This window comes from Burkholderia sp. Ax-1719, assembly GCF_011753055.1.
Classification (GTDB): Bacteria; Pseudomonadota; Gammaproteobacteria; order Burkholderiales; family Burkholderiaceae; genus Paraburkholderia.
The window spans coordinates 1,149,421-1,191,389 of record NZ_VWWJ01000001.1 but is presented as its reverse complement, the minus strand read 5'-3'; the positions used below and the strand labels follow the sequence as shown (position 1 = coordinate 1,191,389).

The window sequence follows — 41,969 nt, the reverse complement described above, 5'->3', positions numbered from 1 at the left end:
GCCCGCGCTGGCGTCGGTGAGTAACCCCGCGCCGCCGGGCTCGCCGCTCGCGGGACCGGGCGGAACGGGCACCGGCGTGCCGGGCTTGACGCTGCCGCAAGGTCGCGTGCCGGGCGCCAACCTGCTGCCGGGTGCGCCCACGCATGTGCTTTCGCTCGGCAACCGCGCACCGGCGCTCGCACCACATGCAGCCGCGCAGAATGGCCTGCCCGATCAGGCCGTATCGGTGTTGCCCGCGCTCGAACCGCGTGCGGGCGGCGCCGCGCTCGGCGTGTCGCAGCAGAGCGAGGCGACGGCCTCGCCGTTCTATTTCCTCGACGACGCGTTGCGCGCGGGTTCGCCCGCCACCGCACATGCGGGCACGCAGTACGATGCGCCGGCGCTGCACGCCGACCCGCGCGCTTTTGGCCTGCCCACGCAAGACGATCTGCGCGATCTGCTGCCATTGCATCGCGAAGGGCTGCAGGCCAACAACCCACGCGATGTGCGCTCGACGCAAGGTTCGCACTATGTGCTGGTCGAGGCGCGTGCTGCGGCGCATCCGCGCGACCAGGCGCGAGATCAGGCCCACGCCGCGCCCTTTGCCGCCGTGCGCGCGCCCTTTGACGTGGAAGCAGTGCGACGCGATTTCCCGATCCTCGCCGAGCGTGTGAATGGCCGCCCGCTGGTCTGGCTCGACAATGCGGCGACCACGCACAAGCCGCGCGCCGTGATCGAGCGCCTGGCGTACTTCTACGAGCACGAGAACTCCAACATCCATCGCGCTGCGCATACGCTCGCGGGCCGCGCGACCGACGCCTATGAGCATGCGCGCGAGACGGTGCAGCGCTTTATCGGCGCGGCCTCGCCCGATGAAATCGTGTTCGTGCGCGGTACGACCGAGGCGATCAATCTGATCGCGAAGTCCTGGGGCGAGGAGAACGTGGGGCCGGGCGACGAGATCGTCGTTTCGCACCTCGAACATCACGCCAATATCGTGCCGTGGCAGCAGCTTGCCGCGCGCAAGGGCGCGACGCTGCGCGTGATTCCCGTCGATGAATCGGGCCAGGTGCAACTCGACGAATGCCGCAAGCTTTTCAACGCGCGCACGAAGATTGCGGCCGTCACCCAGGTGTCGAACGCGCTGGGCACGGTTGTTCCGGTCGCGCAGATCGTGCAGATGGCTCACGCCGTCGGCGCGAAGGCGCTGGTGGACGGCGCGCAGTCGATCTCGCATCTGCGCGTGGATGTGCGTGCGCTGGACGCGGACTTCTTCGTGTTCTCGGGCCACAAGATCTATGGGCCGACCGGCATCGGCGTGGTCTACGGCAAGCGCGAAGTGCTTGAGGCGATGCCGCCGTGGCAGGGCGGCGGCAACATGATCGCCGACGTCACCTTCGAGCGTACGGTGTTCCAGCCGCCGCCCGCGCGCTTCGAAGCGGGCACCGGCAATATCGCCGATGCCGTGGGTCTGGGCGCGGCGCTCGACTACGTCACGCGCATCGGCATCGAAAACATCGCGCGCTACGAGCACGATCTGCTGGCCTATGCGACCAGTGTGCTCGCGTCCGTAACCGGCGTGCGACTGGTGGGCACGGCCCGCGACAAGGCGAGCGTGCTGTCGTTCGTGCTGCGCGGCTATCAGACCGAGGAAGTGGGCCGCGCACTCAGCGAAGAGGGCATCGCCGTGCGTTCCGGCCATCATTGTGCGCAACCGATCCTGCGGCGCTTCGGTCTGGAGGCGACGGTGCGACCATCGCTGGCGTTTTACAACACCTGCGATGAAGTCGATGCGCTGGTATCGGTAGTGCGACGACTGGCGGCGCGGCGGGGCTGAATCAGGTAGCCCGGCCAGGCTCGACTCAACAGGCGCAGCGGGAAACCGCTGCGCCTGTTTCTTTTGGCGGCTCGATTCGCGGGCTCGCTTACCCCCTTATAAACCCTGGTCAGCGTGCGCTTTTTGATCGATTGACATATGACGTCTCACCTAATACTTTGATGACCAGGCCGACTCGTTCGTGTCGTCAATTCCTCTGGCAAATGCGGTTCGACTGATTTTTTTCACTGACAAAAACTTTGAGGTTTCCCATGAAAGTTCAGTTTGCGTACACACGCGTCGCGCTTGCGGCATCTCTGGCGGCTGGCGCCGCACCTTTCAGCGCGTTCGCTTATGCGGGCGACGTGACGATAGGCTTTGCCGCGCCGCTCACCGGCGGGTCGGCGCACTACGGCATCGATCTGAAGCGTGGAGCGGAACTGGCGCTCGACGACGCCAATGCGCAGAAGCTCGTCATCGGCGGTCAGCCCGTGCATTTCGTGCTGGATGCGGAAGACGACCAGGCCGACCCGCGCGTGGGCTCGCAGGTCGCCCAGAAGATGGTGGATGCGAAGGTAGCGGGCGTGGTCGGCCATTTCAATTCGGGCACGACGATTCCGGCTTCGCGCATCTACAACACGGCGGGCATTCCCATGGTTTCGCCCACGGCGACCAATCCCACCCTGACTTCGCAAGGCTATGCGAATGTCTTTCGCGTCGTGAATTCGGACGCGCAGATGGGTCAACTGGCAGGGCACTCGGCCGTCAACGCGCTCAAGGGCAAGAGCATTGCCGTGATCGACGATCGCACCGCGTTCGGCCAGGGCATGTCCGACGAATTCGTCAAAGGGGTGACGGAGGCAGGCGGCAAGATCGTCGATCGGGAATTCACCAGCGACAAGGCCGTCGATTTCAAGGCCCAGCTGACCCATATGAAGTCGTTCAATCCGGACGTGGTGTTCTGGGGCGGTCTCGACCAGCAGGCAGGCATGCTCGTCAAACAGATGCGCCAGCTGGGCATGCGCGCCATTCTGCTCGGCGGCGGTAGCTTCGAGAACGACACCTTCCTGAAAGTCGCTGGCGATAGCGCCAACGGATCGGCTTCGTGGGACTACGGCGTGCCGCTGTCGAAAATGAAGCAGGGCAAGGAGTTCGACAACAAGATGAAGGCGAAATACAGCGAAGGTGTGGTGGCCTATGCGCCTGCGGCGTATGACGCGACGTGGGTGCTGATCAACGCGATGAAGAAGGCCAATTCGACCGACCCGAAGGTGTACGGTCCGTTTATCAAATCGGTGTCGTTTGCGGGCATTTCAGGGGATATCGCGTTCATGCCGAACGGCGATATGAAAGATCCGGCCGCGACCTTCTACAAGGTGATCGGCGGGAAGTGGGTGCCCCAGGCCGTCGCTTACGGCGACAAGGTTACCGCGCTGCAGAACTGAGCGAACGCGAAGTGCAGGGTGCCGGCATCGGATAATTAATCAGGAATGCAAACAAAAGCCGATGCTGGTTTCGCTGGACGATGCCCGTTCAGGCGCGTGCATGAAGCGTTGCATGCGTGCTTGAACGGGCAGATTGCATCAGAATGTGCCTGAGCAAACGCGCTTATTCCGCGCGCGTGCTCGACAGATTGTGATATCGCTCCAGGCTTTCGTTGAGATGCTTGCGCATGGCGCGGCGCGCGGCCGTCACGTCCTGCTTTTCGATGGCGTCAAGAATATCCGCGTGCTCACGCTGGATACGGCGGATATAGGTCTTGCGTTCTTTCGCATTGGCCTTTGCATGCTTGAGGCGAAGATCGATAGTGATCTCCTGACCAAGCGTGCGCAGGATGGACGCGAAATGCGGGTTCTCAGAACACGTCGCCACCGCGAGGTGAAATTCGAAATCCGCCCGCGCACATTCGGCTTCGTCTTCTACTGCGACGATTTCCATGCGCGCGTAGACTTCTTTCAACGCGCGTAAATGCGTTTCAGAGCGGCGCTGGGCCGCGTAGGCCGCGCATTCCGTTTCCACGCCAATCCGCAATTCGAGCACGTGCATCGAATTGTTGAGCGTATTGCCGTCGATGAAATCCGGGCTGGTGGTCTGATTCACCGTCTCGGCCACGAACACGCCCACGCCATGACGCGCAATGAGCCGTCGCCCGAGTTTGAGCGACGCCACCGCTTCGCGCACAACCGTGCGGCTTACGCCGAATTCTTCACACAATTCGGGTTCGGTGGGTAGTTTGCCGCCAGGCGGATATTCGCCGCGATCGATTTTGTCGTTCAATGCCTGAATGACGAGTTCGGTCAGGCTGCGCCGTTTTCCGGAGCTCGCGGCATTTTTGAGTAGGGTTTCAGCGTCCAGAGTCATTCCGAGTGTCCACACCGGATCAGGAAAGCGCTGCAATTCACGGATGCAGACGGACCGCGTGGCGCGGCAGCTGCGCGTGGCGTCCGAAGTGCCGGAAGTCGCGTCTGACCTGCGCCGTATGACATATTATGACTTTAACACAGTCCGGCGCGGGTCATTCCCGCCCCACCGTCGAGGCGGGGCAGGCGATGATGTAGATCAAGCGTAGATATAGCCGCCGCTAACGATAACGTTCTCGCCAGTCGCGTAGGTGTTGCGTTCGCTGGCCATCATGAGCACCCACTGCGCGATCTCTTCCGGCTCAGCGGCACGGCCAAGCGGATTGGCGCTCGCGAGTTCGCCGAGGAAACCCAGCTTCTTCGCGCGCTCGGTAGCGAACCCTGCGGGCGCAACCGAATTCACGAGGATGCCGTCCTTCGCCACTTCGTGCGCGAACGATTTCGTCAGGCTCACGACTGCCGCCTTGGTGGCCGCATAGTGCGCGTTTTGCGGATGTGCCTTGAACGCATCGACCGACGTGATATTGACGATACGCCCAGCCACATGCGTCTCTACCTTCGGGCGGCTGCGCATATGTTCAATGGCGGCGACCATCATGTGATAGGTGCCCTTGATATTGACAGCGTTTTCCAGATCCCATTCGTCGTCGGAAATTTCGAGGATCGGGCGACGCGGATAAATCGCTGCGCTATTGACGAGGCAATCGACGCGTCCGAGTTGCGCCAGCGCCTGCGCGAACACCGCATGTGCGGAATCCTTGCGCGTGATATCGCCTTCGGCGCCAAAGACCGTATGACCTTCGGCCTTCAGGTTGCCCACCGTTTCTTCTAGCAAGGGGCCGTTCTTGTCGATCAGCGCGATGCTGTGTGCGCCATCGGCCAGCATGAGTTTGGCCACAGAGAGGCCAAGACCCGAAGCGCCGCCGACGATCACCACTCGTTGATTTTTCATGATGCGTAGGTGTCCAAATATATATACGGTTCTGAACGGTAGATTCAATCGACCGTGACGATTTGCGAGCCGCCCGCAGCCTGATCGGTGGGGAAAACTTCCATACGCGAAACGTCGACCGCTTCCGGCAGCGCGAGCGCTGTGGCGATGAGTTCCGCGATGTTTTCCGGCTGGATCGAGCGATACACGTCATAGAGCTTTTCGTTCGCGCCTTGCTCGCCCAGCGCCGTGCGATACAGATTGGTTTGCACGCGGCCCGGCGCGATTTCCGTCACACGCACCTTTGTGCCAAGCAGATCGCAACGCAGCGAATCGCAGAACATACTGATGGCGGCTTTCGTCGCGCCATAAACCGCAGTGTTCGGATGCGGGAAACGTCCCGCACTCGAACCGACGAAAAACAGATGCCCGCGCTTGCGCTGCACCATGCCTTCAAGCGCGAGTTGCGCAATATGCAGCGGTGCGCGCAGATTAATATCGATCATATCGTCAATATGATTCGACGCCGTGTCGCCGAACTTCGCGATGGCCGGCAGCAGACCCGCGTTGTTCACGACCACATCGATTGCGTCGCTGGCGAACAGCTCGCGCAGCGGCGCAACATCGTGCAGGTCGATGGCCACTGGCGTCGCGCCCGTCGCGCTTGCCAGCGCATCGAGCGCCTTGGCGTCGCGGCCCAGCGCGTAGACTTTCAGGCCGTCCTTGACGAGCCGCTCTGCAATCGCGCGGCCGATGCCGCTCGATGCGCCGGTAATCAAGGCGGTCCGGTACGATTGGGAACTCATGTCAAAAGCCTTCATGAAAGAGGGGGACGCCATCAGATCACGCCTTCTTCGAGGAACGGTTTGTTTTCGACTACGCGCGCATAGCCGAGCGGCGCGAGATCGAGCGAGCGATAAGCGCCATAAACGATCAATTCGCTCAAACCCCGGCCGATAGCGGGCGACTGTTGCAGGCCGTGGCCGCTAAAACCATTCGCGAACAGGAAGTTCGACACCTCGGCATGTGGCCCGACAATGGCGTTGTGATCGAGCATGCAGAAGTCGTAATGACCGGCCCACGAATTCACCACCTTGATGGCTTCGAAAGCGGGAATACGTTCGGCCAGCGCCGGCCAGATCACGTCTTCGAATTCCTGATGCACGACATCGAAGTCGTTGACGTCCGCGAGCGGGTCCGGCTCTGGATAGCAGCCCGTGAGGTAATACTTGCCTTCGGGGCGAAAGAAGATCCCGGTCGTGTCGATCGTGAGCGGCACGATGCCTTCAAGCGGCGTGCGGCAATCGAACACAAACAGGCAGCGCTTGCGCGGCTCAACCGGAATCTCCAGACCCGCGAGACGCGCCATGGCCGGGCCGCGCGTGCCGGCCGCATTGACCATCACGCCGCAACCGATGGTTTCGCCACTGGCAAGCACCACGCCGGTGATACGCGCGCCTTCGCGCACGACCTCGACCACTTCGTTTTCGATGTATTCGATGCCAAGCGAGCGCGCCTTCTTGCGCATGCCTTGCAGCAGGCCATAACTATCGAACCAGCCTTCGCCCGACTGACCGTAGACGCCGTTGACGAGGCCTTCGGTGTTGAGCCACGGAAAGCGGCTTTTCAACTGATCGGGATCGAGCAGCACGACATCTGCACCGCACGATTGCTGCGTGGCGCAATTACGCTCGAACATCGGCGCGCCTTGCGCATCGCCCAGATACAGATAGCCGTTTTCCTTGAAGCCGAGTTCGGGCGCGTCGCCATTCACGGCCACGCGCGCGTGAAAGTCGCGGATGAATTCCGTGCCGAACTGCGAAATCTGGATATTCAGCGGATTCGAAAACTGATGCCGGATCGATGCGCTCGACAAAGCCGTTGCCGACTTCGCATATGACCAGTCGCGTTCGATCACGAGAACCGAGCCGTTGAAGTCGGGATTTTCCGCCAGAAAATACGCGGTCGCGCTTCCAACGACCGCGCCGCCCACGATCACCACGTCGTAATGAGGCTTGAGTGCGTGCTGTGCCATCTCAGTGTGTTCCAGATAAATCAGTGGGGAAGCGGTATTCAGTTCTTTTTCGGATCTTCGAAGTGGCCATCCGCGGCGAACTGGCCACCCTGGAAGCGCACGGCCGGATTGCGCGGGTCGCCCACTTCGGTATTCGCATAGACTTCGGCGCGGTACGCATCGGCGGAATCCTTCGGACGATAGCCCAGGTAGGCCACCTGAGTGTTGTCCCAGAAGTTCGCGCTGTTATTCGAATTGCCATACACGATCATATGGCCGACGCTCGGCGTCATGATCGATTGCACGCACAGATGCGAAAAGTCCTCATACGACAGCCACGTCGCCAGCATGCGGCGGTCGACCGGCTTCGGGAAACACGAGCCAATGCGCAGACACACCGACTCGATACCGAATTTGTCGAAGTAATAGCGCGAGAGATTTTCGACGAAGGTTTTGCTCACGCCGTACAGACTATCGGGGCGCTGCGGCACGTTCGAATCGATCGTCTGCGTGCATTCGTAAAAGCCGATGGCGTGCACGGAACTCGCGTAGATCACGCGCTTGACACCGGCCTGGCGCGCGCCTTCATAAATGTTATAGCTGCCGACGATATTCGAATCGAGAATCACCTGGAAGGTGTTTTCACGCGGCGCGCCGCCCATATGAATAACCATGTCGACACCCTTGAGCATCTCGAACACGGCGTCGCGATCGGCCAGATCGCAGATAAAGTGCTTTTCGCCTTCGCGCACTTCGCCCAGCGATTGACGTGCGTTGAGGCTGAGCGTTTCCGCGTAGGGACGCAGGCTGTCGCGCAGCACGGAGCCCAGTGCGCCGCCGGCGCCCGTAATCAGGATGTTCTTGAACGGCGGCTTGGTGATGTCGGTCATTACGTGGCTCCTTACTGTTGATTCGATGCCGTGAGTGCGTCGAGCGTGAGACCGTAGTCGTCGCGCAGTTGCGCCTCGGAAATATATTCGTTGCGGATGTCGCGCAGCAGCGCTTCGCGATCGCGTTGTGCGGGCGTGCCCACACCGCCGCCGCCCGGCAGCGAAAGCGTGACGCGTTCATGCTCGCCCACGGATTGCGTGCCCTTGCCCTTCATGCGCGTGCCGTCGGAGAGCGTGACCTGGCCGGGCGCGCCTTCCTTGCCGCCCGACTGGCCGCGCGCCGGATGGTCGATACGATCGAACATGGCGTTGAAGCGGAACTGATAGCCTTCGCGCGGACCGATCTCGACGATCTGGCCAAGGCCGCCGCGATACTGTCCCGCGCCGCCCGAACCCGAGCGCATTTCCTTGCGCCACACCACGATCGGCCCAACCTGCTCAGTCGCTTCTACCGACATCGCGTGCACGCCACTCGGGAAAGCCGTGGCCGAAAGACCGTCGAGTTCCGCCCGTGCGCCGGTGCCGCCGCTGTTGAACATCAGGATTTCGCTGCCCTTGAGTCCCGATCCTTCCTGGGCGGCGCGCGCGCTCACATGCAGATTCCAGAGCGCGCCGGCGCCTTCAGCGGGCACGCGGTTCGGCAGGATCTTGTTCAGCGCGCCCAGCACCAGGTCCGGGACGAAGTGGCCCAGCACGTGACGCACGGCAACCGGGCTCGGGCGCTGCGCATTGAGAATGCAGCCCGCGGGCGCCTGCACGCGGAACGGTTCGAGCGAAGCGGCATTGTTCGGCACTTCCGGCGCGATGATGCACTTGAGGCCATAGCAGGCATACGCCTTCGCATAGAGCAACGGCACGTTAATGCCGAAGGGGCTCGAAGGCGACGTGCCGTCGAAATCGGCGAGGAGGTGGTCGTCGGCGATCGTGAGCGTGACGTTGAGCTTGACCGGCGTGTCGTAACCGTCGAGCGTCATAGCGTTGGTCTGCGTCTGCTTCGGCAGGGCGGCAATGCGTTCGAGCGTGGCCTCACGGCTGCGCGCCAGAATGAATTCGCCGATGCCTTCCACGTCCTTGAGATCGAACTCCTTGAGCATTTCGATCAGGCGCTTGTGGCCGGTTTCGTTACACGAGGCGAGGGCGTAGAGATCGCCCACGACCTTGTCGGCTTCGCGCACGTTATTGCGCAGGATATTCACGAGATCGCGATTCACTTCGCCGCGCTCGATCAGCTTCATGATCGGCACGAACAGGCCTTCTTCGTAGATCTCCCGCGAATCCGGGCCAAAGCCGCGTCCGCCGATATCCACCACGTGCGCCGTGCTGGCGAAATAGCCAATCAGTTCGCCGTTATGGAAAGACGGCGACACGACGGTGAAATCGTGCAGGTGGCCGGTGCCTTTCCACGGATCGTTCGTGAGGTACACGTCGCCTTCGTACATGCGCTCGACGCCGATGTCGTTCATGAAGTGCTCGACGGCTTCAGCCATCGTATTCACGTGACCCGGCGTGCCCGTGACGGCCTGCGCCAGCATGCGGCCCTGCTTGTCGAAAATCCCCGCGGAAAGATCGCCCGCTTCGCGCACGCTGGTGCTAAATGCGGTGCGGATCAGCGCCATGGCCTGTTCTTCCACCACGGAAATCAGGCGGTTCCACATGACCTGCATGTGGATGGTATCGAGATTGCTGAGCGACATGCTTTACTCCTGATTGGCCTTGGCGGCATTCAATTCTTTGGCAACGACGAGCAGGCAGCCATCGGGCTGAACCATCGCGTCGAAGGAGGAGGTGACGAGCGTAGACGTCTCCGGCTCGACGATGATCGCGGGGCCCGTGACGCTTTCACCAACCTTGAGCGAGGCGCGCTCGACGATGGCGGCTTCGACGAAACGATGCAGCGCGGCGTCGAAAATCTTGCGCGTTTTCGGCGCGGTCACGGTATCGCGCGACGTGAGCAGTTTCAGGCGCTCCACAGGCGGCAGCGGCGAACTCGCCTTCACCGACCAGCTGACGATCTCAATATCGAGCCCATCGATCGGGCGGCCGAAATACTGCGTGTAAGCACGCGTAAACGCCTGCGAGAAGGCTTCACGATCTTCGGCGCCAAAGCGACGATACGGGAAGGCAACGGGAATTTCCCAGCCCTGGCCTACGTAGCGCATGAAGGCTTTGACTTCGACTTCAGGTTCGGCATCGCCGGAACCCTGGCGCGCGAAACGCAGCGCTTCCTCGCTCAGATCGCCGACGATCTCATTGAGCGCATCGGCGTCGAAATCGTTGAAACGCATGGTCGCGCTGCGCACGCTTTCATAACCGAAGGGCGCACGCAGAAAGCCAATCGCCGAACCCACGCCCGCACCAGGTGGCACGATGAACTTCTTGATGCCGCTCTTTTCGCACAGACGCGCGGCGTGCAGCGGGCCCGCGCCGCCGAAGGTGATCATCGTGTAGTCGCCGATGTCCTTGCCGCTTTCCACCGCGTGAACACGCGCCGCGTTGCTCATGTTTTCGTCGACGACTTCGGCCACGCCATAGGCGGTTTCATCGGCGCTCAGGTTGATTGCGCCGCCCACTTTGGCGACCATCGCGCTTGCCGCGTTATCGAGCGAAAGGGGAATGCTGCCGCCCGCGAAATTCGCCGGGTCAAGACGGCCGAGCAGCAGATCGGCATCCGTAACGGTTGGCTCGACGCCGCCGCGTTGATAGCACGCGGGACCGGGCTCCGAAGCCGCGCTATGCGGACCGACGCGAATCTGGCGCATTACATCGAGCGAAGCGATCGAGCCGCCGCCCGCACCGATTTCGACCATTTCCACCACGGGAATCGAAATCGGCATGCCGCTGCCTTTCTTGAAGCGATAGGTGCGCGCGACTTCGAAGGTATTGGCGGTCTTCGGCGTGAGGTCGTCGATCAGACAGATCTTGGCCGTGGTGCCACCCATATCGAAAGACAGCACAGTATTCAGGTCGTAGCGCGCTGCGATATGCGCTGCGAAAATTGCGCCGCCGGCCGGCCCGGATTCGACCAGACGCACCGGGAATTCCGAAGCGCTCTTGACCGAAACGATTCCGCCGCCCGAGTGGATGATAAAAATAGGGCAGGTGGCGCCCGCTTCGCGCACTTCGCCGAGCAGCCGGTCGAGATACGACTTCATGATGGGGCGCACGTAGGCATTCGCGCACACCGTATTGAAGCGCTCGAACTCGCGGATCTGCGGCGATACTTCGCTGGAGATCGACACGGACACTTGCGGCAGGCGCTTTTCCAGCGCGTCGCGCATCATGCGCTCATGCACGCCATTCACATAGGAATGGATAAAGCCCACCGCCACACTTTCATAACCGCCTTGCTCGATCCGGCTGACGATGGCGTCGATCTGCGCTTCAGTGGGCGCGAGCAGCACGCCGCCCTGCGCGTCGATGCGTTCGGCCAGCGTGAAGCGGTCGCAGCGCTCGATCAGCGGCGGCGGCAGCTTGATGTTCAGATCATATTGTTCGAAGCGGTTTTCCGTGCGCATCTCGATGGTGTCGCGGAAACCCTCCGTGGTGATGAAGGCCGTCTTTGCGCCGCGGCGCTCGATCAGCGCGTTCGTCGCCAGCGTGGTGCCGTGGATGATGACGCCAATGTCCTTCAGGCCGATGCCAGCCTTCGCCGCAACGATGCTCACGCCCTTGATGATTGCGCGCTCGGGCGCCGTGTAATCCGTGAGGACCTTGGTGGAAAAGAGTTCTCCACCGAGCTCCAGCGCGACATCGGTGAACGTTCCGCCGATGTCTACACCAACCCGTGCCTTGTCGTGACTGGCCACCATGACTCTCCTGTTCGAAATCCAGACGTGTACGGAACCGGGGTTCCGCGTACTGCAGTTGACGATTTTTTGCGGGGCGCGAGCGCGTCTGCCGCGCCATGTTTTCAAGTGTTCGCTAAAGCGTAGCCGTTGTCTCCATCCGGTATTTTTGCGTCGTTGACATATGATGAGTGACGTCTTACAGTGCTGTCAACACGAACAAAATAATTTTCACTTTTCGCGTTGCGAGCCATCTTGCATCGATCTTTTAAGTCATTGTTTTTGATCGATAAAATCACAATCACCAGATGGGATCAGTCAAGGTGAAGGCGTGCTCTCAGTGTAAATACTGATAGGTAGAAGTCCGATAAAAAATTAAGTTTTCGTGGAATTTTGAAGCGCAGTGTTCGAGCGTTATAGTGCGAACCCATGACGCGGATCGCGCACCGACACCCACGGTGCCGCGACGGCAGGCGAAGAGTCAGTGGTCGTCACGCGTCGCCACGATTGTGACTCGATTAGGACTGCGAGATATTCAAGAGCGGGTAGGACGAAAGGAATTTTTGATGAAAGTTCTGGTAGCGGTGAAGCGGGTCGTTGATTACAACGTGAAGGTCCGCGTGAAATCGGACGGCACGGGCGTCGATGTGGCCAACGTGAAGTTCTCGATGAATCCGTTCGACGAGATCGCGGTTGAAGAAGCCGTGCGTTTGAAGGAGGCGGGCGTGGCGACTGAAGTCATCGCGGTGTCGTGCGGCGTGATACAGGCGCAGGAAACGCTGCGCACAGCGCTGGCGATCGGCGCGGACCGCGCGATTCTGATCGAATCGGATCAGGAGCTGCAGCCGCTCGCGGTTGCGAAACTGCTGAAAGCGCTGGTGGACAAGGAACAGCCGTCGCTGGTCATCCTCGGCAAGCAGGCTATCGACGACGACTCCAATCAGACAGGCCAGATGCTCGCCGCGCTGGCAGACCTGCCGCAAGCGACGTTCGCCTCGAAGATCACGGTGACGGATGGCAAGGCGACGGTTGCCCGCGAAGTGGATGGCGGCGCGCAAACGCTGGCTTTGACGTTGCCCGCCGTAGTGACTACCGATCTTCGTTTGAACGAGCCGCGTTACGTCACGCTGCCGAACATCATGAAGGCAAAGAAAAAGCCGCTGGAGACGATCCAGCCCGCTGAATTGGGCGTCGATGTTGCGCCGCGTCTGAAGACCCTCAAGGTTGCCGAGCCGCCAAAGCGTTCAGCAGGCGTGAAAGTCGCGGACGTGAAGACGTTGGTCGAGAAGCTGAAGACCGAAGCCAAAGTGCTGTGAGAGGAGGCGAAAAATGACAAATCTGGTGAATCTGGTCATAGCGGAACACGATAACGCTTCCATCAAGGCGGCAACGCTGAATGCCGTAGCCGCGGCGCAGAAAATTGGCGGCGAGGTACATGTGCTGGTCGCGGGCCACAACGCGCAGGCTGCTGCTGACGCAGCGGCGAAGATTGCCGGCGTTTCGAAGGTCTTGCTGGCCGACGCGCCGCAACTCTCGGAAGGTCTCGCGGAAAACGTCGAAGCTACGGTTCTCGCGCTGGTTCGTGATGCGGCGCGGAACTACACGCACATCCTCGCTCCCGCGACGGCAGCGGGCAAGAATGTCGCGCCGCGTATTGCCGCGAAGCTCGACGTCGCGCAGATCAGCGACATCACTGCGGTGAACAGCGCCGATATATTCGAGCGCCCGATCTACGCTGGCAATGCAATTGCAACCGTGCAATCGCTTGATCCGATCAAGGTCATCACCGTTCGTACTACGGCATTCGACCCGGTTGCAGGCGAGGGCGGCGGCGGGGAAATAGAGGCGCTCGACGCCGCCGCAGACAACGGCACATCACAATTCATCAGCCGCGAAGTCACGAAGCTGGATCGTCCGGAACTCACCACCGCGAAGATCATCGTCTCGGGTGGCCGCGGGCTGGGCAGCGGTGAGAGCTATACGCAAGTGCTCGAACCGCTCGCCGACAAACTCAACGCAGCGCTGGGCGCATCGCGCGCCGCCGTGGACGCGGGCTATGTGCCTAACGATTATCAGGTCGGCCAGACCGGCAAGATCGTCGCGCCACAGTTGTATATCGCGGTAGGCATCTCGGGCGCGATCCAGCATCTCGCTGGCATGAAGGACTCGAAAGTCATCGTCGCCATCAACAAGGACGAGGAAGCGCCGATCTTCGGCGTGGCCGATTACGGCCTGGTCGACGACCTCTTCGGCGCAGTCCCTGCGCTGACCGCGACGCTCTGAAAACGAAATACCGAACCGGTACAAACCGACATTAAACCCGTTGTCACTTTTATAAACGGAGCCAATTCAGCATGATTTCGACGACCGATCCCCACGTCAACCGGAAGCCCAGAAATATTTCGCAGGCCGAATGGGATGCTCGCGTGCAAGTCGCCGCAGCGTATCGCCTGGCCGCAAAATTCGGCCTCACCGATCTGATCTATACGCATATCTCGGCGCGCGTGCCGGGCTCGCACGACCAGTTCCTGATCAACCCGCATGGCTGGTTCTTCGACGAGATCACCGCATCGTCGCTCGTCAAGATCGACGTCAATGGCAATCCCATCGACGACGATCGCTTCGAAGTCAATGCAGCGGGCTTCACCATTCACAGCGCGCTTCACCAGGCGCGTCACGACGTGGAGTGTGTGGTTCACTTGCACACGACGCACGGCATGGCCGTCGCCGCGATGGAGTGCGGGCTGCTGCCGTTGAACCAGATCAGCATGCAGTTCTACAACCGCGTGGCGTACCACGAATATGAAGGCATTTCGCTGGAACTCGACGAGCGCGAGCGCATCGTCAAGTCGATCGGCAAGCGCGATTATCTCATCCTGCGCAATCACGGCCTGCTGACGACGGGGCGATCGGTCGCCGAAGCCTTTACGCGCATGTTCTATCTGAACCGCGCCTGCGAGATTCAGGTGGCCACGCTCTCTGCGGGGCAGAAGGTGGTGATTCCTTCGCCTGAAGTCTGCGAGCACGCGGCGAAACAGCACGACGACTATGCCTACCTTGACACGGTTCACCTGGACCGCGAGTGGACGGCGCTGCTCCGTCTGCTGGACCGCGACGGCGCCAATTACCGCAGCTGATCCAGCGTCTGCCGAACCGGCTGCGCGATGAAACGCACTTACATGCTTGCTCATCGCGCAGTCTCAAGACAGCCCGGCCTGGAAACAGGCTCGCGCACTCCACTCAATGAAAGTCGCAGGTCCGCAGTGCATGTCTATCGTTTCGATACAACGCGCAAGATGGAATGGAAGGGCTTGCGATTTCCGTTTGCGTCGACATGGCGGGCCGAAAGAGGGCACCACGTACTCACGCGGCGACTCGGAGAAAAGCCGCTACGACCGGATATCCCGACGCGCATCTGGCCGGAGGAGTTGATCGACGTCTGCGCCATACCGGACCAGACCGGCGCGGCAACGGGCTGGCTCGAACTGGATATCGACGCCTCTGTGACAGCAACCGAACCGGACTGGAATGCATTGAGACAGGCATTCAAGGCGAGCGGCGGATTCGGACTCGCGCTGGCGCAAGCGATGTTCAGACTTCCCCAATACACGTGGCGAATCGAAGAAGTCGCGCACGAACTGGGGGTGACGCGGCGCTCGCTTCAAATGACGCTCTTTCGGGAATCGTACAGCTTCGACGCCGCGTTGCGACGTTGCCGTCGACTCCATGAATGGCTGAGCTTCGGCGATCCACGCTGTCGTTTCGCCGGATTTCCCAGCAGCGCGGCGTTCGCGCCGCCCACCCTGCAAGACGCCTGCGGGCAAGGATGACAGGAAGAGAAATGCACGATACCCCACAAGGCATAAATAGAGGTGACACGGCCATCGCTCTTGGAGAGATGGATCTGGCTTCTCAACTGGAACCCCACACGAGGCGCGACGAAGCGCGCACAACACGCGTTGCGCCGGGCTCGCTCGGCACGACGCTGAAACAACGGCACGTGGTCATGCTTTCGATTGGCGGGAGCATCGGGGCGGGGCTCTTTGTCGGCTCCGGCCACGCCATCGCCGAGGCGGGCCCGGGCGCCATCATCGCCTATGTGCTGGCGAGCCTGCTCGTCGTTCTGGTGATGCGCATGCTGGGCGAAATGGCCTGCGCGATGCCTGATTCAGGATCGTTTTCGACTTATGCCGGACGTGCGATCGGCCCGTGGGCCGGCTTTATGATCGGCTGGATGTACTGGTGGTACTGGGTGCTCGTGCTGCCGCTCGAAGCCACCGCCGCCGCGAATATTCTCAATAGCTGGTTCCCACAGATCGAGGTGTGGAAGTTCTGCGTCGCCGTGACGCTCGTGCTGACGCTGACCAATCTCGCCAGCGTTAAAAATTACGGCGAACTGGAATTCTGGTTTTCGGTGGTAAAGGTCTCCGCCATTATTCTGTTCATCATTGGTGGCGTGGCGGCAATTACCGGCTTTATTCCGGGCGTTCATGTGAACGTAAGCGGCAATGTATTTGGGCAGGGCGGTTTTCTGCCGCGCGGATATGCGCCCATTGCAGGCGCCATGCTCACTACGATGTTCACCTTTCTGGGCACCGAGGTCGTGACGATCGCAGCGGCCGAATCGGCGAACCCGGAAAAAGAAATCTCGCGGGCGATCAACTCGGTGGTCTGGCGTATTTCGCTGTTTTATATCGGCTCGATTTTCGTCATCATTTCGATCCTGCCGTGGAATGCACCCGAGCTGACGAAAATCGGCTCTTATCAGGCTGTGCTGCAGGCGATCCATGTGCCGTACGCCAAGCCCATGATCGATCTGCTGATTCTGGTGGCGGTCTGTAGCTGCCTGAATTCCGGACTCTACACGGCATCGCGCATGATCTATTCGCTTGGCGAGAAAAAGCAGGCGCCGGCTATCGTCAAGTACACGACGCGCAGCGGCGTGCCGGTGGTCGCGGTGCTGGCTTCGACATCGGCGGCTTTTGCCGGCTGCGCGGCCAATTACCTTGCGCCGAAGTACGTGTTCGAAACCTTGCTCTCGACCACGGGCACGATGGCCTTGCTGGTTTATCTGGTGATTGCCGTGAGCCAGTTGCGGCTGCGCCGCACGCTGGTTGCATCGAAGGCGCTGAAGGTTCGCATGTGGATGCATCCGTTTCTTGGGCTCTTCGTTGTGGTGCTGATCGTTGCCGCGTTCGTGGTCATGGTGTGCGGCCAGGATCATCGCGAGGAAGTGGTCTCGACGCTGGGGATGAGTTCGTTGCTGGCGCTGACGGGTATGGTTGTGGAATGGCGTCGGAGGCAGCGGAACGGTTGAGTCGCGTTCGAGTGAGTGCGAGGGCCGATCTGATGATCGGCCTTTGTTTTATTTTCTTTATTTTACATAATAACAATTATCGAAGTTTTAATAGGGTTGAATGATATAATTTGCGAGTTCACGTAGCTGGCACTGCTATTTGGATTCTGTAAAAGTACATACGGTAGTTCTGAAAAAGTACATACTCACCCCGGAGAAGGGCTGCTGGGGCCCAAGTCTGTACTTTTACAGAACTAAATTGATGCTTTTTTGTGCAAAAACCTGCTGCTGGTAAAAACTACAACGCTTTTTGGACCTGAGTCTGTACTTTCTCAGAAATAAAGTCATGCGCTCTTATGCAAAAGACGCAGAGATCCGGCGTCAGGCAACGACGGCGGCAGGGGATGCAGCATACTGATCGACCCAAATCAGGTGGTAATGGCGATTGGGTCAAAAGTCGCTCAACGTATGAAATAGGCCAAAGGACCACTGCATAAGGGTTTGCCAGCTCACATCCTGACCAGTATGAGTAGGGGTAGGAGATTTACAGTCACATCGCCGGCGTTCGATAGGTAGCGCTCAGGCAGCGTGCGACGATGGTCTTCTGAAGAATCGCTGGGGAAATCTCAAAAATTTAACATAATATTTTTGACGGTATGACCCTAATGATTCAGATAGATCTCGTAGGCTGGAAAGCCGTGGGTGAGTGGCGTTGCAACTGCTCCCTCGGAAAATGCGAGATGCTTCGCTGGTCCGCCAATTTCTGGAAGCAGCGCAAGCGGAACTCCACGGCCAGCCCGCAACCATTCCAGCCTGGAACGTTGCACGCCGCCGCCGCGACGCGTCTCAATCGCACTGAGGGCGACTGCAAACGTGCCCATCATGAGCGCTTTTGCAGGCAGCCGATGCTTGAGGGTTGTCGGCTGGGCAGTCAAGGTAGCTTGGCACTTAGCCGTACTGGGCCGGCTTAATGTCCAGTCTGCCAGGTTGCCGGGACCGTCTTCGAAGCAATTTCGAAAATAGGCAATCGCCAAGTCTCGTGCTGCGACTTCGTCCGGGCTAACCACCGAGTTGGCCGCAAGGTCTGCGAAAGTGCGTGTATTGAATGGCGCGGATGTACGACTGCGTCGCCACGCTTCGATCGCGCGTAGGGTGAGCGCGTAGACAGAAGTCACATCGAAGTTTTGCGCCTGTCCGATGCCTTCACGTTTAGGGGCCGCCCGGAGCCGGTTTGACCACCGAAGGAGCTCGACGTCCGGCACATTTTCAATCGTGGAATCTGCGGGAAATGGGTGAAGGCGGCCGGCCAGCTTCAATAGCGATGTGGCGGAGCAGCCCCATTCTGTCCAGTTCCCAACCGCACTGGCGTTTTGTACGAGGAGTTGCTCAAGCGGCCAAAGGCGCTGTTGAGCTTGCTCCAGCCATCGAATGAACGGGTGCAGCTTCGACTGCGCGTCTGCGAGTGTTTCGCGAAAGCGACGCCGGGAAGAGGCGTCAAGCGCAGATCCACAAAGGGGTTTATCGCAACCCTTGCACTTGGATGCTTCCCAGCCGCGTTTCAGGATAGTTTCAACGGTGCCAGTAGCCGCATCGCAGTGAACACATGCTTGACGAAGCGGCAAGCCGTGAATGGCGCATTCATGGGTAAAAGCCATCTGATGCGCGACACTGTGAAAGCCGCCAGCAAGACATTCGGGGCAAAAGGTGAAGTTATGGCGTAGCAGAACTCCGGCCGTGTGCGGCAGCGCGGCGACGAGCTGCTGATCGAGGGTCTCTGCCCATTCAAACGGCTCAAAGCTGGCGTCGAACGCGACGGATATCTTCGCGCCAAACTGACCAGGCGTTTGCGGAAGAGCTACTTTCAATGGGTTTCGCGCTGCGTTCCATCGAAGCGCATTGCGCTCCATAAGTCGGAACGCAAGGGAGATTGACGACTCCGACGTAAGCGGCCGGTCTCGTGCGCCAAGTATGTCGGTTCGGGAAGCTGTTACGAGAGTGGGTTGCGCTGAGACACGTCTTGTCAACTCATCAAGGCTGACACTGATGGGCATGCCGCGCTGGGCCACCGGCAAGCGCAAACGGTTTCCGGTCCACAATTCGCTTGCAGCGCGTACCAGCGCCAATTTTTCAAGCGATATCGAGGACGCGGCTTCACGCGCGAGGGCCTCCACTTCCGCTCGAGTAGCCGATGAAGCGATTGCGGTGAGCGGGATGAGTTCGTCCTGGAGGTTGTGCGGAACTCCGGTGCATTGCTCAATTGCGATAGCTGAAAGGCCTTGATGCCGCAGCCTCAGGGCTCGGACGCAGTATTCAAAAGTCGGATAGAGAGAGGCATGCATGGCGAAGTGATACGACGGCTCAAGCCTTCGTTGGGGACAGAATCGATTGTTAAAAAAACGCGTAATTATTATGTATTGACAGGGCGATTTTTCGAAGTAGTGACGATCAGTAGAATTTCTTCCACGGTACTTATGAACATAAGCGCCATCCGGTAGGTTGTTCTACGAATTTTTATGCAACGGAATCTCGTCATGCAAGATAATCGCGTCTGCCAAATTTTGGGCATCGAAAAACCTGTCATCCAAGCTCCGCTCTCGTGGCTGACCGATGCAAAGCTGGTTGCAGCTGTGGGTAACGCCGGTGGATTGGGCGTGTTGGGGCCAAACGCGGGTCTGACTGCTGAAACGGCAGTCTCCACGCCCGAGGAAACCGCCGAGAAAATGCGTGAAGAGATCCGCAAAACGAAAGCGCTCACCGATAAGCCTTTTGGTGTCAACCTGATTCCGACGCCTGTAAATGACATTTGGACGCCGCCAATCCTAAAGGTGATTAAGGAGGAGGGCGTCAAGGCTGTGCTGTACACCGGTTATGGTGAAGGTGCTGTAATTCCCGCCCTGTTTGACGAATTGAAAGAAGCGGGAATCAAAATCATCTATCGGGACCTGAACCCCACGCCGGAGAACACGCGCGCTGCAGAAGAAGCTGGTGCAGATATCATCGTCGCAACTGGTTTTGACGAAGGCGGCACGTTGCCTGGTACGGCGTTGGGGACTTTCTCGATTGTCCCGCTGATTGTGGACTCGGTGAAGAACGTGCCTGTTCTGGCTGCTGGCGGCATTACCGATGAGCGCACCGCTCGAGCAGCGCGTGCACTTGGAGCGAGTGGAGTTTCTGTCGGCTCTGCATTCATCAGCACGGTTGAAAGCCGCGTGCCCCAATGCGTGAAGGAAAAGATTGTCGCCGCCAACGGGCTAGATCTGCTTCTTTTCCGAACGATGCCTGATTACTACCGGTCGCTGCCGGGCAAGCTTGCACATAAGTTGGTGGACATGGACAAAGCTGGCGCAAGTAACGAAGATCTGGGTAAGACCATGGGTGGTCTACGTGGCCTTCGAATCGGCATGCTGGAAGGCAATACCGATGAAGGCTACATCTCGCTCGGTACGGGTATCGGTAGCATTCGTCGTGTGAAGACGGTCGCGGAAGTAGTCGATGAGCTGACGGTCTAAGGGTATCCCGCCTCATGAGGCGGGATATTTTGCCTTGCATTTCTGCTGAGCGGTAGCCTTGGACGCAAGGGTTGTTTGAGCGGTCAATTTGGACACTAAAAAAGGTTAATGCGCATCGTTGGGCCGATCATTGCTTGCTTCTGATCGGAGTGATAGCGCCAAATGAGTTGAGCCAAGCCACATTGTTCATTGGGCAGAAGAGGAACCCATCAACGCGATCTGACGTGACTTGTTGCCCCTGATTTTCAGCATGAGGGCGCAAAGGAAGATGCGTTATATAGAAGACAACCCCTTGGTCCGTGATGCGCGAGATTGACAGGACTTCACCAATCTGCGCCATATACGAGAGCAAAGGCGGAGTGTCACGGAGCTGAAGCTCAAAATCACCGAGAGCCAGAAATTCTTCGCTAGTCTCAATTTTTTCGAACCCTGATGCATTCAACCATGCGATGGTGGGTTCGATATCCTCATCGGAACAAGGAAGAAAATTAACTTTCAATGGCATGTATTCTCTGGCCGAGTGGAGTGGCATCAACGAAAAAGCGGAGGGCTCACCCCTCCGCTAAGAAGTTTTAATCTACAATGATTTTCCCCGGCTATGACAGCACGATGCCATCGAGAAGAAAGCCTGTGTGCAACTCGATTGGAGTTCGCATGCTTGTGTGTTCGTACGGGTCGTGTTCGTGCCAATGTGACGCAGCGACTGAGGCTACGATACAGAAATACTCCTCCATGTCCTGCGTGTAGGGATGGCTGTCTAGCTCAACTTCATCCTTGAAGATCCAGACAACGTTCAGTCGACCAAAAAGCAGCGGGCGGGCGTAAGTGATTGTCAGCAGGTCCACCTCAATTTGTTTGTTCGCAAACATGACGCAAGCGATTGGATAGCCATCTGCTTTCCTTCTAACCTCTGCATCGATGGCCTCAGCGCGATTTGGCACCTGCTCGGAATCAGTCTCGGGTAAAACAATCACAAGGTAACTCTCCTCGTGTTCTACTTCGTGTCCGAGAAGATGCGAAGCGTTTGCGATAAGAGCGACGTCGCTGCCAAAATCGATTGCGTTTTGACGAATTTCGTCAATGAAAACACCGCTGATATCAGATTTACCCAGTTTGAGTGGTTGGCCGGCTTCATCTGTTGAATGAAACGGAGTTCCTTGCATTTGTAGTTCCTGAATTAGCGATAGCGATAGGTCGCGGCATCCGCGACGATACGTATAGCAACCGAGCGAGCACGGTCAGCGTCGCGAGGCTTTCACACCTCGCGCACGTAGAGTCAGGCCGTGTAGTTATGGAAAGAGCAACTCGCTGTCGCGCTCTTTGGTAAAGAGGGCTAGTGGGAGGAGGGCGAATCGAACCTCAGATATTCGCCGCGCTGCAACTCCACCATTCTCAAGCGCACGTGCGGGATTGCCTTTGCGCCATCAAGTTCAAGATATCGGAGGTGAGTGTCTAAATTGCTCTTGCTGAGATGGCTGAGGAGCATCTCGTACACGAAGTGATCGTCTTCAGACCGTGCGGCTTGAGGTGTCGTCATCAACCATTCAGCGCTGAATTCGTCGAACTGTTCCGTTCTGAAGTAATGAATCAGATCCTCGCGAAAGTCCGCGCCATCCGCGCGTGTAGACGCGATAACGGCCTTCATATACTCGGGATCACAGCGTTCGAGTTCATCGGCGAGTCGCTCGAGGTCAAAGCTGCGCCAAAAGCCGCGAACGGGCGGGTACGCGTCTTTGATGGCGTTGATGAACGCTCGCGGGGTAGCCGATTCCGGGCGCACTCTCAGCGGGAACACTTTGCGCGCGAGTTCTGCCTCAAGGGTTTCTCCTGTAGGAGCGCGCGATTCCACGGATACAATCGCTTGTGGAGCGAGTTGTTGTACTGGCTCGCCTCCAGCAAGCTTTGCAAGCATCACGATTCGTGCTACTGCCTCTTCCTTACACGCAAGCGCGATTGCTGACCAGTCACCCAAGAGGTTCTTGAAAATAGCCATATATGCTTGCATCGCCTCATGTTTCCTGCCAGCGATCTCAAGGCAGTATGCGTAATTCAGAGGGGCAACAACGTCGCTGTTCCCGAGCACTTCATGCATTGAGTCGGGGTAGCGTTCGACGCTCTCAAGAATCTTGCTCACCGAATTGAATCCATCGAGCGTTTGCACGTCGTTCCGAAGAACTGCTTCGAATTGCGCGATAACCTTTCCCTCAGATAGCGCGCCAAATCGTTGAATAAGTGGCGTGGTCGCGCTGCTGAGCGACTGGCCATACTGGCCGCGCGGCTCGTTTGGCATGGCATCATCAAGTTCGTGCGTAAACGTCCAGAACGCGTGACAACCAAATGATTGAAGACTGCGGTCCGAGTCATTGAACACCCACCGAATGCCTTGACGCAGCCCCGGAAAACAGCGCTCCGCAAGCGATGGCGTACGAAGAACAAATCCGAGTGGCGCCAGATGTGAGTTGAAAAAATCTTGGAAGACGTGGGTGATGGTTTCGTGATTCATTGTTACTGTTCGGTTGCTCTGTGATGCGATTTAATGAGAATGTAATTCTTTAAAATCGTCGTGTCGATTGGTTCAATTGGTGGAATCTATTGCATTGACTGTTTATCGTCAACGTATAAATATGGTGTTCAATCGTGAATTGAAAATTCGCAATTTGCATGTTTATGATTTGGTTGATGTTTTCAATTGATAACATGGAAATTATATTTTTATAAATTATTTAAATGTTGATGCGTATTTGGAAAATTCCGGCAAAGAGGGCGTTTCCGTGCTACCTTGTCTGCAAGGCGAGAGACCATCGTTCGTCGCTCGTTGGGGCCGGTGATAGAAAGTTTCGGCGCCGAAACTTACCTCGCGAGTTGTGTCGTCAACGCATCCTGTACGATACGTTGCGCGCAAAACGTAGACTGACCAATCAAGATGACTAGGCAGGTAGGCGTGTCTTCAGCTTGTGTAAGTGCACCACGAAGTGGATTAAGCCACTGGGAGATTGGAATGAGTGAGTTCAAACCGGACGAGCGCCAGCAGCGCCTGATTGAACAAGCCTTGCGGAGCCATCGCGAGGCGCAGGCTCATGGCTCATATGCGCCAGAGTGGCTCGTTGAGAAGTGGAGCAATGAAGTGGGAGTCGACACCCCGAAAAAGAACCTGAAGACTGACGCCGAAGTGAATCCGAAGAACAACGGCGATGCCCAAGACTCCGGGAGAAAATAGCAGATTGTCGCTCTTCAGCAGAGCGGTGCCCTGGTTGTTGCGGTTGGCGCTTCGCCAACGACGTAGGACTGCTCGATTCTTCCATCGTGGCTGTCGTCTGGAATAGGAGCATCGTGATTCGGATGTGTAGCAGCGGAGACTGGAACGTTTGGGCGCGATCCTAGCCATTTCCCAGTGAAAATTTTGCGATACTGAAGCTTCTACTGACCGGACGAAAGTTTCGGCGCTGAAACTTCCCTCAAGTCTTGGTTAATGTGTCGTATGAGACACAGTATCGAACGAAGTGCGCTTAATGTATCCCATGCGACACACGGACAAGTGACCAATGAGCCTCTTTGAACTCGGTGAAGCGTTTCGTCACGCGCGGATTGCCGCAAACCGAACGCAGCAGGAGATTGAAGCATTGAGCGGGGTCTCCCCGTGAAATCCGCGTTTCTACGGGAGAGTTGGAGCCCATTCATCCGGGGCTCCAGCGTCCTTCGTATTCAAAAGGCGGTTTTGATTACGACTCGTCTTCAATGCCGAGGTCGACACCCTTTAGGACTCCGTCAAGCAGGCGATTTCTTTCTGCCGTGAGCAGATAGTAATAGGCGCGGTGCAGGTTTACCCACACGCCCTTGTTCAAATCGTTGTTTCGAGTCTTCATTGTTTCCCGTTGGTTGTCAATTGCTTCACAGATGAGCGCAATGTGCCGTGACCAAGAGCTATCGGGAGCTGGTTCGTATGCGGCAGGCTCGGGAACACCTTCCCAAGGGTCTTCGCCGTTAGCGATTTTTCTGTTGTGTTCCTCGGCCCATGCGTCGGCGGTATCGAGAAAACTTGTGGTGATGTCAGTATCTTCGCTCATAGATTGAGTAGGTGTTGTTGTGAAGGTAATGTTTTCGGATTTCGTAGCAACTTGGCTATGTGATGTGAAAGACGACCGACGCGTTGCTGGACAGCGTTGACTGCCGCAGAATCGAATGTCGAGAATGGGCTTGCTCCGCAGCACTCGTCTTCTTGCGCGAGATCAGTGGGCATGGGCGACGGCGGTACATGAGTGGAACCAATTGCTCGATTCGCCAGCTTTATGGCGAATGATTCAGCTTTCGTTGGTGCTGCGATCGAGAGACGCGGTAGCCGTACTCCGACTGGTGCCGTTCACGACAGTATTTCGATAGAAGACTGCGACTCTCTTGTCGAGTCCCTTCGCCTGCAATCCTTTGCTTTTTCTCGATAGTGCGCAACGTATGTGTCGTTTAGCGTTTGGGTGGAACGTGTAGTCCTAAGGTCTGCGACCCCAGTAAAGATCGAGAGAGGTTCTTCCTTGTATGCTTTGCTGCTGCTGCAGTACTGCTTAGTGACGACGCCATAGTTTTTCGTAGCATGAAGCTGTATGCTGGGCGTGTGTCTCCCAGAGGTGTCGGCGATGCTACGCAGGTCGATAAAATGATTAAATCGGTGATTTACTAATACGCATTGTTTTTTGAATGTATAAATGACGGGGAACTGACGGCGCCACGCGAACATCAGTGGCCATAGAGAATCGTGATTGCAACAAAAGGCTCTGTTGATTGCGAGGGAGCGGATAGATCGCTCCTCAGAATCGTATTTTCTGTAATAGCAACTGAGGCCGTCAGTCTGTGTCAATTCCTCCCGGTTTTCGAGCCAATATGCGGAGACCGGAACCACCAGCACCTGCCTTTCGTCAGTTTTGGAGCGAAGCTCGGGCGGCAGAGCTTCTGAATCGACGACGAAGCAAGTGGTGTCATTGCTGTCAGTGAGCCGGATTGCCTCTATACAGTCGCTCGACGCATTGAACGTATAGACCGCTGTGGGCTCAACTGCGCAGCTTCGCCGCTTAATCATCTCCCACAGCAGGACGGCCAACGCGGCTTCGTCATGCGTGGATTTAGAACTCGCTTTGATGAATTTTTCGAGAACACGCAGGATGTCAGATTCATCTTTAGATTGAAGAAGAAGGCTGCGCACGGGATAGCTGATCTTTTCCCACTGCACTTCAACGGAGCTCATGATGTCGCGATAGGCGTTGAGTGCATAGTAGTAGGCGGTGCTTAGGCCATCCTTGACAATCTGAGCTGCGAGGTCCGGGAAATCCTGCTCGAGCCAGTCGCCAACAACTGAGAGATAGACGGTGAACCAGAACCCAGTGTGGAGGCCGTCATCACAGGCTACCAATTGCCGATACATGTGAACCAAGGCCTCCTCGGGCAGCGCGCCACTTCCGGGCTGACACGTCGCAATGAGTTTGAGCGCAATACTGTTCGCGTCCAACGAGGGCTTCCAAGACGTGTCGATGTAGCGTTCTAGCATCGGTGCATCATCGCTGAACTGTGCTGCTACGGCGTGCGCTGCCCGTTGAATCAGGCCGAATGCAGTGGCAGATGGACAGTTCCATTCACCAGAATCGATGGCGAAAACGATGTCTGACGGTGTCAGGTAGCCGTTGTCGTCATCGTAGTGACCATATGCCTCGCAGGTGGCGAAAAAGTTTTCCTTGCGTAGTCGCTCTGCGACATCTCTCAGTGAACCATATTGGGCGAGCAGCGCGCGGAGTTCGTCTACGAGACCAACGGTCTGTAGTTGCTCATTTAGCTGTGGATGCCGCTGGCCGACTGCCCAGATGAGTGTTTCGGGTACAATAGTGGCATTCTGAAGGCCAATGTAGCCGTTCGAATGATCCAATTCGGCTGCAATAAGCATCGAAAAGACGAGAGAATCGTATAGCGTATGCGAGTCTGGCTGCGACATAAGCTGGATTTTCATCTTTGCTGAGTTCGGGAAAACCTGCTCGCTGACTGGATTATTCATATAGAAAATTGAAAGAGAGGTCTTTTGCGATGGCGTTTCGCGTTATTGTTCGTCACGCAGATCAATATTCTCGAAGAAGCCAATATATTTGGCCTGAGCGGCGACGCTCTGCCACGCTCGTCGCTCTTCGGCGGTCAGCGGTTCGTGGTCTGCAATAGCTTGGGCAATACTCATGGCGTCATTGACATCATCGCTGTAAAAATGACTCGTGACTCGGGCTTCGTCGTCAAACAGCCAAAGTAGATGAAAATTCTCTCCGGGACATGCGCCGGCCCAATGCAGCGCCATTGTGTTCAGGGCGACTTTGCCGTCAGCGAACATGTAGCAAGATACTCGTGTGCCATCCCGCCGAGGTTTTACGGCGACATCGAAGTCAGAGCCTAGATTCCCGAGATCTTTGGCTTTCTTGCCAAACATTGGGATAACAACGAAGTCCTCGTCTGGAAAATTGCTCACTTCGTCAATGAATTGATGAGCAGAAACGAGATAACTTGCCGGGCATTCGTGTTCGAGCGCGAAAAATGCTTCAAAAAATTGGGAATTTAATACATCTTCAGGACATTGCAGTGATTTGCACAGCGATTTTAGATAGTTGTTCATGGAGTAGATGTGTCGAGAACGTGCTTTGGTTTATAACCGCGTCCGGTAAAATCATTTCTTGTTGACTAGATTAATTCGTTGATTTGTATAAAACAAGGGGATTGCTAAAATATCCAATTATTTATACATATATCGTGATTTGTATAAACATTTGTAGTTTTTTACTCTGAAGCCTAGATTTCAGTGTGAGATGTAATGCAGGTTTTAGATGATCCCCACGCAGAGCATCAGACTCCTGAAATGCTGGTTGGCTGAGGAGAGTATCGGCGAGCAGCGGAGCTGTTCGCCGCGCTAGGGCGCGTCCCGAGAATTCTGGCCTTTGGTCATCCAGGCGCTGCGAAGTTGCATTCGGTCGAAGTTTCGGCGCAACTGGAGCGTCAGCGCTGCGGCGGGAGGAAAGGAAATTAAAGGGCGGGGTGCCCGTCTCGTGCCTGGGCACGGATTCCCGAGTCGGTGCGTTGATTCGAAGTGCAGCGGCAGTCAGGAGTGGTATTGGGATAAAACTGGGTGTGATACTTGTTTTTCGTTCAAAAGGTGCAGAAATGAAAGTACATCCCACGCAATTTGATTCGTTCTATAGCGACCAGCCGAACGTAGCTATCCGAGACACCGGCATCGCAAGCGAGTCGGGATGTAGAAAGGAAGAGGCTGATAGGCTGATCCGAAGCGCCATGGACTATGTGCTGGAATTGATTCGCGTCAACGGAGGTCGTTGGAGCTTTTATAGGAACGTCGACGCATCTCTGCTAGAGAGGTGGCTCACAGAGGATCATCCCAACTTGCATCGTTGCGTGATTCGGGCTGGCGTATATGACGCGTTTAAAGAGAAGATACTTGAATATTGCGGGAAACTGTCAGCGGCGACGGAGCTTGCAGAAATGTATCTAAAAAAATATTTCTGGTCATTGCATTTCGCTCTCATCAAACCGTTCCGCCTCGACGAGAAAGGTCGAGAAATGAGATATGAGCCGCGCAACGTCGACACAGAGCGCTATTTTCCTGGAGTCGCAAGTTATATCGAAAGCAGAGGAGTTGGACATATCGAGGAGCTACCGACTATGGTTGCGCTGCTCGTCGACCGAGTCCTGCGCATTAACAATGCAAGTCGTCACAACAACGCACACATCGCTCTACATTCGAAGCTCAGCGAGTACTGCAACGAATGGTGTGACCTGGAAAGAGTCAAGGGCACTCATGTGGGGGCGGCTTTTCTCATGCACCGAGTCCAATTTAGCGGAGAACTTTTTAATCTTACGCCTGAGAAGTATGCCTTTGTTGTGAGGATGCCTGTCGGCACGTCGGTGGATTCCCTTATTCAGGGTGCAGGCGCTACTACTTACGTCGATGGTCAGGAGGATGAAGCCGGATGTTACATTGCGCTGTCAAGGGCGAAGGTCGCAATTCCCATCCACAACAAGGACGTGTTGCTCAAATTTCGTAATTCTCTACCTGTCGTTTTCCTGTTAGACGAGGAAATGGTGCTAGTAGAGTACGAATGGAATCCGACTGCATTTGGGAGCGACCTGATTGCAACTGCGGGCAACCCAGCCAGTCCCGCGAGAGATTGCAATTTTGGGGGGTGCTGCGAGACTGCGACCGACAAAACGGAGGACACCATGGTTTTAGTGGACGTTCGTGCGATGCCGGTTTTGCCGGGTGCGTCAGCCTGTTTCACCGCTGACTATTCGGAGCCTACTTGGGATGACTCTATCCCGTTCTGATAATTGCAGACCACCGTGGCCTCTCCCGAAACTCGGGGAGCACCGGAAGCGGAGCGCTTACAAAACCTAAACCACTGTGCCGCAACCGGTGTTGCTCTAACGGGGAGGCTCGCTTGCCAGCTTATAGCAACGAAAAGTCCGGTATCACATGATGGCAGGCCTCATCACTGGATGAAGGCCTCGTAGTGATAGCGAGTGCGAGACTGATGCCGACGTTGGCACCAGACTGCGACTGTATATACGTGACTGGCCGACTTTCCGTACCCGTCGCGTTCTGCGGCGCATACCACGTTCAAAGGTAGGTGGCCTGGGGGTAGTTCGGCGGCGCAGGCGGGAACAACACAGAAAACATTGTCACCGTCTCCTTGCGTGGGCTTCGGAGGTCCTTCGACAAACACCATGCGTACCGGTGCGTTCGAGGCCAAATCGAACCAGAGCAATGCCGCGATTGGCAGCGACTATTTTGGCCGAGTGTCATGGCCGACGTGTGTGCCTCCTAAAAGCAACGGGTTTCAGAGTAGACCGCTTTGCCAGCGGCTGTCAGGTGCTGAATGTTTCCGAAGTTGCCCCAAAACATACTCATCTCGCCGTATATCTCGCGGCAGGCGCCTAAAGCCTCAGGGGCGTGGAAATCGACGATCATGCGTATCTCATCGGCCTCTCGCACAAGTTCATGTATTTCGCATTAAAACCTTCGACCGACATTGTCGCGGTCCACACGATGTTAAGGCCGGTCGTCAAATGTGACAGCGGAAGAGTGATCTCCGGCGGCCAGAGACGAAACGGGATACAGATCCGTTTTTCATTTGAGATGAAAAGAGTGAATGTCTCAAAGAATGCAAAATGCATTCAAACGAGAAATATTTTAATTAAGTTTCAGCGATGAAACATTTTTTTAATCTCTTATGCGCTTTGAGTTTAACGCGATCATAATAATTGCTTATCGTAAGAGATAGAAAGCAAAATGTTATGAGATTTTTATTGCTATTTTGTGGCTGTTTCGAGCAAATCAATTTTCTGTCGCGCGATGTTGTGCTGTTTATTGTGCTACGCAGACCTTATCTTTCTTTCCAAACCTTTCTTCAGTTTTATGGGGTGACATAAAGAGGGGGTAGAGCTGGCCAATTTAAGTCGATATTCTCTCGCTGCGGCCCCTTAAAGAGCTGCATTTAAAGTTGTTTCCCGATGTAGTTCCCGATTTATCACCGCATGCTTTACCAAGAACGGAGACAGTCATGCGTGAATTATCAGTAGTGGAGCTTGATTTCGTCGGTGGTGGCGTAACAACGAGTAGTTCGAGTTCTTCGAGTACAAGCAGTTCCACCTCAAGCACCAGTTCAACCAGTTCGAGCTCGAGCAGCACGCCCTGGAGTCAAACGACGGTGGGCACCGCCATCAGCCAGGGAGGCGGCGCAGTTGCTGGTGCTGTTGTGACGGGTTTCGTCAATGGCGTGACTGGGGGCAAGATTCCGGTGACGGCGGCGGCTACGGGTGCGCTCGCAAATCAGGGTACGAGCAAGGGTATCTCGTATCTTGAGGACGGGGCGCAAAGTGTTTATAACTCAGCCACGAGTAGCAGTAACTCGAGCAGTTCGAGCAACACAGTGCAAACGGGCACGGTTCAGCCCAGCAGCAGTTCGAGCTCCAGCTCCAGTGGCGAAACGGGCTCGGACGCCAACCCGTCCTATGATTCCCCCCCGGCATACAGCACTTCGACCACTACGTCGTCGGACGACAGTTCCTCGTCCAACTACTCAACGACGTCATCGGAGCCCGATGTCAACGAAAGTAACGTGACGAACAATACGACGGTCTCGGACGATGTCACCACTACCAATGCCGGAACTGACGATAGTTCCTCAACGCCGCTTGGTTCAGGCAATACTGCTGAAGACTCAAGCTCGCTTTCGTCCGGTAACCAGACGATGACGTACACGGACGATACGGCCGAAAACGGTGCAATCGATTCCTACGACGCCGGAAATACGGGCGGCGACCCGGAACTGGCGCTCAATAGCGATGCGGGTTCGGACCCGGTCACGGAACCGGGCGATAGCACAGCTGAATACGCCTGATGCTGAGCAACACGCTTGCGGTTGAACAACGATAAGCAGTAACCCATGCGAGGCCGTCAAACGCCTCGCATCCTTGCGTCGGGGAAAGCGCATGGCAGCAATCTATTCGCTTCAATTTGGCTTTAGGCGTCGCATCCCTGTCGTCTTGCAAAGCGAGGCGGCCGAGTGTGGGCTGGCCTGCCTTGTCATGATAGCCGCGTATCATGGGCACCAGACAGACCTGCGAACACTCCGCGCAGCTTATGCCATCTCGCTCAAGGGCATCACCTTGCGCCAGTTGATTGATGTTGCCAAGGGCATGCAGCTCTCGGCACGCTCGCTGCGGCTCGAACCGGAGGAAATCAAAAATCTTCAGATGCCGTGCATCCTGCACTGGGACCTAAACCACTTTGTCGTACTCGAGGCCGCGAAAGGTGACGTGGTCGAAATCTGTGACCCGGCGACCGGCCGACGCGTTATTACGCGCAAGGAGTTGAGCGACGCCTTCACTGGCGTGGCACTTGAACTGACGCCGGACTTTGATTTCAGGAAGCAGAGCGTACCTCGAAGCGTAAAAATCCGCACGCTCACGGGACGCATCATCGGGCTTGGGCGCTCGCTCACGCAAGTGTTCATCCTGGCGCTGGTTATCGAAATTTTTTCGCTCATTGCCCCCTTCTTTAACGAGTGGGTGGTTGATGATGCCATTACCAGCGCAGATGTAGGACTGCTGACGACTTTGGCGATCGGCTTCGGTTTGTTGTGGATGTTGCAGACTGTCGTGGAAGTGTTGAGAGGGTGGGCCGTCCTGTACATGGGGACCACACTGAATGTTCAATGGCTCACGCGCACGTTTGCCCATCTTGTACGATTGCCGATTGCGTACTTCGAGCGGCGGCATCTGGGCGATATTCTGGTGCGGGCGTCGAGTGTCAATTCTATTCAGGCGACACTGACCACCGGTTTCGTGGAAGCGATTCTCGACGGCTTGATGTCTGTGGGCACGCTCATCATGATGCTGGTGTTCAACCCCAAGCTCTCGATGCTCACATTATTCGCAGTCCTGCTATATATCGGTATGCGGATGGGGCTGTACGCCTCTCTGAAGTTCGCGACGGAAAGCCAGATTGTCTTCGATGCCAAACAACAAAGTCACCTCATCGAAACGATACGAGGTATCCAGAGTGTGCGACTCTTCGACAAGGGTTCGACGCGGCTGACAGCTTGGCTGAATCTCATTGTGCGACAAAAGAACGCAGCGCTACGCACACAACGGCTCATGCTCGTGTTCCACACGGGCAACGCGCTGGTTTTTCGGGCTGAACGGCTGCTGGTGCTCGCGGTCGGTGCAGCGTCAGTGATAGACAAGCATATTACGCTGGGCATGCTGCTCGCGTTCATTGCTTACAGTGACCAATTTACGCAGCGAGCATGTAGTCTTGCTGACCGGTTCTACGATCTGAAGATTCTGGGAATTCAGACGCGGCGACTTGCAGACATTGTGCTTGAGAAGCCGGAGGAAGAGAAACCGGTCGCACCAGTGACGCTCGACGATGTCGCGCCCAGCATTCAGTTGCGCGGGGTGACGTACCGGTACGGCATGGGCGAGAAGCCTACGGTATCCAATGCGACATTGGATGTTCGGCAGGGCGAGCACCTTGCCATCACCGGTGTCAGCGGATGTGGCAAAACGACGTTGCTCAAGATTCTTACGGGATTGCTGACCCCCACTGGCGGTACCGTGTCCGTGGGCGGGACTGTACTGAAGAACTTCGGCATGACCCGTTACCGGCTGATGTTCGGGGCAGTGATGCAGGATGACCAGCTTTTCGCGGGCACGATTGCCGAGAACATCAGCTTCTTTGACGACAACGTGGACATGGACTGGGTGCGGGAGTGCGCAGACAAGGCGGCGCTCCTGAAGGACATCGCTACGTTTCCGATGGGCTTCAACACGCTCGTCGGAGATATGGGCTCCTCACTCTCGGGTGGTCAGAAGCAGCGCGTGCTGCTTGCGCGGGCACTATACAAACGCCCGAAAATCCTCTTTCTCGATGAAGCCACAAGCCATCTTGATGCCCAGAATGAGTCGATAGTCAACGACGGCATAAAATCCCTCAAAATCACGCGGATTGTCATTGCTCACCGGGAAGAGACGATTCGGGCGGCAGACCGGGTGTTGCGCATGGGTCGGGATGCAAAAGGCAACACGGTCTTCACGCCTGTCAGCTTTGCACAGGCTGCTGCGACAGCCGCTGTAACCGCTGTAGCGGCCCCCCTTGCGGTGTCAGTTCCCCATGCGAATGCAGTCAACGAGCAAGCGTCCGTGGTAGGTAGCGCATGAGCACGCCAGAAAGAGGCTCTGGAGAACTAGAGCTTTTTCGCACTGAGGTCTATGCGGCCCAGCTTGAGCATTTGCAGGGAGCCATCCTGCTTGCCCGGCCTCCCGCGATGTGGGTCTATGCGGTCGTCGCTTTGTTCGCGGCGCTTGTGCTCGTCGCGTTCTCGGTGTTTGGCTCCTATACGCGCCGGGAAACGGTGGCGGGCAACGTTGCCTCAGACCTGGCTGTCGCCAAGGTGTACCCGCCCGTCGAAGGTACGGTGATTCAGCGCCTGGTCACAGAAGGAGAGCGGATACGGGTCGGGCAGCCTCTTTTCATCCTCTCGACCGAGACAAACCGCCCAACGTCGGGCGGCGCAGAGAGCGCCATCGCGCGTCAGCTGGCGCTTCGGGTCGAAGAGTTGCAGGGAGAACGCACGCGGCGAGAAGCAATCTACGTCGAGAGTTACCGTGCCATGAAGGAGAAAGTGCGCACGTTCGGAGAGTCGCTTGCGCAGGCACACTCAGAGTCAGGCCTCCAGGCTTTGAAGGTCCAGGTGGATGAGCGTAACGTGGGGAGACTACGAAAGCTCGCGGCTGAAGGCTTCTTTTCCCAAACCCAGCTTGATGACAAGGAGGCCGACCTCCTGAACGAAAAAGGCAAGCTAGCGGCCGACCTCAGAAACGCAGTCGATATCTCAACGGCGCTCGATTCGGCCCGCAGTGAATTCGAAAACGCGCCGCTCGACGAAAAGAACCAGCTATCTCAACTTGACCGCCAGATTGCTGAGCTTCGGGAGCAGGACATCTCAAACGATGTCCATCGGCGGGTTGCTATCACGTCCCAGATAGAAGGCGTTGCGACTACGCCGCTTACTGATGCCGGTGATGTGGTGTCGCCTGCCACGCTGCTAACCAGCATTGAGCCGGAGAAAGCGCGGATGCTCGCATACCTGTATGTGCCGAGCCGTGCGATTGGTTTTGTGAAGGAGGGCACAGCGGTCAACCTGCGTTACGACGCATTCCCTTACCAGAAGTTTGGTCAATACGGCGGTCATGTGACGGAGGTTTCACGTACGGCGCTGCCGCCCGGAGTGTTGAAGGAGTTGGGAGAGGAGCACGAAGGACTGTATCGCGTAACGGTCGCGCTGGACGAACAGGCCGTTTACGCCAATGGCGAGACGTTGCGGCTTCAGGACGGCATGAAGCTGGAAGCGGACATGTTGCTAGAAACGAGAAAAATCTATGAGTGGATGCTTGAACCACTGTACTCGCTTACGGGGCGCTACCAGACCGTTGAATCCCCAAGAGCAGCTAGATAAGGTGCACAGCAGAGCGCGAGGGGCGCTGCTCGGTATGGCTTTACTGGTCATCAGTGCGCAGGCGTGCGCGACCGACCTGGAAACGCTGTATCAGTCAGCCATTGGCTACGACCCAACTGTGCGAAGCGCAGCCGCCTTGTTGCGCGCCGAAGAGATGAAGTATCCCGAAGCCCGTTCGCGCTGGTTGCCGTCACTTAGGGCCTCCGGCAGTGCGATACATGGCCACGTGGACCAGGAGTCGTCGCTATTTCCGAATTATCGGACAGAGGGCTTCACGTTCAGTCTCTCGCAGACAATATTCGATTGGGGCGCGCTTCAGGATTTGAAGGATAGTAGCCTCGAGGTGGAGCAGGCTCAGATTGCTTTCGCGAAAAGCGAAAGTGACCTTATCCTTCGTTTGTGCAATGCGTACTTTGCGGTGTTTAGCGCGCAGGAAGACAAGAGCGCGGCCCACAAGCATCTGGTTGCATTGCAGGAGCAGGAGATGGCCGCAAAGGAGAACTACCGGCTCGGCAACGGAACTGTTGTCGATGTGCAGGATGCCCAGGCCAGCGTGGCAGCAGCCCAAGCTGACGAAGTAGACATGGACAACGCCTTGCAGGAGCGCGTCGTGGAGCTTGAGAGCATCGTGGGAAGGCCGCCGGGGGAGCTAGCGGGGCTGGCGCCGGGCAGGCCGCTGCCCGGGCTTAACCCGTTGCAGGCGTCAGCTTGGGCGCAATTGGCACGAGACAATGGCTTTGACACGAGAATCCAGCAGCTCCAGGTTGCACGTGCCCATACGCATACGTTAAAGACCCGGTACGCGACGTTGCCCTCTGTGACAGCTATCGCATCGTTCAGCCGGGGTAATTCAAGCTACATCAACGGACAGGATAACTTCATCACGGGTGGCCCTGCCGCATCCGCCGCGCAAATTGGGATTCAGATTACCATTCCGCTATTCGATGGTTTGTCGAGCCAGAGCGAGACGCGTGAGAATCTTGCGTTGGAAGACAAGGCAGCGGAGGACCTCGAAGTTGCCCGGCAGAGTGCCGCGCAACAGGCTCAGCAAGCTTTCCTGGGATATGAGGGCGGCCGCATCCGTGTTGCAGCCCTTGAGCAAGCTGTGCATTCGGCGCAAGCCTCGGTGGCGTTCAACGTCAAGGCGTACCGCAACGGTGTACGGCTGAATTCAGATGTCCTGGCAGCAGAGGACCGGTTGTATTCCCAGCAACGCAACTACATCGAAGCGCGCATTGCGGCGCTGATGTGGGGTGTCAGACTCAAGAGCTCAGCCGGCCAGCTCGACGAAGAGGACGTGCAGCAGTTGAACAGTCTGCTGGATGTCCGACAGGGAGGATGATGGAATGCGGCAAAGTAACTTGCGATTGGTCGGCTCGTGGGTCGTTCCTGCACTGGCGTTCGTCTTTTGTGCGATGGCAACTGATGCTGCGCATGCCGAAGAGGGTGTGTTCTGGGAAGCCCGTGCACCCGGACGACCCGTGCTGCTGTTGATGCCAACCCTGCACTTTCTTCCAGACCCCGCTCAGGATATTAACCAGGTACTGGAGCGGGTCATCATGCGCGTGAGCTCCGTCGTGACGGAATCGCCGATGACAGACGCGACTCCGGTTGAAGCGGAGGTCATCAAGCAGATGGAGATATATCCACCAACTGACAGTCTCGAAAATCATTTCGGCGCAGAAGGCTTGGATGCATTACATGCCTGCGCGGCCAACGCTCACATGCCTTATCCCGTCTTTACGCGCATCAAGCCGTGGGCTCTAACGTTGCTAGTGGCACGTCGGCTCAAGACACCCCCGACGTACGCGGGAATTGAAACCAGATTGGTCCTGGGCGCGCAAGCTGCACACAGAAGCGTCTCGTCGTTGCTCACTGCCGTGGAGAACATGGAAGAACTGCAGGAGATGCCCGCACGTCTCCAGAAAATCGACCTTCTGGAAACGTGCAAACGATTTGACCGGACGGTAGACAATCAGCTTCTACAGGACTTGACCAAAGACTGGAGGCAGGGGGACGTTAGGTCCCTCGCCGTGGATGTAGAACGGCCCACAGAGCCTGGGGATGTTCCCGAACTCAAGCAAGTCGGTGACTTTACCAAGGCCAATGGCTCATCCCTCTACATGGAGGCTTTGCTGAGTGAGCGCATCCAGGCAATGACAGGCCCCATTCTGGTTGCTGTAGGGGCAGCGCATCTGGTCGGAGAACCTTCAATGTTGACCCGACTTGCGAAAGCGGGATACACGGTCCGCCGAACTACGCTCGATCAATATCCGGAAATTCCACTCACCGCGAAGGTGGCTGCGTCCGCGAGCCACGACTAACCCAGCGAAAATATCTTCTCATGGAGCGAGGCCGGAACAGGAGTCCGGGTACCGACCTGCTCGTCAAGGTTGAAATCCGGATAGGCTGCGATTTCTCGCGAGCAAGCTCGAGCTGGAAGCAATTATTGAGACTCTGGCTGCCGCGCGGTCGCTTGCTTGTTCGGGTGGGATGAGCGAATCTCACACTCTGGACACTGCGGTAGACGAGTATGGCGGTCAGGGAAGCATCAAAAAATTACTAGACGACCGGTCGACTACGTGTCATAGTTCGGTCCATGGAAACGACCAACACCACCGAAACCGCTGACGTTCGCGAAAAAATCATCGCGATCGGGCAGAACATCATCGGCGCGAAAGGCTTCGCGGCGGTGGGCCTGAGCGAGATTCTCGCAGCAGCGGGTGTGCCGAAGGGGTCTTTCTACTATTACTTCGCGTCGAAGGACGCATTCGGCGTGGCGCTGCTCGAAAGCTATTTCGAGGACTATCTGGCCGAACTCGACAAGACGCTGAACCTGCCCGGCATGAACATGGCCGGGCGACTGATGCAGTACTGGCAGATCTGGCGCGAAACGCAGTCGTTTTTCGACTGCCAGGGCAAATGCCTCGCGGTCAAGCTGGGCGCGGAAGTGGCCGACATGTCCGAGCCCATGCGGGCGACGCTCAATCGCGGCACGGCCGGGGTCGTTGCGCGACTGGCGCGGGCGATCGAGGCGGGGGTTGCCGAAGGCTCGCTCGCGGTCGACGGGGAGCCGCGCGCCGTGGCGCAAAGTCTGTATCAGCTTTGGCTGGGCGCCAGTGTGATGGTCAAGATCGTGCGCAACCTGCAGCCTTTCGAGGTCGCCCTCGAAACCACGCGTCGCACGCTGCATCTGCCGGACTAATCGGCGCAGTAAAGGTTGTTCCAGGCACTTCTACCGAAGTGCTTTTTTTAGGTCCGGTTACTAGACGACCGGTCGACTATATGGGGCGAGATGCCTCTTTGCAACGGAGAAGCAACATGAAAGTTCTGATGGTTCTGACCTCGCACGATCAACTGGGCAACACCGGCCGCAAGACGGGCTTCTGGCTCGAAGAACTGGCCGCGCCGTATTACGCGTTCCAGGACGCGGGCGCGCAGATCGTGCTCGCTTCGCCGCAAGGCGGTCAGCCGCCGCTCGACCCCAAGAGCGACGAGCCGGCGTTTCAGACCGAGCTGACGCATCGCTTCCAGGCCGACGCCATGGCGAAGGCGCAGCTTGCGGCGACCGTGCGTCTCGACAGCGTCTCGCACGAGGACTTCGACGCAGTCTTCTATCCGGGCGGCCACGGCCCGCTTTGGGATCTGGCCGAAGATCCGGTTTCGATCGCGCTGATCCAGTCGTTCTTCGCCGCCGGCAAGCCGACTGCGCTGGTGTGCCACGCGCCGGGCGTGCTGCGCCACGCGAAGGCGCCGGACGGCCGTCCGCTCGTGGAAGGCCGCAAGGTGACGGGCTTCACGAATACCGAAGAAGAAGCCGTGGGCCTGACCCAAGTGGTGCCGTTCCTCGTCGAAGACGAATTGAAGGCGAAGGGCGGCATCTATTCGAAGCTCGGCGACTGGGCGGTGTATGTCGTGACCGACGGCGTGCTGATCACCGGCCAGAATCCGGCCTCGTCCGGTCCGGCCGCGCTCGAACTGCTCGCGCATCCGGCGCTCAAGGGCAAGCGCTAATCACATCACAACGAGAGCCCGGCACAGGGCTCCGTCGATTCAAACGATAACGAACGACAACATCTATTCACGCGGCGCGGGCGATTCAGCCCGCACCCTCTCGCAACACGTTTCAAGGACTCATCATGCAGCACTCCGAATTTTTCGATGCCGTCGCGCTCGGGCCGTATCGACTCAAGAACCGCATCGTGCTGCCGCCGCTCACGCGTCAGCGCAGCGCGCGCGACGGCGACGTCGCCACCGACCTCATGGCCGAATACTATCGCCAGCGCGCGAGTGCCGGTCTGATCGTGAGCGAAGGCACGCAGATCGAGCCGCGCGGCCAGGGTTATGCGTGGACGCCCGGCATCCACACCGAGGCGCAAATCGCGGGCTGGCGCAAGGTGACCGATGCCGTGCACGAAGCGGGCGGCATCATGTTCGCGCAACTCTGGCACGTCGGCCGCGTTTCGCACAACGCGCTGCAGCCGGACGGCGCCGCGCCGGTCGCGCCCTCGGCGCTCCAGGCGGAGCAAGCGAAAGCGTTCATTGCGACCGGTCCCGACACCGGCACGCTGATCGCGCCCCCGGTGCCGCGCGCGCTGAGCACCGTGGAAGTCCGCGAGATCGTCGAACTGTATGCACAGGCCGCGCGTAACGCGCTTGCTGCGGGTTTCGACGGCGTCGAAATTCACGCGGCGAACGGCTATCTCGTCAACCAGTTTATTTCGGCGCATTCGAATCAGCGTGACGACGAATACGGCGGTTCGCTGCAAAACCGTCTACGCTTTTTGCGGGAGATCGTCGAAGCGGTGACGAAGGTCGTCGGTCCGGGCCGCCTGGGCGTGCGTTTTGCCCCGCTGTTTGCAGGTACCGACGAGGACCGCGTGTATATCGGCCTCGTCGAGGACGATCCGCATCAGACCTATATCGAAGCCATCAAGATTCTCGATGAATTCGACGTGGCCTATCTCTCGATCGCGGAAGCCGACTGGGACAACGCGCCGGATCTGCCGCTCGAATTCCGCCGCGCCGTGCGCGAGACCTTCCGGGGCCGCATCGTGTACGCGGGGCGTTATACGGCGGAACGCGGCGCGCGTCTGCTCGCAAGCGGTTTCGCGGATCTGATTGCATTCGGCCGTCCTTTTATTGCGAATCCCGATTTGCCTGCGCGTATTGCCAATGGCTGGCCGCTGAATCCCGTCGATGCAGCAACGCTATACGGCGGCACGGAAAAAGGCTTTACCGATTATCCGACGTACAGTGAATCCCAACGTCTTTCCACCGAAGAGGTGCTGTGATGAGCAATAACATTGAAAGCAAGGTCGTGCTGATTACCGGCGCAAGCAGCGGCATTGGCGCGGTGACCGCGCGTCATCTCGCGGCGCAGGGCGCGCACGTGGCGGTCGCCGCGCGGCGCACGGATCGCCTCGATGCCCTGGTCGCGGAAATCGAAGCGGCGGGTGGGCGAGCAAAGGCGTATGCGCTCGACGTCACCGACAAGGCGCAGGTCGAAAGTGTGGTGGCTGGCGTCGTCGCCGATTTCGGGCGTCTCGACGTGCTGATCAACAATGCGGGGCTGATGCCGATCCGTCCGATGGCCGAAGTGAATACGGACGAATGGGACGCGATGATCGATGTGAATATCAAAGGCACGCTGTATGGCATTGCTGCCGCGTTGCCACGTTTCCTGAAACAGCAAAGCGGCCATTTCATCAATCTCAGTTCGGTGGCGGGCATCAAGGTCTTCGCGCCGGGCGGCACGGTTTATTCGGGCACCAAGTTTGCCGTGCGTGCTATTTCCGAAGGGCTGCGGCAGGAAGTCGGCGAGAACATTCGCGTGACGTCAATTGAACCGGGCGCAGTGGAGAGCGAACTGAAGCTAAGCACCACGGGAACCGCCCAACAGACGGTGCTCGACTTCTACAAGCAGGCTGTGCCTGCAGAATCCGTGGCGCGCGCGATAGCATTCGCGATTGAACAACCTGCGGACGTCGACATAAACGAAATGGTGATTCGTCCGACGCGGCAGGAGTTCTAGATTAATGGAGTGCGGTCGGCAGGAAGCCGACCGCAGCTGGGAGTTAGCCGCAAAGTTAGCCGCAAGGCTGCCAATTCAGCGGCGTGTCGTAAATTACGCCATTGACATCCAGATGTGGGTCCCCGTCAAGGTGTTCGATGTTCTCGACCGATCCGCCCGGCATTATCGACTTGATCGAGTTTATGCGTATCTTGATCTTGTCCGGCGTCACACCTTCAGTGAAACCGACTATACGATAAGTGGCGCGAACACCTTGGCCGTACATCGGTCGGCCAAATGCGGTGCCTAGTATCTGCCGGCTAATCCCTTCGTCTGTCCGGCAAATTTCTGTTCCGACCACGCGATCCTGTTTGACGGCCTCGCGAGTTTCGATCGCCTTTTCTTCGGCGAGCTTTTGCCGCTCCTCATTACGAGTGGCTATTTCGGCATCGAAGGCAGCCGAGTTTCCCGACAGGCGCGCAACCTGCCCGACGAACGCGAGGGAAGCGGTGCGATGGAATTCGGCTTCGGTGTGCGCGGTTGTACGAATGTCAACGGGCGAAAACTGGAAGCCGTAACTGATCAGAGCCTTCGCCGTCGCAAGACGTACATCCCAATTGATCTGTCCGCCGTACGACTTCAACGTAAGTTGGCCAAGTACTGCGAGTCCATCCATATCCCACTTCGCGCCATGGCGGCCAAGCGCTGAAACCAGGGCGGGCTGTGCATCCACGCGGGCTCGGTCGAGGACGACTTCCAGTAGTGGCACGCCAGTCGGTTGCATTCGGGAGGCCGGACGGCAGGTTGGGTCTTGTCCGAAAACACCGTAACGAATGTAGCCCGGACGCGCGGCCACGTAGCAGAGTTTCAGGTTCACATTTGCGCCACCCGCTATTGCAGCTTCGGCAGCCTGGCTGTCGCTTTGCCGGATGGCTCGAACAAGCTCGCCGTCGGAGCCTGCAACTGCGTCTTCGAGCGGTACGAGTTGCGTTTGAGCAGGGAGCGAGTGCTGTGGTGCCGCGCAGCTGCACAGCATCAAAGCCGACAACAGTGCTGTGCAACCAATTCCTTTCATTCGAGTTCTCATAAGACGGTCTATGCGATTTGGACGTTTCTTTGATGCGCGGTCATTCATCCGCTCCCCAGCATGACTACGCTGGGCAAGATTTTCTGATTCTGTTGCGGCTCGGGGCATTCCTATGGGCTGTGGGTCTTCGGCTATCGGTGTGCATTTTTTGATGAGCTTGCTTTCCGTCGATGACGTCTGCGGTAATACTCCTACTTACCGTCTTATCGGATATCGGGAGTGAATCTTGAGCTATCGATGCGGA

At 57.5% G+C, this 41,969-nt stretch carries 34 protein-coding genes; 19 read left to right on the top strand and 15 right to left on the bottom strand.

From position 1 onward, the window contains the following. Positions 1–1,816: family 2A encapsulin nanocompartment cargo protein cysteine desulfurase (locus F3J17_RS05065; protein ID WP_167054338.1), on the top strand; the 1,816-nt coding region annotated here is incomplete at its 5' end. Positions 1,817–2,067: 251 nt separating this feature from the next. Continuing rightward, complete coding sequence (locus tag F3J17_RS05060) at positions 2,068–3,240, top strand: branched-chain amino acid ABC transporter substrate-binding protein (RefSeq protein WP_167054336.1); 1,173 nt, start codon at positions 2,068–2,070, stop codon at positions 3,238–3,240. A 163-nt stretch (positions 3,241–3,403) separates the two neighbouring features. Here the strand turns inward: F3J17_RS05060 and F3J17_RS05055 are convergent, their stop codons facing one another. The 7 genes from F3J17_RS05055 to F3J17_RS05025 form a co-directional block, all read right to left on the bottom strand. Beyond that, entirely contained in the window at positions 3,404–4,156 is a 753-nt protein-coding gene (locus F3J17_RS05055; RefSeq protein WP_167054334.1) for a FadR/GntR family transcriptional regulator, read from the bottom strand. A 198-nt stretch (positions 4,157–4,354) separates the two neighbouring features. Beyond that, a complete protein-coding gene (locus F3J17_RS05050; protein ID WP_167054332.1) occupies positions 4,355–5,107 on the bottom strand; it encodes an SDR family oxidoreductase in 753 nt (250 codons plus the stop codon). A 44-nt stretch (positions 5,108–5,151) separates the two neighbouring features. Continuing rightward, positions 5,152–5,892: an SDR family oxidoreductase gene (locus tag F3J17_RS05045; RefSeq protein ID WP_167054330.1), complete on the bottom strand. Its 741-nt coding sequence runs from the start codon at positions 5,890–5,892 to the stop codon at positions 5,152–5,154. A 32-nt stretch (positions 5,893–5,924) separates the two neighbouring features. Further along, complete coding sequence (locus tag F3J17_RS05040; RefSeq protein ID WP_167054328.1) at positions 5,925–7,121, bottom strand: FAD-dependent oxidoreductase; 1,197 nt, start codon at positions 7,119–7,121, stop codon at positions 5,925–5,927. Between the two features lie 38 nt (positions 7,122–7,159). Next, positions 7,160–7,990, bottom strand: coding sequence for an NAD(P)-dependent oxidoreductase (locus F3J17_RS05035; protein ID WP_167054327.1), 831 nt, complete (start codon positions 7,988–7,990; stop codon positions 7,160–7,162). A gap of 11 nt (positions 7,991–8,001) precedes the next feature. Next, positions 8,002–9,684, bottom strand: coding sequence for a hydantoinase B/oxoprolinase family protein (locus tag F3J17_RS05030; protein WP_167054325.1), 1,683 nt, complete (start codon positions 9,682–9,684; stop codon positions 8,002–8,004). Between the two features lie 3 nt (positions 9,685–9,687). Further along, on the bottom strand, positions 9,688–11,799 hold the full coding sequence (locus F3J17_RS05025; protein ID WP_167054323.1) for a hydantoinase/oxoprolinase family protein: 2,112 nt from the start codon (positions 11,797–11,799) through the stop codon (positions 9,688–9,690). 542 nt (positions 11,800–12,341) lie between these two features. Between F3J17_RS05025 and F3J17_RS05020 the strand changes: the two genes are divergently transcribed. The 5 genes from F3J17_RS05020 (at position 12,342) to F3J17_RS05000 (ending at position 17,092) form a co-directional block, all read left to right on the top strand. Beyond that, the gene (locus F3J17_RS05020) at positions 12,342–13,091 is read left to right on the top strand and encodes an electron transfer flavoprotein subunit beta/FixA family protein (protein ID WP_167054321.1); all 750 of its coding nucleotides are present in this window, start codon (positions 12,342–12,344) and stop codon (positions 13,089–13,091) included. Positions 13,092–13,113: 22 nt separating this feature from the next. Continuing rightward, entirely contained in the window at positions 13,114–14,058 is a 945-nt protein-coding gene (locus tag F3J17_RS05015; protein WP_167054544.1) for an electron transfer flavoprotein subunit alpha/FixB family protein, read from the top strand. Positions 14,059–14,129: 71 nt separating this feature from the next. Continuing rightward, positions 14,130–14,912, top strand: coding sequence for a class II aldolase/adducin family protein (locus tag F3J17_RS05010; protein WP_167054319.1), 783 nt, complete (start codon positions 14,130–14,132; stop codon positions 14,910–14,912). A 27-nt stretch (positions 14,913–14,939) separates the two neighbouring features. Beyond that, positions 14,940–15,605, top strand: a complete 666-nt coding sequence (locus F3J17_RS05005) for a hypothetical protein (protein ID WP_167054317.1) — start codon at positions 14,940–14,942, stop codon at positions 15,603–15,605. 176 nt (positions 15,606–15,781) lie between these two features. Beyond that, positions 15,782–17,092: an amino acid permease gene (locus tag F3J17_RS05000; protein ID WP_240160812.1), complete on the top strand. Its 1,311-nt coding sequence runs from the start codon at positions 15,782–15,784 to the stop codon at positions 17,090–17,092. Positions 17,093–17,733: 641 nt separating this feature from the next. Here F3J17_RS05000 and F3J17_RS04995 read toward each other — a convergent pair. Beyond that, on the bottom strand, positions 17,734–19,410 hold the full coding sequence (locus F3J17_RS04995; RefSeq protein WP_167054313.1) for a hypothetical protein: 1,677 nt from the start codon (positions 19,408–19,410) through the stop codon (positions 17,734–17,736). 192 nt (positions 19,411–19,602) lie between these two features. Here F3J17_RS04995 and F3J17_RS04990 point away from each other — a divergent pair, with 192 nt between their 5' ends. After that, the gene (locus F3J17_RS04990; RefSeq protein ID WP_167054310.1) at positions 19,603–20,580 is read left to right on the top strand and encodes a nitronate monooxygenase; all 978 of its coding nucleotides are present in this window, start codon (positions 19,603–19,605) and stop codon (positions 20,578–20,580) included. A 127-nt stretch (positions 20,581–20,707) separates the two neighbouring features. Here the strand turns inward: F3J17_RS04990 and F3J17_RS04985 are convergent, their stop codons facing one another. From F3J17_RS04985 to F3J17_RS04975, 3 genes are all read right to left on the bottom strand, one after another. Further along, positions 20,708–21,085 carry a hypothetical protein gene (locus F3J17_RS04985; RefSeq protein WP_167054308.1) on the bottom strand — a complete coding sequence of 126 codons (378 nt, stop codon included), beginning with the start codon at positions 21,083–21,085 and terminating at the stop codon, positions 20,708–20,710. A 91-nt stretch (positions 21,086–21,176) separates the two neighbouring features. Next, the gene (locus F3J17_RS04980) at positions 21,177–21,743 is read right to left on the bottom strand and encodes a hypothetical protein (protein WP_167054306.1); all 567 of its coding nucleotides are present in this window, start codon (positions 21,741–21,743) and stop codon (positions 21,177–21,179) included. Between the two features lie 170 nt (positions 21,744–21,913). Beyond that, complete coding sequence (locus tag F3J17_RS04975) at positions 21,914–23,083, bottom strand: hypothetical protein (RefSeq protein ID WP_167054304.1); 1,170 nt, start codon at positions 23,081–23,083, stop codon at positions 21,914–21,916. A 495-nt stretch (positions 23,084–23,578) separates the two neighbouring features. Here F3J17_RS04975 and F3J17_RS04970 point away from each other — a divergent pair, with 495 nt between their 5' ends. Further along, a complete protein-coding gene (locus F3J17_RS04970; RefSeq protein WP_167054302.1) occupies positions 23,579–23,797 on the top strand; it encodes a hypothetical protein in 219 nt (72 codons plus the stop codon). 502 nt (positions 23,798–24,299) lie between these two features. On the opposite strand, the gene F3J17_RS04965 is transcribed toward F3J17_RS04970, so the two are convergent. From F3J17_RS04965 to F3J17_RS04955, 3 genes are all read right to left on the bottom strand, one after another. Then, entirely contained in the window at positions 24,300–24,644 is a 345-nt protein-coding gene (locus F3J17_RS04965) for a hypothetical protein (protein ID WP_167054300.1), read from the bottom strand. A gap of 293 nt (positions 24,645–24,937) precedes the next feature. After that, positions 24,938–26,608, bottom strand: coding sequence for a hypothetical protein (locus F3J17_RS04960; RefSeq protein WP_167054298.1), 1,671 nt, complete (start codon positions 26,606–26,608; stop codon positions 24,938–24,940). Positions 26,609–26,650: 42 nt separating this feature from the next. Next, complete coding sequence (locus F3J17_RS04955; protein ID WP_167054296.1) at positions 26,651–27,208, bottom strand: hypothetical protein; 558 nt, start codon at positions 27,206–27,208, stop codon at positions 26,651–26,653. 542 nt (positions 27,209–27,750) lie between these two features. On the opposite strand from F3J17_RS04955, the gene F3J17_RS04950 reads away from it, so the two are divergent. The 10 genes from F3J17_RS04950 to F3J17_RS04900 all read left to right on the top strand — a co-directional run bounded on the left by F3J17_RS04950 (position 27,751) and on the right by F3J17_RS04900 (position 40,659). Then, positions 27,751–28,929, top strand: coding sequence for a hypothetical protein (locus F3J17_RS04950; protein ID WP_167054294.1), 1,179 nt, complete (start codon positions 27,751–27,753; stop codon positions 28,927–28,929). A 1,235-nt stretch (positions 28,930–30,164) separates the two neighbouring features. Beyond that, the gene (locus tag F3J17_RS04940) at positions 30,165–31,004 is read left to right on the top strand and encodes a hypothetical protein (protein WP_167054290.1); all 840 of its coding nucleotides are present in this window, start codon (positions 30,165–30,167) and stop codon (positions 31,002–31,004) included. 91 nt (positions 31,005–31,095) lie between these two features. Next, positions 31,096–33,327: a peptidase domain-containing ABC transporter gene (locus tag F3J17_RS04935; protein WP_167054288.1), complete on the top strand. Its 2,232-nt coding sequence runs from the start codon at positions 31,096–31,098 to the stop codon at positions 33,325–33,327. Continuing rightward, entirely contained in the window at positions 33,324–34,625 is a 1,302-nt protein-coding gene (locus F3J17_RS04930; RefSeq protein WP_167054286.1) for an HlyD family efflux transporter periplasmic adaptor subunit, read from the top strand. Before F3J17_RS04935 ends, F3J17_RS04930 begins: the two co-directional genes overlap by 4 nt. A gap of 34 nt (positions 34,626–34,659) precedes the next feature. Beyond that, the gene (locus F3J17_RS04925) at positions 34,660–35,967 is read left to right on the top strand and encodes a TolC family protein (RefSeq protein ID WP_167054284.1); all 1,308 of its coding nucleotides are present in this window, start codon (positions 34,660–34,662) and stop codon (positions 35,965–35,967) included. Between the two features lie 4 nt (positions 35,968–35,971). Next, positions 35,972–36,949, top strand: coding sequence for a TraB/GumN family protein (locus F3J17_RS04920; protein ID WP_167054282.1), 978 nt, complete (start codon positions 35,972–35,974; stop codon positions 36,947–36,949). A 275-nt stretch (positions 36,950–37,224) separates the two neighbouring features. Next, on the top strand, positions 37,225–37,830 hold the full coding sequence (locus F3J17_RS04915) for a TetR/AcrR family transcriptional regulator (RefSeq protein WP_167054280.1): 606 nt from the start codon (positions 37,225–37,227) through the stop codon (positions 37,828–37,830). 116 nt (positions 37,831–37,946) lie between these two features. Beyond that, positions 37,947–38,639, top strand: a complete 693-nt coding sequence (locus F3J17_RS04910) for a type 1 glutamine amidotransferase domain-containing protein (protein ID WP_167054278.1) — start codon at positions 37,947–37,949, stop codon at positions 38,637–38,639. Positions 38,640–38,764: 125 nt separating this feature from the next. Further along, entirely contained in the window at positions 38,765–39,919 is a 1,155-nt protein-coding gene (locus tag F3J17_RS04905) for an alkene reductase (protein WP_167054275.1), read from the top strand. After that, a complete protein-coding gene (locus F3J17_RS04900) occupies positions 39,919–40,659 on the top strand; it encodes an SDR family oxidoreductase (protein ID WP_167054273.1) in 741 nt (246 codons plus the stop codon). Before F3J17_RS04905 ends, F3J17_RS04900 begins: the two co-directional genes overlap by 1 nt. 55 nt (positions 40,660–40,714) lie before the next feature. On the opposite strand, the gene F3J17_RS04895 is transcribed toward F3J17_RS04900, so the two are convergent. Further along, on the bottom strand, positions 40,715–41,713 hold the full coding sequence (locus F3J17_RS04895) for a hypothetical protein (protein ID WP_167054271.1): 999 nt from the start codon (positions 41,711–41,713) through the stop codon (positions 40,715–40,717). Between the last annotated feature and the right edge of the window lie 256 nt (positions 41,714–41,969).

Excerpts from the sequence above, each read along its gene's own strand:
- F3J17_RS04990 (WP_167054310.1), top strand. The coding sequence starts at position 19,603 with ATGCAAGATAATCGCGTCTGCCAAATTTTGGGCATCGAAAAACCTGTC.
- F3J17_RS05060 (WP_167054336.1), top strand. The coding sequence starts at position 2,068 with ATGAAAGTTCAGTTTGCGTACACACGCGTCGCGCTTGCGGCATCTCTG.
- F3J17_RS05040 (WP_167054328.1), bottom strand. The coding sequence starts at position 7,121 with ATGGCACAGCACGCACTCAAGCCTCATTACGACGTGGTGATCGTGGGC.
- F3J17_RS04930 (WP_167054286.1), top strand. The coding sequence starts at position 33,324 with ATGAGCACGCCAGAAAGAGGCTCTGGAGAACTAGAGCTTTTTCGCACT.
- F3J17_RS05030 (WP_167054325.1), bottom strand. The coding sequence starts at position 9,684 with ATGTCGCTCAGCAATCTCGATACCATCCACATGCAGGTCATGTGGAAC.
- F3J17_RS04960 (WP_167054298.1), bottom strand. The coding sequence starts at position 26,608 with ATGAATAATCCAGTCAGCGAGCAGGTTTTCCCGAACTCAGCAAAGATG.
- F3J17_RS04910 (WP_167054278.1), top strand. The coding sequence starts at position 37,947 with ATGAAAGTTCTGATGGTTCTGACCTCGCACGATCAACTGGGCAACACC.
- F3J17_RS05025 (WP_167054323.1), bottom strand. The coding sequence starts at position 11,799 with ATGGTGGCCAGTCACGACAAGGCACGGGTTGGTGTAGACATCGGCGGA.
- F3J17_RS04905 (WP_167054275.1), top strand. The coding sequence starts at position 38,765 with ATGCAGCACTCCGAATTTTTCGATGCCGTCGCGCTCGGGCCGTATCGA.
- F3J17_RS04920 (WP_167054282.1), top strand. The coding sequence starts at position 35,972 with ATGCGGCAAAGTAACTTGCGATTGGTCGGCTCGTGGGTCGTTCCTGCA.
- F3J17_RS04980 (WP_167054306.1), bottom strand. The coding sequence starts at position 21,743 with ATGCAAGGAACTCCGTTTCATTCAACAGATGAAGCCGGCCAACCACTC.
- F3J17_RS04895 (WP_167054271.1), bottom strand. The coding sequence starts at position 41,713 with ATGAAAGGAATTGGTTGCACAGCACTGTTGTCGGCTTTGATGCTGTGC.
- F3J17_RS05020 (WP_167054321.1), top strand. The coding sequence starts at position 12,342 with ATGAAAGTTCTGGTAGCGGTGAAGCGGGTCGTTGATTACAACGTGAAG.
- F3J17_RS05050 (WP_167054332.1), bottom strand. The coding sequence starts at position 5,107 with ATGAAAAATCAACGAGTGGTGATCGTCGGCGGCGCTTCGGGTCTTGGC.
- F3J17_RS04935 (WP_167054288.1), top strand. The coding sequence starts at position 31,096 with ATGGCAGCAATCTATTCGCTTCAATTTGGCTTTAGGCGTCGCATCCCT.
- F3J17_RS04955 (WP_167054296.1), bottom strand. The coding sequence starts at position 27,208 with ATGAACAACTATCTAAAATCGCTGTGCAAATCACTGCAATGTCCTGAA.
- F3J17_RS04915 (WP_167054280.1), top strand. The coding sequence starts at position 37,225 with ATGGAAACGACCAACACCACCGAAACCGCTGACGTTCGCGAAAAAATC.
- F3J17_RS04975 (WP_167054304.1), bottom strand. The coding sequence starts at position 23,083 with ATGAATCACGAAACCATCACCCACGTCTTCCAAGATTTTTTCAACTCA.
- F3J17_RS05005 (WP_167054317.1), top strand. The coding sequence starts at position 14,940 with ATGAAACGCACTTACATGCTTGCTCATCGCGCAGTCTCAAGACAGCCC.
- F3J17_RS04925 (WP_167054284.1), top strand. The coding sequence starts at position 34,660 with ATGGCTTTACTGGTCATCAGTGCGCAGGCGTGCGCGACCGACCTGGAA.
- F3J17_RS04900 (WP_167054273.1), top strand. The coding sequence starts at position 39,919 with ATGAGCAATAACATTGAAAGCAAGGTCGTGCTGATTACCGGCGCAAGC.
- F3J17_RS05010 (WP_167054319.1), top strand. The coding sequence starts at position 14,130 with ATGATTTCGACGACCGATCCCCACGTCAACCGGAAGCCCAGAAATATT.
- F3J17_RS05055 (WP_167054334.1), bottom strand. The coding sequence starts at position 4,156 with ATGACTCTGGACGCTGAAACCCTACTCAAAAATGCCGCGAGCTCCGGA.
- F3J17_RS04970 (WP_167054302.1), top strand. The coding sequence starts at position 23,579 with ATGAGTGAGTTCAAACCGGACGAGCGCCAGCAGCGCCTGATTGAACAA.
- F3J17_RS04950 (WP_167054294.1), top strand. The coding sequence starts at position 27,751 with ATGAAAGTACATCCCACGCAATTTGATTCGTTCTATAGCGACCAGCCG.
- F3J17_RS05045 (WP_167054330.1), bottom strand. The coding sequence starts at position 5,892 with ATGAGTTCCCAATCGTACCGGACCGCCTTGATTACCGGCGCATCGAGC.
- F3J17_RS04995 (WP_167054313.1), bottom strand. The coding sequence starts at position 19,410 with ATGCATGCCTCTCTCTATCCGACTTTTGAATACTGCGTCCGAGCCCTG.
- F3J17_RS05035 (WP_167054327.1), bottom strand. The coding sequence starts at position 7,990 with ATGACCGACATCACCAAGCCGCCGTTCAAGAACATCCTGATTACGGGC.
- F3J17_RS05000 (WP_240160812.1), top strand. The coding sequence starts at position 15,782 with ATGCTTTCGATTGGCGGGAGCATCGGGGCGGGGCTCTTTGTCGGCTCC.
- F3J17_RS04940 (WP_167054290.1), top strand. The coding sequence starts at position 30,165 with ATGCGTGAATTATCAGTAGTGGAGCTTGATTTCGTCGGTGGTGGCGTA.
- F3J17_RS04985 (WP_167054308.1), bottom strand. The coding sequence starts at position 21,085 with ATGCCATTGAAAGTTAATTTTCTTCCTTGTTCCGATGAGGATATCGAA.
- F3J17_RS04965 (WP_167054300.1), bottom strand. The coding sequence starts at position 24,644 with ATGAGCGAAGATACTGACATCACCACAAGTTTTCTCGATACCGCCGAC.